A 55,006-nucleotide genomic window follows, 5' to 3' on the forward strand; every position below is an offset into this window, starting at 1 on the left:
ACCGCGCGGTCCTTCACCTCGGGATCGAACTTCTTCGGCATGAACAACATCCTCTCGAACTCGAAAGGAAGCGGCATCACACCCGGGACGCTTCAGTAGTACCTCAAGCCGATCCGCCCACGCCCGTCCCCGTACCGAGACTCGGTGTCCACCAGGCCCATATCTCGCAGGCGGGCGATGTGCCGCTCCACCGAACGCACCGTCTGGGCCGACCGCCGGGCCAACAACTCCTGGCTCGGGTGGCACGACCACGCCTCGTCCGCATGGTCACCCAGCAGCAAAAGCACGAACGCCTGGCCGGTGTTGAGCTGGCCCGTCTCCGCGGCTTTCTGCGCCCACTTCATCGCTTCGATGCTCATGCCTGCTCCTCCTCGGTCCCGAATGCCTCGGCGTGCGTCTCGCGGGCCTCGGCCAAGCGGCGACGCCCGGTGCGCTCTGAGCACCCGAACTTCTCTGCGACCTCCGCTGCCGAGGGCACCTGGCCCTCCTGCGCGCGGGACACGATCCATGCGGTGATGTCCGCACCCGATGCCTTCTCCACCGTCTTCGTCTCTGCGACGACCGGCTCTGATGACGCCACGGTCTCGACGACCTCGACCCCCTGGGCGACCTGCGATTCCTCGACCACGGCCTGCGGAACCTCACGGTCCTCGCGCTCGGTCTCGAGTTCGGCCTGACGCTCCATCCGCTCCAGCTCCTGCCGGTGCCGAGCCTCGGCCACCTCGGCCTCCCGCTCGGCCTCGCGCCGCTGGGCCTCGATCTGCCGGCGGCTCGCCGCGAGTTCGGCTTCCAGCTCCGCGCGCTGACGATCCAGCTCCGCCTGAGCCTTCAGCTGCTCTGCCTCCTCCGACACCTGCGATGCGCGCTCGGCCCGCCGCGAGTCCGGGTTCTCCACCGCGACCCGCGCCAGCTGATCCGTGGCCACGAACACCGCCACCGGAACCATCACTGCGATGAGCGCACCCACCACGGACTGCCATACGCTCGCGTTCTCAGCACTCCACGCATGCGCCCCGTTGGCGATCATCGACAGGCCCGTGAACGCTCCCAGCGCCCACCACGACGCCCGCGCGGACTCCCCTCGGGACTCGTGCACCAGTACGGAGCCCGCGTAGACGAGGATCGCCAGGTCGATGAAGACCGGCACGGCCCAGTGCATGAACGGCGGCAGCCCCAGCCACGCCGCGACCTCGTACAGCGCCGCGAACGAGATGGAGAACGCCACCAGCCCAGCCACAGAGGTCCCGGCCACCACGGCCCGGATGAACCGGCCATCGTTCGGGTTGACCCGGCGGGGAAGCGACCGAATCCCACTGCCCGTGGGCCGCGTACCGGTGCTATCCTTCGAGTGCTCGACCAGCGTGTTCTTTGGAATGTGCATCGTCTCGGATTGAGCGTTTTCGGAAGCCCCGACAGCCTGGCCGCTGTCCGGGGCTTCCGCCCTTTTCGGCCCAGACGTTCGGGCCTCCCACATCTGCTGCGCGCTCATCGCGTGCCCTCCTCGATCTTCTTCAGCACCTCGTCTAGGTCGTCCACCGCATCCCGCAGCGTCGACCGGATCTCCGCCTGGGACTGACCGTCCACATGGCCCACAGACCGGATCACGTGCGCCAGCGTCCGCACGCACCGCACCGAGTCCCACACGACCCCGTGCAAGTCCTCGTCCTCGACCAGCGCCTTACCCGTCGCCGGAGACACCAGCGACGCCACCGGCATAGCCGCCTTGATCAGCGCTGGCACCGCGGCCGCACCCGACCCGTTAAACGCAGTCAGCACCCGGCGTGCCCGGCCCTTCTGTTCCTCGTCGCGCCGGACCAAGTCCAGCGGCTCGATCCCGAACTCCTCGGCCGGCATGTCCAAGACCGCGTCAACGTCACTTTGACCGCCTCGGACCCCCGTGGAGGGCTCGAGGTTTGTAATGCGAGCGGGCCTCGTGGCCTCGTAGGTCTTCCCGTCGACCCCGACGACGGAGTCCGGTGCACGTCCAGGTGCGTCTTTTGACGCACCTGCGTGCTTAAGCTCCCGCCGCACCGTGGCCTCACTGATCTGTGTCGCGGACGCGATCGCCCGAGTACTCATCCCCACCTCACGGAGGGACAGCACGATGTCGTGTCGCTCTTCTAGCGGTGGCCGAAGATGCAAGTTGCCGAACTCCCGAGTCACGTACTCGTCCCAGCTCCGGTACCCCAGAACTTCCCAAGCCCGCCCCCGATACGCGGACCGGATCAGGTGGTACACGGACTCCAGGCCGGTCTTGATCTGGTCTGTGACTTCTCGCGCTGCCTCTGGGGTGTAGGCCAGCTGAAGTGAGTAGCCGTTCATGCCTCGGCCAGCTGTTCATCTGCGGCATCGATGCCGGCTACCAACGTCGCGAACGGCACGCCCAGGACGCGGGCGAGCTCCAGCAGCTCGCCTAGGCGGAATTCGACTTGCCCGGACATCCGCTTGGAAAGACCGTCCGGAGTGAGACCAGCCAGTGCCGCTGCGCGGGCCTGGGTTAGGTCTCGTCTACTGATTTCTGCTGCCAGGTTCGACCTGACGCAACGGGTGTGATTGCTCATGGCCCACACTGTATGCGCTGTACGCATATACGCCTAGCCCGTGTCTTGCGGTCATCGCAACTTTTTTTCTCTGACCTTGTGCGTCGTTCGCCTGCGCCATAGGGTCTTGCTCATGACGAACTCGAACGATGAGAGCGGTTCGGATTTCAATTCGATGGTCGCCGCAGAGGTCCGCGCTTGGCTCGCCCGCTCCGGAAAACGCCAGGCAGACCTAGCAGCAGCGCTCGGCGTCTCACAGAGCGGCATCTCACACCGGCTTCGCGCGCGGGTGGCCTTTACGTTGGAGGAGCTGGCCACCATCGCGGAGGTCTTCGACATCACGCTCGCGGAGCTGCTCGGCCCGGTCATCCTCCAGGCACGAAGAAGCCCCCACACCGACATGGTCGGTGCAGGGGCTTCAGGATCGCTCCCCCGGTTGGATTCGAACCAACAACCCTTCGATTAACAGTCGAATGCTCTGCCGTTGAGCTACGGGGGAACGTGACGCGAACCGCCGGAGCCGTTCGGACAACGGATGGAACTTTACCAGAGCTCATGCCTGCGCGCCACCCGGCCGCGGGGCGCCGTCGTCGTCCTGCCCACGCCCGGGGCACGGGGCCTTGCCAGGCACGGCTCCGGCGGGCCTACGGTGCGAGGACATTCCCAGAACCATCAGGAACGGACCCGAAGGAGAGACGTGACCATGACCATCACGACCCTCACGCGCAAGACCGCGCTGACCGGCACGGGCGTGCTGGCCGCGCTCGCACTCGCGGCCTGCGGCACCACGGCCGACAACGGCGACGACGGCTCCGCCTCGCCGGGGGTCGACGCCTCCTCGTCCGTGGCGAACACCCCCACCACGGACGGCGGGTCGGGCTCGGCGTCGTCGTCAGCCTCCTCCGCCCCGGCTTCATCGACGGCCCCCGCGGCCGGCAGCGGCTCGGCCACCGGCCAGGCCGACGATCCCGCCGACGCGGTGATCGACGCGGTCCTGGAGGAGGACGGCGACGGCATCATCGTCGCGGTGGATGCCGACGACGACGACACGACCTGGGAGGTCGACGTCGTGGTGGGTGAGGAGGTCAAGGAGCTGGACGTCACCGCCGACGGCGACATCACCGAGACCGACCGCGAATCGGATCCCGAGGACGTCCAGAAGGCGAAGGAGGCCGAGGTCACCGCCCAGCAGGCCCTCGACACCGCCCGGGAGGGCCGTGACGGGGTGACCCTGGACGAGATGGACCTGGACGACGACAACGGCGCCCTCCAGTGGGAGGTCGGGTTCGACCGCGAGGACGGTTCCGACGGCCCCGAGGTCGAGATCGACGCCACGTCCGGCGAGGTGCTCACGGTCGACGAGCGCTGACGCCGCGCGGCCGACGGACCGCCGTTTCCCGAACGACAACGCCCCTGGAGCCGCCGTTTCCCGAACGAAAACAGGTGGGGGTCAGTCGTCGGCGCGGAGGGCCCGGCGGCGCGCCTCCAGTTCCATGAGCTCGCTGTTGAGGCGGGTGAACTCGGCGGGGTCGCCCTCGGGGCCGAGCCGCTGCAGGCGCCCGAGCAGCTCCTCCTTGCGGTGCACGATCTGCAGGGCGAACAGGCGGTTCATGATGTCCCGGCAGTACCGGTCCACATCCTCGGGAGTGCGGGCGGGCAGGTCGCGGACGGCCAGCTCGGAGACGACGCCGGCCACCTCCTGGGGCACGGCGTCCCGCACGGCGTCCACCCAGCGCTGCGGCGTCGCCCCCGCCGACCCGGCCATCTTCACGCCCTGGTGGACGGCGGCGTACTGCGGGACCGTGAAGCGGGCCGCGTACAGCGCGGTCCACTGCTCTGCGGAGAGCAGGGTCGGATGCTGCAGCACCACCTCGAGGGACTCCCGCTCCCGACGGGCGACGGGGTCGCGCGGATCCACCGGCACCACGATCCGCGGCGCCGGGGCGGCGGCCTCCCCGTGGCGGCCCGTGGGCCCGATCGCCTGCCCGTCGTCCGCCGGGGCCGGCCGCGCCTCGGGCTCGGGCCCCCGCCGCGGCGCGCGCCCGGCCGCGGCCACGGCGCGGTGCACGGCGTTCGGGTCCAGACCGAGCCAGCCGGCCAGCTCCCGCTCGTAGCCCGGGCGCAGGACGGCGTCCTTGATGCCCGCCACGATCGGCGCGGCGTGGCGCAGGGCGCCGGCGCGGCCCTCGACGGTGTTCAGGTCGTAGTCCTTCAGCCCCGCCCGGATCGCGAATTCGAAGAGCGGCCGCCGCGAGGCGATGAGCGCGCGCACGGCCTCGTCGCCCTTCTGCATGCGCAGGTCGCACGGGTCCATGCCGCTGGGCTCCACGGCCACGAACGTCTTGGCGAGGAACCGGTGATCCTCGTCGAACGCCTTGAGGGCGGCCTTCTGCCCGGCCTCGTCGCCGTCGAAGGTGAAGATCACCTCGCCGCCCGTGCCGTCGTCGGAGATCAGGCGGCGGGCCACCTTGATGTGGTCCGCGCCGAACGCGGTGCCGCACGTGGCCACGGCCGTCCCGACGCCGGCCAGGTGGGCCGCCATCACGTCCGTGTAGCCCTCGACGAGCACCAGCTGGCGCTCCTTGGCGATCGTGCGCTTGGCCAGGTCGATGCCGTAGAGCACCTGGGACTTCTTGTAGAGCGGCGTCTCGGGGGTGTTCAGGTACTTGGGGCCGGGGTCGTCGTCGTAGAGCTTGCGGGCGCCGAAGCCGATGGTCGCGCCGGTCATGTCCCGGATGGGCCACAGCAGGCGGCCGCGGAACCGGTCGTACAGGCCGCGCTGCCCCTCGGACACCAGCCCGGAAGCGCGCAGCTCCTCGTCCCGGAACCCCTTCTGCCGCAGGTGGTCCAGCAGATGCGACCACCCCTGCGGGGCGTACCCGAGGCCGAACTGCGCCGCGTGCTCCTGCGTGAACCCGCGCTGGGTGAGGAAGTCGCGGGCGGCCTGGGCCTCGGGCGAGCCGAGGGCACGACGGAAGAACTCGTCCGCCACCTTGTTCGCCTCGAACAGGCGACGACGGCGCCCCGTCTCCGCCTTGTCCGGGCCGGTGCCGCCGTCCTCGTAGTGCAGCTCCACCCCTACTCGGGACGCCAGTCGCTCCACGGTCTCCATGAACGTGGTGTGCTCGAGTTCCATGAGGAAGCTGATGACGTCCCCGTGCGCACCGCAGCCGAAGCAGTGATAGGTGCCCACGCCGGGGCGCACGTGGAACGACGGCGTCCGCTCGTCGTGGAACGGGCACAGCCCCTTGAACGAGCCCACGCCCGCCGAGCGCAGGGTGACGAACTCCTCCACCACGGCCTTCAGGTCCGTGCGCTCGCGGACGAGGTCGATGTCCTTGCGCACGATCAGTCCAGCCATGCGGACCATTCTAGGGACGGGGCGGGGCGGTCAGCCCCGAGCGGAACCGGCCTCCGTGGACGCACGGGACTCCTGCGGGCCCTGTGCAGGAGTCGAGTGCCCGGACCCCGGGCGGGCGTCGGCCGGCTCCGCCGGGCGGCCGGTCACCGGGTCGATCACGGGCAGGGCGCCGGTGGCCGCCTCGACCAGCGGATGGAACAGCGCGGCCGACGCCAGACCGCCGTGACGGCGGCGCGCCGAGGACACGAACGAGAGGCTCATGTCGCCCACCATAGCCACCCGGGACCGTGATTCCGGTCACGGTAAGGCAACATTCTGGGCGGTCAGGTCACGGTTCGACCCGCACCCGCCCCCGCGGACTGCCCGTGCAGCGGCAGCAGCCGGGGCACCAGCCGGACGAGGCCCACCATCGCCCCGAGCTCCACGAGCGTCTGCGTCACCACCACGAGCGGGGCCGGGTCCAGGCTCGCCGGCAGGGCCAACGCCAGCGGCAGCACGACCAGGGAGTTCCGCGTCGCGCCCGAGAACACGAGCGCCCGTCCTGCGGGCACGTCGAGGCGCGCCCACCGCGCGGCCACCACGCCGAGGGCCACCATCACGACGGCGAACGCCACGAACAGGGGCACGACGGCAGCCAGCGCGGGCAGCCGCTCCCCCACCCCGCGGATCTGCGAGGCGACCACCGTGAACAGCGTGACGACCATGAGCGGGACCATCGCCGCCGTGAACCCGCGCACCACCCCGGCCGCCGTGCGGCGCACCCCACTGGAGCAGCGCCGCGAGCGCGAGCGGCACCAGGATCAGCATGACCAGGGCACGGACGAAGGGCCCGACGTCGACCGCGGCCACGGCCGCCTCGCCGGCGACGACGCGCAGCAGCACGGGCAGCACGACCAGCTGGACGAGCATGAGCAGCGGAGCCGCCGCCAGCAGCCGCTCGGCCGCGCCGCCCGCGAGCGCGGTGAACGCGATGACATAGTCCACGCACGGGGCCAGCAGCACGAGGAGCACGCCCACGAGCAGCGCGTCGTCGTGGGCCACGAACCGGCTCAGCCCGAACACCACCGCCGGCACCACCACGAAGTTCAGGACCAGCAGTGCCCCGAGGAACCTGCCGTCCCGCAGGCCCGCGCCCAGCGCGGCGAACGGCACCGCCAGGAACGTCGCCAGCAGGAGCAGCGCGAGGACCGGCCCGACGAGCACCGCCCACGCGTCGGCCCCGGGCACGGCCCACCCGACGACGGCGCCCGCGGCGATCCCCGCGAGGTACAGCGCCACCTGGTGGCGTTCAAGTGCGGCGACCAGGGCGCGGCGGGGCGGGGAGGACGGCATGCCGCCAGCGTACGGAGCGATCCGGGCGGGGGCTGACCCCTACGCTGGGGGCCATGCCCACCGCCCCCGCACCGCCCCAGGCCGCTGCCACCCCGCTGCACGTGGCCGTGCGCACGCTCGACGTCGCGGCGCTCGCCGCGGCCGGGCACACGGCGGCGACCGCCGTGGCCGCGGTCTATGCGCACGCCGTCGTGCGCGGGGCCGCGTCGTTCTGGCTGGACTCCGCCCTGCCGGACCCCGCCGAGGCGCGCTGGTCCGTGGCGGGCGACGGGCTGGATGTGCTCGGCGAGGAGCAGGATCGCGTGCCCTCCCCCGGCCCGCGGCTGGTCCGGCACGACGACCCCGCCGACCCGGACCGCGCGTGGGCCGACCTCGCGGCCGCGGCCGCGCCCCGACCGGTGGTCGGCGGCGAGGGCCTGCCCCTGCGCGGCGGCCTGGTCGGCTGGCTCGGCTACGAGCTCGGCCTGGCGGATCTGGGGGTGACACCGCCCTCACCCCGACCCGGGGACCCCGCAGCCCTGCCCGCGCAGTTCTGGGTGCGCCCGTCCCGCTACGCCGTGGCCGACCACGCGGTCGGGATGCTGCACTGCTGCGTCGTCTCCCTCGACCCGACCGCCGCCGAGGCCGGGGTCGAGCGCTGGGCAGTGGACGTGCGCCGCGCCCTCGCCGCGGCCCGCCGCGATCTCGAGACGGCGGCGGGCAACGCCGTCGTGCCCCCGCCGCAGGACGCCGGCCCGGAACCCCGGGCCGATGAGGAGGTGCCGGGCACGTGGCGCGAGAACCGGGCGGCGTACGCCGAGCAGATCGCCCGCTGCCGCGCCGCGCTGCACGCCGGCGACTCCTACGAGCTGTGCCTGACCACCCGCTTCGACGCCGACGCCGGGCTGCGCGTGGACCCGCTGGTCCTCTTCCACGAGCTCGCCGCGCACCAGCCGGCCCCGTATGCGGCGCTGCTGGAGCACGGCACGGGCTCCCGCAGGTGGGCCGTGGTCTCCGCCTCCCCCGAGCGCTTCCTCTCCGGTCGGGACGGGCGGTACAGCACCAAGCCGATCAAGGGCACGGCCGCCCGACTGGCCGACCCGGCCGAGGACGCCGGGGCCGCCCGCGCGCTCGCCGCCGACCCCAAGACGCGCGCCGAGAACCTCATGATCGTGGACCTGCTGCGCAACGACCTCTCCCGGGTGTGCGAGCCCGGCTCCGTGCAGGTGCCCTCCCTCATGGCGGTGGAGAGCTACGCGAGCGTCCACCAGCTCGTGTCCACGGTCACGGGCACGGCACGGGCCGGCGTCGACCCGGTGGACGTGGTGCGGTCGCTGTTCCCCGGCGGGTCAATGACGGGCGCGCCGAAGCGACGCAGCGTCGAGCTGCTGGCCGCCTGGGAGGAGTCCCCGCGCGGGGTCTACTCCGGGGCGCTGGGGATGCTGGGCGCGGACGGGACGACGTCGTTGTCCGTCGTGATCCGCACGGCCGTGCTCGCCGGGGGCCGCTGGTCCGTGGGGGCCGGCGGGGCGATCGTCGCGGACTCGGACCCGGCCGCCGAGCACGACGAGGTCCTCCTCAAGGCCCGCGGCCTGCGCCGGGCCCTCGCCCGCGCCGCCGGCACGGGTCTGCCGACGACGGCGCCCGACATCGCCTGACCCCACCCAGGGTTCGGGGGCGATATTCGGCGGTATTCCGACGGAATACCGCCGCACACCGCCCCCAAACGAAGGGGGGGGCGCCCGGATGGTGCGGGCCCGCCGACCGAATCCGGGGCACGACGCCGTCGCCGCCTGGCAGCGACGCACACCCGGCCTGGAGGTGGTCACCCAGAACGTGGACGACCTGCATGAGCGGGCCGGCGCCCGGGTCCTCGCGCACCTGCACGGCTCCCTGTTCGAGCACCGCTGCGCCGCATACGGGGCCCCTGCCGACGTCGACCCGGGCGCGCCCGCGGACGAGGCGACGGCCGGCACCGAGGCCGACCTCGAGGCGATGCTCCGCGAGGCGCCGCCGGCCTGCACCGTGTGCGGGGACGGGCTGATCCGCCCGGGGATCGTGTGGTTCGGGGAGATGCTGCCGGCCGAGCCCTGGGACCGCGCGTTCGCCGCGCTCGAGGACTGCGACCTGTGCATCGTCGTCGGCACCTCGGGCATCGTGCAGCCGGCGGCGTCCCTGCCGTTCGTGGCGCTGGGGGCCGGGGCCGCCGTCGTCGAGGTGAATCCGGTGGAGACCGAGCTGAGCGGCGCGGTCACGCACGTCCTGCGGGGTCCCGCCGGGGCGGTGCTGCCCGCGCTGCTGGACCCGCCGGTCAGAGCCAGACGCGCCGGAACTCCGCGCCCTGCACCAGGGTGTGATGCCACTCGACGGCGGTCGAATCGGTGAGCGAGGCGATCTGGTCGATCACCACGCGCCGCCGGGCGGCGTCGTCGGGGGCCTGCGCCCAGTCGAACGCGAACATCGGCTCGAGGTACCGGTCCGCCGTCGCGTCGAGCAGCGCCACGAGCTCCGCGAGCACCTCGCGCTGCCGCGCATAGAGCGGCTGGCGCTGCTCGGCGGTCATCACGTAGGCCGCCGCGATGCCCTTCATCACGGCGATCTCGGTCTCCGTCTCCTCGGGCACCACGACGTCGGCGCCGTGGCGGGTGAGCGGCTCGTTGCCGAACACCTGGCGCGTGGCGTCGAAGGCGGCGCTGCAGAACCGGCCGATCAGCTGGCTCGTCATGTCCTTCATCGCCGCGAGCGCCCGCCGGGAGCCGTCCATCTCGGAGACCCACACGTCGGTGGCCTCGAGGCGGGCCAGGGCCGCGTCGACCTCCGCCGGGTCCGTGTGCGGCAGGTACCACTGGCGGGTGGTCTCCACGACGCGCTCCCGGTGCTCCGGGATGGCCAGCCACTTGAGCTGGAACACGGCGTTGACCACGCCGTCCTCGACGTCGTGCACGGAGTAGGAGATGTCGTCCGCCAGGTCCATGACCTGGGCCTCCATGGACGTGCGCGTGCCGGGCACCCCGGCGCGGAACCACCGGAACACGGGCAGGTCGTCCTCATAGACGCCGAACTTGCGCGAACGCGTGCCGTCCGGGCGCAGCGGGGCGTCCTCACGGGTCCACGGGTACTTGCACGCGGCGTCGAGGGCAGCGCGCGTGAGGTTCAGGCCCGCGGAGGAGCCGTCCGCGGAGAGCTTCTTCTGCTCGAGGCGGGCCAGCAGCCGCAGGGTCTGGGCGTTGCCCTCGAAGCCGCCGACGTCCTCGCTGAGCGCGTCGAGCGCCTTCTCCCCGTTGTGCCCGAAGGGCGGGTGGCCGAGGTCATGGGACAGGCAGGCGGTGTCCACGAGGTCCGGGTCGCAGCCCAGCGACCGGCCGAGCTCACGGCCCACCTGCGCCACCTCGAGCGAGTGCGTCAGGCGGGTGCGGGCGAAGTCGTCCGCGTCCGGGGCGACCACCTGGGTCTTGGCCCCCAGCCGGCGCAGGCCCGCGGAGTGCAGCACGCGGGCACGGTCCCGCTCGAAGTCCGAACGGTAGGAGGACTTGGGCGGCTCGGGCAGCCACCGCTCCCGGTCCCACGGCGTGTAGCCGGGGGTCTGCACGGCGCGGCCGGCATACGGGGGCCGGCCCTCGGGGCCGAACAGCACCGGCTGATGGGCGGCGCCGGTCCAGTGCGACGACGGCGCGCCGGGCGTTCCGGCGGCGGGCACCGGCGTCGTGGGCTCAGCCACCGGAGACGTCCAGCTCGGCGGCCTGGATCATGGCCTGCTGCTCGGCATTGAGCTCGCGGGAGTCGAGCCAGCCGTCCGGCAGGTGCGGGCGCTTGGGGGCGCCGGCCCGGCCGCGCGGGCCCTCGGCGGCCTCACCCGGGTAGGGCTGGTCGCGGTCCACGCGGGCGAGGATCTCGCGCATCGTGGCCAGGTCCGGGACGGTGGACAGCGCGGTGCGGATCTCCGAGCCCACGGGGTAGCCCTTGAAGTACCACGCCACGTGCTTGCGGATGTCCCGCAGCGCCTTCGTCTCGTCGCCGCCGAAGGTGTCCACGAGCAGCTCGGCGTGGCGGTACAGCGTGTCCGCGACCATGCCCAGGGTCGGGCGGAACCGGTCCTGGCGGCCCTCGAACGCGGCCTGCAGATCCCCGAACAGCCACGGCCGACCCTGGCAGCCGCGGCCGATCACGACGCCGTCCACGCCGGTCTGCTCGACCATCGCGATGGCGTCCTCCGCGGACCAGATGTCGCCGTTGCCGAGCACGGGGATGTCCGGCAGGGCCTCGCGCAGCCGGGCGATGTCGTCCCACACGGCGGTGCCCGAGTAGAACTGGCGCGTGGTGCGGCCGTGGAGGGCCACGGCGGCGACGCCGAGGTCGCGGGCCGTGCGGCCGGCGTCGAGGAAGGTGAGGTGGTCCTCGTCGATGCCGCGACGCATCTTCACGGTCACCGGGATGTCCCTCTTCGAGGCCTCGGTGACGGCCGCCTTGACGATCGAGGTGAACAGCTCCGACTTCCACGGCAGGGCCGAGCCGCCGCCGCGGCGGGTCACCTTGGGCACGGGGCAGCCGAAGTTCATGTCGATGTGGTCGCAGCGGTCCTCCTCGACCAGCATCCGCACCGCGGCGCCGGTGGTGACCGGGTCCACCGAGTAGAGCTGGACGGAGCGGGGCACCTCGTCCGGGTCGTGCTGGATGATGCGCATCGACTCGGGCTTGCGCTCCACCAGCGCGCGGGCCGTGACCATCTCGTTGACGTAGAGGCCGCCACCGTACTCGCGGCACAGGCGGCGGAACGCGGTGTTCGTGATGCCGGCCATCGGGGCGAGGACGACCGGCGTCTCGACCGTGATCGGACCGAGCCGCAGCGGGGGCAGGGTCAGGCGGTCCGTCGTGGGCGCTGCGTGGCGGCCCTCGTGGAGCTGGTCGTCGTCGGCGATGCGGCGGCCCGCACCGGCGGACTTGGCGTAGTGCGCGGCGTGGGGGTCGACGACGTCGGGGGCGCCGTCGACCGCCGCCGCGGCGGGGAGGGTGTGGGAAGAAGTCATGTCGGGTCCATTCTTCCATTCCGCCCGGCACCCACGTCACCGTGCCCCACGACGAGGCCCGCTGGGAGGCGACCGCCGAGGCGCCCCGCCAGGACGGGCAGACCGTCCTCCCGGCGGGTCAGGCCTCCGACGACGGCGCCGCGTCCCCGCCGTCGAGCACCGCCAGCAGGTCATCGCCGGCGAACATCTGAGCGGTCTGGCGCGCCGAGGGAGTGCCCGCGTCCGGGTCCGCACCGGCGGCCAAAAGATGGCGCATGGAGTCGACGTCCCGCTTGAACGTGGCGCAGGTCAGGGCGCGCTGGCCGCGGTCGTTGGCGTGCTCGACCTCCGCGCCGGCCGCGATGAGCATGGCCACGGTGTCCGGGTGCTCGTGATAGGCGGCGAGGGTGAGGAAGGAGTCGCCCGCGTGGTTGCGCAGGCGCGTGCTCACCCCGGCATCCAGGTATGCCTTCAGCTGGGCCGTGTCCCCGTCACGCGCCATGTCGAAGAGCCGGTTCGCCAGCTCGATGTCCTTCTCGCTCCACTGCTCACTCATGCCCGCCAGTATGGCGGACGCCGACCCGGGAACAGCCCCGCCCGCCCCGCGGTTGCACCCGGCATGACCCGCAAACACCTCGGCTTCCTCAACTTCGGCCACTGGATCCACCGGCCCGGCACCGCGCCCGACGCGCGGCAGGCCCTCGACGACGTCGTCGCCATGGCCGTGGCTGCCGAGGACGCCGGACTCGACGGCGCCTGGCTCCGCGTCCACCACTTCCAGCGGATGTTCTCCTCGCCGTTCCCGATCCTCGCCGCGATGGCCGCCCGCACCGAGCGGATCAGCCTCGGCACCGGCGTGATCGACCTGCGGTATGAGAACCCCCTGTACATGGCCGAGGCCGCCGCCACCACGGACCTCATCTCCGGCGGCCGGCTCGAGCTCGGCGTCTCCCGCGGCTCACCCGAGGCCGCCCTCGACGGCCAGGCGCAGTTCGGCTACGCCCTCGCCGAGGGGCAGACCTGGGCCGACGTGACCCGCGAGCGCGGACGCCGCTTCCTCGCGGCAGTGCGCGGCGAGGGCATCGCGACGCCGGACCTCACCTCCGGCTGGGCGCACAGCTCGCAGCCGCTGCGGGTCGAGCCGCACTCCCCCGGGCTCGCGGACCGGATCTGGTGGGGGTCGGGGTCCACGCCGTCGGCGGTCGAGGCGGGGCGGGAGGGGTACCACATGCTCTCCTCCACGCTCCTGCTCCAGGACGACGGCCGCCCCTTCCACGTGCAGCAGGCCGACCAGATCGCCCGCTACCGGGAGGCCTTCGCCGCGGCCGGCCACGCCGGTCCGGGCCGCACGGCGGTCACGCGCTCCGCGTTCGTCATCCAGGACCGGGAGGACGAGCTGTACTTCGGCCGGGAGCGGGCCTCGCGCGACTCCTCCGGCATGCTCGAGGGCGGTGCCGCCCGCTCCGGCCCGACCTACGCCGGGTCCGCCGAGGAGGTCGCGGAGAAGCTCGCCGCCGACGACGCCGTCACCGCCGCCGACTGGGTCCTGTTCGCCAACCCCAACCAGCTCGGGGTCGAGTACAACGCGAAGATCTTCGCCGGCTGGGCGGAGGTCTGGCGCCTGCTCGGCTGGGATGCATGACCGAGGCCGCGCCGCACCTCCCGGCCGCCGACGACGGCGTCGCCCGAGCCCGTCGCGCGCGCTGGGCCGTCACCGCCGCCTTCGCGACGAACGGCGCCCTGCTCGGCGCGCTCATCCCGCACTACCCGGAGGCGAAGGCCGCGTTCGGCCTGGACCCGGCCGGGTTCGGCGTGCTCGTCATCGCGCTCGCCGTGGGCGGCACGCTCGCCGGGCCCCTTCCCGCGCCGATCCTGCGCCGGTTCGGCGCCCGCCGCGTCATGCTCGCCGGCAGCGTGGCCATCGCCCTGCTCACGACGGCGGCCGGTCTCGTCCTCGACGTCGCCGGGGCGGGCGCGGGGGCCGGGCACGGTGCGGGCACGGCCGCGGCCTGGCTGCTGTGGGTCTTCGCGGGCCTCGTCCTGGCGTCGGGTGTGCTCGACGCCGTCGTGGACACCGCCCAGAACGCGCAGGGCCTGCAGGTGCAGACCCGGTTGGCCCGGCCCGTGCTCACGACCATGCACGCCGGCTGGAGCCTCGGAGCGGCCGCCGGTGCCGGGCTCGGCGCGGCGGTCATCACCGTGGGCGGCCCCGCGGCCCTGCACCTGGGGCTCAACGGCGCCGTGTGCGTCGCGGTGCTGCTGGGGGTCCGGCGCCTGTTCCTGGCGGAGGCTCTCGTGGACTCGGCGTCCGCCCGCGGCGCCTCGGAGGACTCACCCGCGCCGTCGGAGACGTCCGCACCGCCCGCCCCGGCCCTGCCCCGCCGCGCCGCCGTGGCCGCGCTCGTCCCCGCCGTGGTGATCGCGATGGCCGGCTTCGGCGTGGAGGAGTTCGGCAACGCGTGGGCCACCCTGTTCCTGATCACCGAGCGCGGCCTGGACCCCGCCGCGGCGGTGCTCGGCGCGTCGACGTTGCTGGGCGCGCAGTTCGTCGGACGCCTCGCGGGCGACCGCACCCTCGCCGTCCTGGGCCGACGCGGGGCGCTGACGGCGGGGCTGGGCGCGGTCGTCGTGGGGCTGGGACTGGCCCTGGCGCCGCTGCCGGGGCCGGTGGCCGTGCCTGCCGCGTTCGCGGGGCTGGCGCTGGCGGGGCTGGGCTGCGCCGTGGTGGTGCCCGTCGCCTATGCGCTCGGCGACGAGGCGCCCGGGCTCAAGCCGCAGACCGGGCTGGCGGTGACGAGCTGGTGCATGCGGCTGGCCGGGGTCGGGCTCAGCCCGGCGGTCGGGGCGCTGGCCGGCGCCGTCGGTCTGACACCGGCGCTGACGGTGTTCCTGGGCCTGGCCGCCGTCGGGGCGGTGCTCGCCGCCCGGCTGCCCGCCGCCCCGTAGGAACCGCTCAGTCGTCGTCGACCTCGCCGGCGAGGGCCTGGGCCGCCAGGTGCTCCTCGGTCGCGGCCTCCCAGATCTCCTTGGCGGCGGAGCCGTTGAGCAGCACCAGCAGCACGCCCACGATGATGTCCGCCCAGCCCGACGCCGTCAGCACCGTGACCCCGGACAGGGCGATCAACACGGCGCCGGCCACGAGGTCGTTGCGCGCCGCGAGCCACGCCGCCCGGGTGAGGGAGCCGCCGTCGGTGCGGACGCGGACCAGCAGGGCCACGCACACGATGTTCACGAGGAGCGAGCCGACGGCCGCCCACAGCAGCACGCCCGCGGCCGGCGGCTCGGGGTCGCCGATCTTCGTGGCCGCCATGACGAGCGCCGCCACGGCCGGCAGCACGATGATCCCGGCCATGACCTTGCCGATGACCGCGCGCCGGGCCGCCGTCCACCCCAGCGCCACGAAGATCAGCAGGTTGACGGCGAAGTCCTCGAAGAAGTCGACGGAGTCCGCCACGAGGGCCACCGAGCCGATCCCCACCGCCAGGATGATCTCGACCACCAGATAGGCGCCGTTGAGCAGGGCCACCGCGAGGACGGTGCCCCGCAGGGCGCGGGCGCGCCGGCGGTCCGCTGCGGCCGCCCGGTTCACGCGCCCGGCGCGTCGTCCACGAACACGTACGTGTCCACCAGGGTGCGCGCCGCGTTGCCGCCGATGAGCCCGTCCACGATCCGTTCCAGCGGGGTCATCGCCTCGTCCACCTCGACCTGCACGGGGTACTGGGCCACGAGCAGGGCGAGCAGGTCGGCCACGGCCTGCAGCGCGTCCTCCTCCCCCAGCTCCGGGTCCCAGCCCACGAGCACGTCGGCCGGCGCGTCCTGGCGCTCCGGGGTGTAGGACACCGCGAACGCGCGGATGCGCCCGCCCTCGGCCTTCGGCGCGTCGCGGAGCACGACGGCGCCCGCGGCCCCGGTGGCCGGGCCCAGCAGCAGCTGCTGGGCGGCCCCGACACTCAGGGTCGACGGGTCCCACGCGTGCACGGCGTCATAGAACGCGGCGACCGCCTGCGTGAGCTCGACGGAGCCGGTCGAGGCCTCCTCGAGGACCACGCCGTCCGGGTACTCCTCCCCGCGTACGTCCGGCAGGCCGATGGCCCCCGGGGCGATCGCGACGCGGCGGGAGCGCTGCACGGGGGTGAAGCCCTCGGCCACGAGGAACGCCTCGGTGCCGGCGGCCAGCGCGGCGGTCTGGGAGCGCACGGCGTCCGTGTCCACGGGCGGACGGCCCGTCGCACCGTCGGCCTCGGTCTGCGGGTCGGCGCCGGCCACGCCGGGCACCAGGGCGTCCTTGGCGAACCGGGCCTTCAGGGCCGTCGTCGGGATGGCGCCGGCGGCGTGCGCCTCCGCGGCGAGGCCCCGCAGGGCTGCCACGAGCGCCCGGCCGATGCCGCGGCGCCGCTCGGCGGCCGCGGTCTCGACGTACAGCCACAGCCGCCGCGGGTGCACGGACGAGGCGTAGACGACGCCTGCCGCCACCGGCACGCCGGCGGCCTCGGCCACGAGCGCGCGGCGCCAGGGCCGTTCCGCGTCCTCGGCGAGCATCGCCCGGTCCTGGTGCTGCTGCGCGTTGGCCGGGTCGCCCCACACCTCGAGCAGGGCCAGGTCGTCCCCGGACCGCCAGGGACGCAGCACGATCTCCCCGCCGGCGACCGCGGCGGAGTCGAACAGCGCGCCGCCGTCGTCATGCCCCGCGGCCCCGGCCGCTCCCGTCACGTCCCCGCTCACTTGACCAGGCGCTCCAGCAGGTAGGACTTCACCTGGGACAGCGCCACGCGCTCCTGGGCCATGGTGTCCCGCTCGCGGATGGTCACGGCCTGGTCCTCGAGGGTGTCGAAGTCGACGGTGATGCAGAACGGGGTGCCGATCTCGTCCTGGCGGCGGTAGCGACGGCCGATCGCGCCGGAGTCGTCCGTCTCGATGTTCCAGAGGGTGCGCAGCTCGGCGGCGAGGGACTGGGTGGCCGGCTGCAGCTCGGGCTTCTTCGACAGCGGGAGCACGGCGGCCTTGACCGGGGCCAGGCGCGGGTCCAGCTTGAGCACGGTGCGCACGTCCACGCCGCCCTTGGCGTTCGGGGCCTCGTCCTCGGCGTAGGCGTCCACGAGGAACGCCATCATGGCGCGGGTCAGGCCGAAGGACGGCTCGATCACGTACGGGGTGTAGTGCTCGTTGTTGGCCTGGTCGAAGTACTGCATCTTCGTGCCGGAGTGCGTCGTGTGCTGGCCCAGGTCGTAGTCGGTGCGGTTCGCGATGCCCATCAGCTCGCCCCAGCCGTCGCCGCCGGTGAAGCCGAAGTCGTACTCGAGGTCGATGGTGCCGTCCGAATAGTGCGCACGGTCCTCCGCGGGCACGTCGAGGCGGCGCAGGTGCGCGGGGTCGATGCCGAGGTCGATGAACCAGTCCCAGCAGTCCTCGACCCAGCGGTCGAAGTGCTGCTTCGCCTCCGCCGGCGGCACGAAGTACTCGATCTCCATCTGCTCGAACTCGCGGGTGCGGAAGATGAAGTTGCCCGGGGTGATCTCGTTGCGGAACGCCTTGCCGATCTGGCCGATGCCGAACGGCGGCTTCTTCCGGGCCGCGCCCAGCACGTTGAGGAAGTTCACGAAGATGCCCTGCGCCGTCTCCGGGCGCATGTAGTGCAGGCCCTCCTCGTTGTCCACGGGGCCGAGGTAGGTCTTGACCAGGCCCGAGAACAGCTGCGGCTCGGTCCAGGCGCCCTGGGTGCCGCAGTCCGGGCACACGATCTCGGCCATGCCCTCGGCCGGCCGGCCCTTCTTGGCCTCGAACGCCTCGAGCAGGTGGTCCTGGCGGTGGCGCCTGTGGCACTGGGTGCACTCCACGAGCGGGTCGGTGAAGGTCTCGACGTGGCCGGAGGCCTCCCACACCGCGCGCGGCAGGATGATGGAGGAGTCCAGGCCCACCATGTCCTCACGGGAGCGCACGAAGGTCTTCCACCACTCGGCCTTGATGTTCTCCTTCAGCTCCACGCCCAGGGGCCCGTAGTCCCACGCGGAGCGCGAACCGCCGTAGATCTCACCGGCCTGGAACACGAAGCCTCGGCGCTTGGCGAGGTTGATGACGTTGTCCAGCGGGGACTTGGCAGCCATGGGGGCATCACTTCCGTACTCATCGGCGGGGCGGGAGGGGATCACGACGACGACGGCACCCGGCCGCCTTCGACGCGGCGGGCCCGTTCCGGCGCGGCGCGCCGGTCGATCCCGTCCAGCCTACCGGCCATGATGGACACCATGACCGAGACGAACGCACCCGACGCCCAGCCCCTGCCCATCCGTGACGAGTCCATCCGCCTGGGCCAGGCGCTCAAGCTCGCCTCCCTCGTGGAGGACGGGGCCATGGCCCGCGACGTCGTCACCGACGGGCTCGTCACCGTCAACGGCGCGGTGGAGACGCGCCGCGGCGCCCAGCTGCACGACGGGGACGTCGTCGAGTTCAACGGAGAGGCGTTCGTCGTCCAGGCCGAGCAGGCCTGAGCCGGCGCCCCGGCAGGCGGCTGCGGCGCCGTCGTCGGGCGGGTCCGGCGCGTCAGCCGCGGGGCGGCACCATGTGGGCGAGGTACTCCTTCACGTGGCCCAGCTCCTGCTCGTTGATCGCGTGGCCGAGCCCGGCGTAGACGATCTTCATGAGGTCCACGTGGGCGTTCAGCCAGGCATGGGTCTCCTCGACCCGGGGCTCGGAGATGATCGGGTCCTCCTGGCCGCGGCCCCAGAAGACCTTCGGTCGGACGCGGGCGACGTCGTCGTCGCGGGTGAACAGCTCACGCAGCCGCGGCTCGGTGAGCTCCGGGTCCACCACGAAGCCGGACAGCGCCACGGTGCACGCGTAGGCCTCCGGGTCCAGGCGCAGCAGCGACGTGGCCATCGCCATGCCCTGCGAGAAGCCGAGCAGGGAGACGGTGCGGAAGTCCCCGCGCACGGCCTGCACCCACGCGTGCAGGGCCTCGACGGCCTCGCGGACCGGCTCGGCGGTGGAGCCCAGCTCCCCTGTGACCGGGTCCTGGGAGAGCGGGAACCAGGCGTGGGAGCCCGGCTGCAGGGGCAGGGGCGCGCGCACGGCGGCCACCGTGACGTGCTCGGGCAGGTGCGGGACGAGGCCGAACAGGTCGTCCTCGTTCGCGCCGTAGCCGTGCAGGACGATCAGCAGGTCCTCGGTGCGCTCGCCCTCGGGGCGGGACCAGCGGACGACGGGCTCGACGGCGGGGGTGGGGTTCGCGTTCACGTCCGTCAGCCTAGCGAGCGGCGCGGTCACCCCACCCGGCGGTTGACCCCTCCCGCGCGACGCGGGCAGAATCCTACCCGTGGGTAACCCTTCCTCCTCCCAGCCTCCGCACGCCTCCGACGCGACCCCGGTCGACGACCCCGCCGCCCATCCGTGGCGCCGCTACGTCGCCATCGGGGACTCGTTCTCCGAGGGCATCGGCGACCCGGACCCGGAGCGCCCCGGCTACCATCGCGGCTGGGCCGACCGCCTGGCCGAGGAGCTCGCCCGCCTGACCCCGCCCGGTGAGGACCTGGCCTACGCCAACCTGGCGGTCCGCGGGAAGCTGCTGGACCAGATCGCCGAGCACCAGGTCGAGCCGGCGCTCGCCCTGCGGCCGGACCTCATCAGCGTCTGCGCGGGCGGCAACGACATCCTGCGCGGCGCGGACCCGGACGAGATCGCGGTCCGGCTGGACGCCGTCGTCGAGCGCCTGGCCTCCGACGGCGCCACCGTGCTCCTGTTCAACGCGACCGACGTGAAGGGCACGCCCGTCATCGGCCGCATCCGCGGCACCGTGGCGATCTACAACGAGAACGTGCGCACCATCGCCCTGCGGCACGACGCGCTGGTGCCGGACATGTGGTCGCTCAAGGACCTCGCCCGGCGGGAGATGTGGGCCGAGGACCGCCTGCACTTCTCCGCGCTCGGCCATCACACGATCGCCGCGATGGTGCTGGACACCCTCGGCGTGGAGCACGGCCTCGAGCACCTGCGCCTGGCCCCGCCGGCGCCGCGCACGTGGCGCGAGGCCCGCGCGTCGGACGCCGCGTGGGTGCGCACGCACCTGGCGCCGTGGGTGGTCCGCCGCCTCCGCGGCGTCTCCTCCGGTGACGGCGTCACGGCCAAGCGCCCCGTCCCCGAGCCGCTCTTCGGCGCACCGATGCCGCAGGGCTCGGACCACACCGAGCCGCTGGACATCGTCGAGCCCTGACCCCGGCCGGCGGGGGCCGGTGGCCGTTTCCCGAACGAAAGTGCCGCGACACGCCGCCGTTTCCCGAACGAAAGTTCAGAGGGCGAGGGTGCGCTTGAGCGTGTCGGCCACCTGACCGTACTCGGTGAGGAACCCGTCGTGCCCGATGGGCGAGGCGATCGTGTGCACCGGCGGCCGCGCGGGCAGCGCCGCCGCAAGCGCCTCGGACTCGGCCGGCAGGTAGAGCCGGTCCGAGTCCACGGCGGCCACGAACGCCCGGCCCCGGTAGTCCGCGAGCGCCGCCGCCACGCCGCCGCGCCCGCGCCCGACGTCGTGGCCCATGAGGGCCTCGGTGACCACGAGGTAGGAGTTCGCGTCGAACCGGTCGGCGAGCTTGGCCGCCTGGTGGTCCAGGTAGGACTCCACGGCGTAGCGCCCGCGCCCGCCCGGCACCCCGACGGCGGCGCCGAACGGATCCTCGACGCCCTGCGGTTCGCGGCCGAACCGCTGGCCGAGCTCGCCCGCCGTGCGGTAGGTGGTGTGGGCGATGCGCCGTGCGATGCCCAGGCCGGCCACGGGGCCGGGGCCGGGGTAGTAGTCGCCGCCCTGGAAGTCCGGATCGAGGCGGATGGCCGCGGTCTGCGCCTGCCCCCACGCGATCTGGTCGGCGGAGGAGGCCGCGGTGGCGGCCAGCACACCCATCCCGGCGACGCGCGCGGGGTGGGTCGCGGCCCACTCGAGGGCGCGGGCCCCGCCCATCGATCCGCCGATCACGGCGCGCCAGGCGCCGATCCCGAGGTGGTCGGCCAGGCGCCGCTCGGCCTCGACCGCGTCCCGCAGCGTGAGGAACGGGAATCGGGAGCCCCAGGGCCGCCCGTCGGGGGCCGGCGTCGAGGGCCCGGTGGAGCCGTGGCAGCCGCCGATCATGGCGGGGGCGACCACGAACCATCGGTCCGTGTCCACGGCGCGGCCCGGGCCGACGAGGGCGTCCCACCAGCCCGGCGTCGGGTCCTCCTCGTGCGCGGCCACGTGCGCGTCGCCGGTGAGGGCGTGCAGCACGAGCACGGCGTTGGAGCCGTCGGCGGCGAGGGCGCCCCAGGTCTCGTAGGCCAGCTCGACGTCGGGCAGCAGCCCGCCGGTCTCGGTGTACAGCTCGCCGACCCGCAGGCGGTGGCGGCCGCCGCGGGGCAGCGCGGTGCGCGACGGACGCGTGGCGACGGCGGTCATGCCCGCTCCCCCGCGTCGTCGTCGTCGCCGCGGCGGGCGGCGGCCGCGAAGCCGCGCTCGAGGTCGGCGAGGATGTCCTCGACGTCCTCCACGCCGAGTGAGAGCCGCACCAGGCCGGGAGTGACGCCGGCGGCGCGCTGCTCGTCGTCGGTGAGCTGGGAGTGGGTGGTGGAGGCCGGGTGCACCACGAGCGAGCGGACGTCGCCGATGTTGGCCACGTGGTGGTGCAGGGTGAGACCGTCCACGAACGCGGCCCCGGCCTCGCGGCCGCCCGCGATCTCGAAGGAGACGAACGCGCCCGCGCCCTTCGGCAGGTAGCGCTGGGCCCGCTCGTGCCACGGGCTGGACTCCAGGCCGGCGTAGACCACGTGCTCGACGTCGTCGCGGCCCTCCAGCCAGCGCGCCACCGCGGCCGCGTTGGCCACCTGCCGCTCCATGCGCAGGGACAGGGTCTCCAGGCCGAGGTTCACCAGGAACGCGTTGAACGGGGAGATGGCCGAGCCGTAGTCGCGCAGCAGCTGCACGCGCGCCTTGAGGATGAAGGCCAGGTTGGCGCCGAGCGGCGAGCCCACCCCGAGGTCCCGCGCGTAGACGAGGCCGTGGTACGACTCGTCCGGCTCGTTGAAGCCGGGGAAGCGCTCGGCGTGCTGCGCGTAGTCGAACGTGCCGGCGTCGACGATCACGCCCGCGATGGCCGCGGCGTGCCCACCGAGGTACTTCGTGGCGGAGTGGGTGACGACGTCGGCGCCGTGCTCGATCGGCCGCAGCAGGTACGGGGTGGCCAGCGTGTTGTCCACGATCAGCGGCACGCCGGCCTCGTGGGCGGCGTCGGCGACGGCGCGCACGTCCAGGACGTCCCCGCGCGGGTTGCCGAGGGTCTCGCCGAAGAACGCCTTGGTGTTCGGCTTCACGGCGGCGCGCCAGGACTCGAGGTCGTCCGGGTCGGTCACGAACGTCGTCTCGACGCCGACCTTGGCGAGGGTGTGCTTGAACAGGTTCTGCGTGCCGCCGTAGAGGCTGGCCGAGGCGACCACGTGGTCGCCGGCGCCGGCCAGGTTGAGGATCGCGAACGTCGTCGCCGCCTGACCGGAGGCCAGCAGCAGTGCGCCCACACCGCCCTCGAGCGCGGCGATCTTCTCCTCCACCGGGCCCTGCGTCGGGTTGCCGATGCGGGTGTAGAGCGGGTCGAGGTCCTTGAGCGCGAACCGGTCCGCGGCCACCTGGGCGGACGGGAAGTCGTACGAGGTGGTCTGGAAGATCGGCAGGGCGGTCGCACCGAAGGCGTGCTGGCCGACGGCGACGCCCGCGTGGACCTGCGCGGTGGAGAAGCCCCAGGCGTCGGGGGTCGGGGTGGTCTGGTCGGTCATGGCGGACCCTCCTGAAGGGTTCAGGGGCCGGACCCGGCCGCCCCGCCCGCCGGCCGACGTGCCGATCCGGGGACCGGCGTCGTCGAGGTGCCGGAGATGACCCGGCGCCGTCGAGAGGGGCCGTGGGATCGGCCCGCGCTTGCCGGCACCCGTTGTGGGGCCGGCCTGGTCGTCACCCGGGGCACCCCACCGCGGAAGGAGGGTTGCCGGTCAGCATGCCGGGGCCTGTTGCTGACTCTCGTGACCGTGTCTCCGAGTGTAGCCCGCCGCCCCGCCACGATTTCGTCACGCGTGTCACACGCGGATACGCTCTCCGCACGGGGGCGCCCGACCCGTCAAGGGCTCGACTCCCCCCGACTCGCACCAGGTCAACCCCCGGGGCAGCCCGGGAACGGAGAGGAACAGCGCAGTGCACACCTGTCGCATGGACCACGTGTCCTACGCCGCCGGCCCCGAGGGCCTGGACGCTACGGTCGCCCGCATCGCCGAGACGCTGGGCATCGAGCGGATCAAGGGCGGTGTCCACCCACGTTTCGGCACCCAGAACGCGCTCTTCCCCATGACGGAGGGGCAGTATCTGGAGGTCGTCGAGGCCCTGGACCACCCGGCCTCCCTCAGCGCGCCGTTCGGCCAGCTCGTGCGCGCCCGCACCGAGCAGGGCGGCGGCTGGATGAGCTGGGCCGTGGCCACCCCGGACATCGGCCGGTTCGAGCGCCGCCTCGGCCGCGAGGCCGTCCCCGGCAACCGTCGCTTCCCGGACGGCCGCGAGCTGTCCTGGCGCCAGATCGGCATCAAGGGCACCCTCGCGGACCCGCAGCTGCCGTACATCCTGCGCTGGGCCGACGGTCAGGAGGACATGCATCCCTCGCAGGCCGCCGAGCCGCAGGCCACCATCGAGCACCTGAACATCGCCGGCTCCCCCGAGCGCCTGGCCGAGTGGCTCGGCGGCGAGGACGAGGACGGCCAGGTCCAGGACGTGGACATCGAGTACGTCGCGCCCTCCGGCACCCCGGGCATCGTCTCGGTCACGTTCCGCACGCCGAAGGGCGAGATCACGCTCTGAGCGGGCCGCGGGTGGGGCCGCTCAGCCGAGCAGCCCCGCTCGCGCCAGCAACGGATAGCCGACGAATCCGACGGCGTCCAGCAGGAAGTGGGCGATGACCAGCGGCATCACCCGGCGCACCCGCAGGAACACGAGCACGAACACCACGCCCATCAGGGCGTTGCCGATCCCCGGGCCGACGCCCTGGTACAGGTGGTACGCCCCGCGCAGCAGTGCGAGGGCGAGCACGACGACGGCCGCGCGCGTCGGCAGGTACAGCCCCTCGGCGCTCACCCACGACGACGGCACGGCCGGCGCCGGATCACGCGCCAGGCCCGCCGCGCGCAGCCGCTGCAGATACCCGAGCCGGTCGACGAGCCAGGCGCCCACGATGACCTCCTCCAGCAGTCCGTGCCGCAGCGCGGAGAGCAGCAGGACCGGCACCTGGTACCAGCTCTCCCCGAGCGCGGAGCCGACGATCGCCGTCGTGATCCCCAGGGCCCGGCCGACGGCGTAGACGCCGAGCGTGCCCAGCCCGATCGCCGCGAACAGGCCCAGGCCCCAGGCCAGGTCGCGGCCGGGGCGGCGCAGGTCGAGGCCGAGCACCCGGAACGGGTCCCGGCCGCGCAGGTGCATCAGGTGCAGCACGAGGGCCACCGGCACGAGCGCGAACCCGATGCCGAGCAGCTGGTAGGTGAGGTCGAAGGCCCAGCGGTCGGCCAGGGCCGGGTTGAGGACGGTGGTCTGCTCGCCGAGCGGGGCCTGGGTGGCCTTGTCGATGAGCTGGACGATCGCGTAGACCGCCGACTTCCCCAGGGAGAGGCCGAGGACGATCGCGATCTCCCACCGCACCGTGCGCGCCGAGGGGGCGGGCAGCGCGGGGGCGGGTCGGACGGCCGTGGTGCGGGCCGTGCGCGGGGTGGCGGGCATGCCCTCCAGTATCCGCCCGCCCCCTCTCCCCCGGGCGCTTTCGAACGTGAGGTGGGGCCCATCTCCCGTTCGAAAGTCCCCATTCCCCCGATGTCACGTTCGAAAGTCCGGGAGGGCGGAGGGAGGGTTAGCGTGGTCGTGTGGTCTCCCCGCCTGCCCCCAGCGAGCTCGAGCTGGTCCACCGCGCCCTGCAGCACCTCCGCCCCGGCCTCGACCCCGCCCTCACCCGCCGGCTCCGCACAGCCGACTGGGCCGCGGCGTCCGTGGAGGAGGGCGGGCAGTTCCACCGCGTGCTCGTGCTCGAGGACGTCGGCGTGCTCCGGATGACGCGGGCCCACGAGGTGGGGGCCGCCCCGGGCGCGCGGTGGGCGCCCGAGCGGGACCCCGCGGCGCACCTGCCCCGGCGCCTGGCCCTCCTCGACGGGCTCGCCGCGGCCCTGGCCGAACTCCACGTGCCGTGGGCCGTCCCGGTCGCCCTCTCGGACCTCGTCCCCGCGGGCCCGGGCGCCGCGGTGCTGCAGCGCTTCCTCCCGGGCGGCCCGCATCCGCCGCACGAGGGCGATCCGGCCGTGCTGCGCGGCGTCCTCGACGACCTCGCCGCCGTGGACGTCACCGACCAGCGGATCGCGCCGCACCTCGGCCGCCCGTTCGCCTTCCGCGGCCCGTGGACACCGGAGCGCGCCCGGCACGTCGCGGCGCTGCCGGGGGCGGTCGCCGCGCGCCTGGGCGCGTGGGAGGGGCGCGACGTCGACGCGCGGCTGGGCGCCGAGGCGTGGCCGGACGCGGTGGCCGCCCTCACGGACGCGGTGACGGCGTGGACCGCCGCGCCGCCCGTGCCGCCGTCGCTCGTGCACGGCGACCTGGCCGGGCACAACATGCGCTGGCGTGCCGTGCCCGAGGACGAGGACCCGCGCGCCCCGCTGCGCTGGGCGCTGGCCGGGGTGCTGGATTGGGACCTCGCGTGCGCGTGGGACCCGGCCCTCAACGTCGCCTACCTGGCGCTGTGGCACGGCGAGGAGAAGGTGCCCGACCTGGCCCGGGACGCGGCTGAGGCGCGCCGGGCCCGCGTGTGGCTCGGGGCGATGGCCCTGGAGACGCTCGACGACGCGGGGGCCCGGGACGCGATCGTCGGCGGGCTGGCCGCGGGGTCCTGGCGGCGCCTGCTGCGCAAGACCCTGCCCCGCGTGGCGCGGGCCCTCACCGCCCTGGACGGCTGAGGGCCCGCGCGGTCGTCAGGACACGCCCAGGCGCTCCAGGACGATCTCGCGGACGCGGCCGGCGTCGGCCTGCCCGCGGGTGGCCTTCATGACCGGGCCGATCAGGGCGCCGACGGCGGCCATCTTGCCGCCCTTGATCTTCTCGGCCACGTCCGGGTTGGCGGCGATCGCGGCGTCGACGGCCTCGGTGAGCGCGCCGTCGTCGGACACCACGGCCAGGCCCTTCGCCGCGACGATCTCCTTCGGGGCGCCCTCGCCGTCGGCCACCAGGCCGAGCACCTGCTTGGCGATCTTGTCGTTGATCGTCTTCGCGGCGATCAGCTCCTCGACCTCCACCACGTGCGCCGGGGTGATCCCCAGCTCGGCGACGGCGACCTCGCGGACGTTCGCCAGACGGGCGATCTCGCCCATCCACCACTTGCGGGCGGCCGCCGCGGAGGCGCCGGCCTCCACGGTCGCGACGATCTCGTCCAGCACGCCGGCGTTGACGACGTCGCGGAACTCCTCGTCCGCGAAGCCCCACTCGGCCTTGAGCCGCTTGTTCCGCACGGCCGGCAGCTCGGGCATGGCCGCGCGCACGCGCTCGACCCACGCGGCGTCCACGTGCACGGGCACGAGGTCCGGCTCGGGGAAGTACCGGTAGTCGTCCGCGTCCGACTTCGGGCGGCCCGAGGTGGTGCTGCGGGTGTCCTCGTGCCAGTGGCGGGTCTCCTGCGTCACGGTGCCGCCCGCGGCGAGCAGTGCGGCCTGGCGCTGGATCTCGTGGGTGACCGCGTGCTGCACGGCGCGCGTGGAGTTCACGTTCTTCGTCTCGGTGCGGGTGCCGAACTCGGTGGCGCCCTTGGGCATCAGCGAGACGTTCGCGTCGCAGCGGACGTTGCCGCGCTCCATCCGCGCGTCGGAGATGTCGATGGCCTGCACGATGTCCCGGATCGCGGTGACGTAGGCGCGGGCCAGCTCGGGGGCCCGCGCGCCGGCGCCGACGATCGGCTTGGTGACGATCTCGATGAGCGGCACGCCCGCACGGTTGTAGTCGACGAGGGACGCGGAGGCGCCCTGGATCCGTCCGGAGCCGCCCACGTGGGTGAGCTTGCCGGCGTCGTCCTCGAGGTGCGCGCGCTCGATCTCCACGCGGAAGACCTCGCCGTCCTCCAGCTCGACGTCCAGGTGGCCGTCGAAGACGATCGGCTCGTCGTACTGGGAGGTCTGGAAGTTCTTCGGCGTGTCCGGGTAGAAGTAGTTCTTCCGCGCGAACCGGCAGGTCTCGGCGACCTGCGCGTCCAGGGCCACGCCCAGGCGGATGGCGTACTCCACGACCTCGCGGTTGAGCACCGGCAGGGTGCCGGGCAGGCCGAGGTCGAGCGGGGTCACGTTGGTGTTCGGCTCGTCGCCGAACGCGTTGGGCGCGGAGGAGAAGATCTTCGTGGCGGTGTTCAGCTCCACGTGCACCTCGAAGCCCAGCACCGGGTCGAAGCGCTCCATCGCCTCCGCGAAGTCCATGGTCTGCTCTGCGTGGCTCATGCCCGGCCTCCTGCCGTGGTCGCGGTGGTGGCGCGCTGCGCGCCCTTCTCCAGCTCGGGGGCCTCGGCCCACACCGGCCCGCCCCGGCGCTGGGCCACGAGGCGTTCGAGTGCGGCGCCGGCCTCGTACAGGCGGGCGTCCTCGCGCGCCGGCGCCATCAGCTGCAGGCCGTAGGGCAGCCCGTCGACGACGCCGCCGGGCACGGACATGCCCGGGATGCCGGCGAGGTTGGCCGGGATGGTGGCCAGGTCGTTGACGTACATGGTCATCGGGTCGTCCGTCTTGGCGCCCAGCTCGAACGCCGGGGTCGGCGCGGTGGGCGTGAGGATGACGTCCACCTGCTCGAAGGCGCGGGCGAAGTCCTCCTGCACGAGCGTGCGGACCTTCTGCGCGGAGCCGTAGTAGGCGTCGTAGTAGCCGGCGGACAGCGCGTAGGTGCCCAGGATGATGCGGCGCTTGACCTCGGTGCCGAAGCCGGCGGCGCGGGTGGCGCCCATGACCTGCTCGATCGTGCCGCCGCCGTCGGGCACCACGCGGTGGCCGTAGCGGACGCCGTCGAAGCGGGCCAGGTTGGAGGAGGCCTCCGAGGGCATGATCAGGTAGTACGCGCCGAGGGCGGCGTCGAAGCTGGGGCAGGAGACCTCCACGATCTCCGCGCCGGCCTCCCGCAGGGCCGCGACGTGCTCGTCGAAGCCGGCCCGGATGCCCGGGTGGAACGCGTCCGCCGGCAGGTCCGTCACGACGCCGACGCGCAGCCCCGCCAGGTCGCGGCCGCGGGCCGCGGCGGTCAGGTCCGCCGGCGCGTCGGCCAGGGACGTGGAGTCCTGCGGGTCGTGGCCGCCGATGACCTGCTGCAGCGCCGCGGCGTCGGCCACGGTGCGGGCGGCGGGGCCGATCTGGTCCAGCGAGGAGGCCATGGCGATCAGGCCGTAGCGGGAGACCGCGCCGTAGGTGGGCTTCACGCCGACCGTGCCGGTGAACGCGGCGGGCTCGCGCACGGAGCCGCCGGTGTCCGAGCCGAGGGCGAAGGGGGCCAGGAAGGCGGCGACGGCGGACGCCGACCCGCCGCCCGAGCCGCCGGGCACGCGGTCCCCGTCCCACGGGTTGCGGGTGATGCCGAACGCGGAGTGCTCGGTGGAGCCGCCCATCGCGAACTCGTCGAGGTTGGTCTTGCCGAGGATCGGCAGGCGGGCCTCGCGGAGGCGGGCCACCACCGTGGCGTCGTACGGGCTGAGCCAGCCCTCGAGCATGCGGGAGGCGGCCGTGGTCGGCTGCCCGCGCGTGACGATGTTGTCCTTCACGGCCACGGGCACGCCGGCCAGCGGGTGCAGGGCGTCGGCCTCGGGGCCGCCGGCGGCACGGATCGCGTCCACCTCGGCGGCGACGGCGAGGGCCTCGTCCGTGTTCACGTGGAGGTAGGCGCGCACGCCGCGGTCACCGGCGGCGTCGGCGCGCACGTCGCCGTCGTGGGCCGCGATGCGGTCCAGGTGGGCCTGGACGAGCTCCACGGAGGTGGTGGTGCCGGCGCGCAGGCGCTCGGCCATCTGCAGCGCGGTGAGCCGGACGAGCTCGTCGGCGCCGAGGGTCGCGTTCACGTCGAACGTCTCGGTCATGGGGGTGATCACTCTCCGTCCAGGATGGCGGGGACCTTGAACTGGCCGTCCTCGGAGTCCGGCGCCTGGTCGAGGGCCTCCTCCTGCGTGAGCATGCCGGCCGGCACGTCCTCGCGGAACACGTTCTCCAACGCGATGGGGTGGGACGTCGGCGTCACGTCGTCGCCCGCGGCAGCCTGGACCGCGGAGACGTGCTCCAGGATCTTCTCCAGGTCGCCGGACATCGTGTCCAGCTCCTCGTCGGTCATCCGGATGTGGGCCAGGCGAGCCAGATGCTCCACCTGATCCCGGGTGATCTCAGGCATGGATCTCCTCGTGTGACGGGTCGGGGCGGGGTGGACGACGCCGGCGCGGCGGCGGCCACATCGGGGTCGAGTCTAGTGCCGGGGCCTGCCCGGCCGCCGCCACCGCTTCGGGGCGGGAAATCCACCCCACCGCGGCGCTCCGGGCCCCCATGACAGGGATTTCCCGCCCCGAATGGGGTCCCGGCACCGATCTCCCGCCCGGGGTCAGTCCAGCGCGAGCCGGTAGACGAGGAACGGGCCGGTCTCGTCGGCCGGGTCGAGGTCCGGCACCACGTCCGCGAGGAGCCAGTCCCGCTCCGGGACGCGCACGAAGCCGGCGCGCTCGTACATCCGGTGGGCGCCGGTCATGGAGGGCATGGTGGTCAGCACGACGGCGTCCACGCCCTCCTCGGCGCGGGCCCGCGCCACGATCTCGGCCAGCAGGGCGCCGCCCACCCCGCGGCGGTGGAACCGCGGGTGGACGGCGAGCATGCGGAACTCGTACTCCCCGTCGCCGGAGGTCTCGGCCAGGGGCGAGCCGGGCGGGGTGAGCACCACGGACCCGGCCACCTCGCCGTCGACCTCGGCCACGAGCACCTCCGCGCGGCCGGCCCGGTCGGCCACGTCCGTGAGGGTCTTCACGTAGGCGTCGTCGGGGGCGATGTGGCCGCCGTCGACATAGGACGCCAGGGTGAGCTCGGCGACCGCCTCGTGGTCCTCGGGGCGCAGCGGGCGGACGAGGGCGCTCATGCGTCGCCTCCGGCGTGCTGGCGCAGCGTGTCCTTCAGGCGGGCGCGGGTCGCGTCCGTGGCCACGACGTAGTCGCGCCGGCGCAGCCAGGCGGTGGGCACGGCCTGGTGGGGGTGGCCGTCGCGCGCCTCGTGCAGCCCCTCGAGGAACGTCGCGGCCGCCGGCTCCTGCCAGATGTTCACCCAGTAGGCGCGCTCCCGCTCCTGCGCCGTCAGTTCCTTGACCAGCCGCCTCGCGAACGGGCAGCCCGGCCGCCAGAACACGACGACGCCGCCGCCCTCGACATGCGCCTGCGCGCCGGCGAACGGCCGCGAGCGGACCCGGACCGCCCACTGGTACGTGACCGCGTAGCCGGCCAGGACGAGCCCGGCCACGATCATGCCGACCTGCTGCAGACGCGTCCCCGCGATCATGAACGTCAGGCCGCCGGCCACGAACAGGACCGGGTAGAACCACGGGTCCCCGACGATCCGCCTCATGCCGTCTCCCCCGTCACGGCGGCCAGCGCGGCCGCGTCCACATCGCCGGCCACCATCCAGTCGGGATGTGCCGTGCCGTCCGCCGAGGCGGGCCGCGTCACCGCGACGCCGGCCTCTTCCGCCACCAGCGCGCCGGCGGCCCAGTCGTACTCCTGCGTGCCGAACTCGGCGTAGACGTCCAGGGTGCCGTCCGCGACCATGCACAGGTCCAGCGCCGCCGAGCCGATCCGCCGCACGTCCCCGAACGCGGGCAGCAGGGCAGCGAGCGCCCGCACCTGCAGGGCCCGGCGGGCGGGGTCGTAGCCGAAGCCGGTGGCGAGCAGCCGCCCCGAGCGCCCCGGCACGGGGCCAGTGAGCTGCACGGGGGCGGCGTCCCGGTCGGGCACGTCCACGCCCGCCGTCGTCGCGTCCGCGGTGCTGAAGGCGCCCCGGCCCGCGCTCGCGAACCAGGTGCGCCCCAGCGCGGGCGCCGCCACGACGCCGGCCAGCCAGCGTTCGGTGCCCTCGGCCACCCCCAGCAGGTCGGCGGTCTCGGCGTCGACCGGGCCGGTGACGGCCACCGAGGTGCAGAACTGCGGCAGGCCGCGCACGAAGTTGGTGGTGCCGTCCAGCGGGTCGATGGACCAGCGGTACCCGGACGGCTCGGCCGGAAGGGTGGCCCCGTACTCCTCGCCGGTGATCTCGTCCGAGGGGCGGTAGCCGGCGATGACCTCCCGGACGGCCTGCTCGGCGCGGCGGTCGTAGTCGGTCACCCAGTCGGAGCCGGAGGACTTCGTCTGCGCGCCGATCTCCTCGATGCCGAGCGGGACCGCCGGGTGGTGACCGGTCCAGCGCCGGGCCAGGACGTCCGCGCCGGCGCGCGCGGCGGCCTTGGCGACCACGAGCAGGCCCGGGACCGTGGCGCGCGCGCTCATGCCGAGGCCTCCCCGTCTGCGGCACCGTCGGTGGCGTCGTCCGTGTCCGCCGGGCGCACCGCGTCCGGGCCGCCGGCCAGCAGCGCCGTGAACCCGGCCTCGTCCAGCACGGGCACGCCGAGGGACTGCGCCTTGTCCAGTTTAGAGCCGGCGGCCTCGCCGGCCACCAGGAAGTCGGTCTTCTTGGACACGGACCCGGAGGCCTTGCCGCCGCGCACGAGGATCGCCTCCTTCGCGGAGTCACGGGAGAAGCCCTCGAGCGAGCCGGTGACCACCACGGTCAGGCCCTCGAGCGTGCGCGGGGTGGACTCGTCCTGCTCGTCCTCCATGACCACGCCCGCCGCGGCCCACCGGTCCACGATCTCCCGGTGCCAGTCCTCGGCGAACCACTCGATGAGCGCGTCCGCGATGATCGGGCCGACGCCGTCGATCTCGGCCAGCCGGTCCCGGTCGCCGGCCTCGGCCGCCGCGCGCAGCGCCGCCATCGAGCCGAACGCCGTGGCCAGCGAGCGGGCCGCCGTCGGGCCCACGTGCCGGATGGACAGCGCCACGAGGGTGCGCCACAGCGGCTGGGACTTGGCCTTCTCGAGCTCGTCGAACAGGCGCAGCGTGTTGGCCGTGGGCGCGGACGGCCTCTTCGCGGTGCCGGCGGTGAAGAAGTACGGCTTGAGCGTGAACACGCCCGAGGGCACCATGCGGCCGTCCACCTTCGTGCGGCCCTCGCGCCACACGCGCACCGCGCCGAGGGAGCGCTGCAGGTCGGTCAGCCCGTCCTCGCCGCGCGGGCCCGTGATCTCCTCCGGCGTGCCGGAGGCGAGGTCGAAGATCTGCGCCTCCGCCGTGATGGGGCCCGGGCCCTCGGGCCGCACGTGTCCCTCGTGCTCGGCCGGGTCCTCGCCGGGGCCCTGGACGAGCCAGCGGGCGGCCTCCTCGCCGAGCGCCTCCACGTCGAACGCGCCGCGGCTGGCCAGGTGCTCGACGCGGCCGGCCAGCTGGGCCGGGCAGGAGCGGGCGTTGGGGCAGCGCAGGTCCACGTCCCCCTCCTTGGCCGGGGCCAGCGGCGTGCCGCACGAGGGGCAGTGCGTGGGCATGACGAACTCGCGCAGCTCCCGGCCCGCCTCGATCGCCTTCTCGCGCAGCGGCAGCACGGGACCCACGACCTCGGGGATCACGTCCCCGGCCTTGCGCACCACCACGGTGTCCCCGATCAGCACGCCCTTGGACTTGACCACGTCCTGGTTGTGCAGGGTGGCCAGGGAGACGGTGGACCCGGCCACGGTGACCGGCTCCATCACCGCGAACGGGGTCACCCGTCCGGTGCGGCCCACCGACACCGCGATGTCCCGCAGCAACGTGTGCGCCTCCTCCGGCGGGTACTTGTACGCCACGGCCCAGCGGGGCACGCGGGAGGTGTGGCCGAGGTAGCGCTGGTCCGCGAACGCGTCCGCCTTCAGCACGATGCCGTCGATCTCGTGGATCAGCTCGTGCCGGCGCCGGCCGTACTCCTCGATCACCGCGACGACGGCGGCCAACGCCTCCTCGTCCGCACCCTCCACCCGGCGGGTGTAGGGGCTCACGGGCAGGCCCCAGCCCGCGAGCGCGTCGTACACCTCGTGCTGGGAGTCCAGCCCGAACGCCTCGACCGAGCCGATGCCGTGCACGAACATGGCCAGCGGGCGCTGCGCGGTGACCGCCGGGTCCTTCTGACGCAGGGCGCCGGCGGCGGCGTTGCGCGGGTTGGCGAACGGCGTCTGGCCCTCCTCCGCACGGCGCGCGTTGAGCTCGGCGAAGGCCGCGGAGGACATGAACACCTCGCCGCGCACCTCGAACTCGGCGGGCCAGCCCTCGCCGGAGAGCTCGTGCGGGATGTCCCCGATGGTGCGCACGTTGGCGGTGACGTCCTCGCCCGTGACGCCGTCGCCGCGGGTGGCGGCCTGCACGAGCCGCCCGTCCCGGTAGCGCAGGGCGACGGCGAGCCCGTCGATCTTCACCTCCACGAGCCAGCGGGGCGCCACGCCCGGCCGCACCTGCGTCAGGGCCTGCGCCGCGCGGCGGAACCAGACCTCGAGCTCCTCGACGGAGAACACGTCCTCGAGCGAGTACATGCGGGCCCCGTGCCGGACGGGGGCGAACGCCTCCGAGACCTCCCCGCCGACCTCCTGGGTGGGCGAGTCGTTGGACACGAGCTCGGGGTGCAGGGCCTCGAGGTCCTCGAGACGGCGGTACAGCGCGTCGTACTCGGCGTCCGAGATCTCCGGGGCGTCCCGCTGATAGTAGGCGGTCCGGGCTGCGCGGACCCGCTCCACGAGGTCCTCGTACTCCTCCCGCAGGTCCGCGGCGGGGATGTCCTGCGGATCGGGCTGGGCGGCGGATTCCTTGGGGGTGCTCACCCGGCCCAGCGTAGTCGGCGTCCCGGACGGCGCACCCGGGTCAGGGGATGCGCACGAGCACCGCCGTGACGTTGTCCCGGCCGCCGCGCCACAGGGCGGCGCCGATGAGCTTCTCGAGGGCGTCCTCGAGGGTGTCGGCGTCGTCGATCAGCGCGCGGATCTCCTCGTCCAGCAGCTCGCCGGTCAGGCCGTCGCTGCACAGCAGGACGAGGTCCCCGGAGGCGAGGGGGATCTCGGCCACGTCCACCGTGAGCGCCTCGCGCGAGCCGAGCGCGCGGGTGATGACGTTGCGGCGCGGGTGGACGCGGGCCTCGGCGGAGGTGAGCTCCCCCGCGTCGACGAGCATCTGGACCGCAGAGTGGTCCACCGTGAGCTGCTGGAGCACCGGCGAGCCGACGGGCCGCAGGTAGACCCGGGAGTCGCCGACGTTCGCCACGGCCCAGCGGCCGCGCTCCGTGTCCAGGCAGGCCAGCACGGTCAGGGTGGTGCCGGAGCGCCCCAGCCCGGCCTCGACGACGGCGGCGTCCGCCTCGTGGATCAGGTGGCCGAGCTCCTGGGGCGTGTGGGCCGTGCCCGGGGCGAGCACCTCGGGGGCGCGGCGGCGCAGGGCCTCGATCGCGGCGGCCGAGGCCACCTCGCCGGCCTCGTGCCCGCCCATGCCGTCGGCCACGGCGGCGAGCACCAGCGGCTCCCCGACGAGGGTCCACGCGTCCTCGTTCAGGTCGCGGACGGCGCCCACGTGGGTGGCGCCGGCGGCCTGGGGTCGCGGCGCGGACGGGGTCTCGGGGCGGGGGTCCACGGGGTCCTCGATCAGTCGGCGAGCAGGGTCTGGGCCGACCCGTCCATGAGCAGGGAGGGGCGGACCTCTCCGAACCCGCGGACGATCCTGGGCGGCTGCGGGACGAGCACGAAGCGCTCGTCCCGGGACAGGGCCGCAGCGGTCATGGCGTCCACGAGCACGGTACCCGGATCGGCCAGGGACGTCAGCCGCGCGGCGAGGTTCACGGTGGGCCCGTAGATGTCCCCCATGCGCGAGAGCACCCGTCCCCACGTCAGGGCGACGCGCGCCGAGGGCAGCTCCTCGTCCGCGGCGATGGTCTCGGCCAGGGAGAGCGCGATCGCGGCACCGGCCTCGGGGGTCTCGGCGTTGAACATGACCTCGTCGCCGATGGTCTTCACGAGCCAGCCGCCACCGGCGGAGATGGTCTCCGCGGCGAGGGACTCGAAGCGCAGCACCATGCGGGCCAGCGTCCGGTCGTCCATGGTCCGGGAGAGCGTGGTGTAGGAGACCATGTCCGCGAAGCCGACGGCGCGGGCCAGCGGCAGCGGCGCGTCCGACTCGGAGCCGTCGCGGCCCCGGGCGCTGGCCGCCAGCCCGGCCTCCACGCGCACGGTCAGGCGCTGCACGGCGCGGTTGAGCTGGCGCCGGTAGACGATCCGCATGGCCTTCTCGAGCGGTCCGACCATGTCCGGGAGCATGTCGACGACGGCCCGTCGTGCCTCCGGGTCCGTCAGGTCCCCGGAGGCGATCTTGTCCTCCACGAGCGCCTCGATCTGCCACACCACCATGCGGTCCGTCATCTGCCCGATCGAGCGGGCCAGCGAGATGGCGGTGTCCTCGTTCAGCGTCCCCGAGCGCACGAGCGTGAGCACGGACTCGAACGCCTCGATGTCCGCCTCGGTGAAGGCCTTGTGTCCCTCCGGCGACGTCGGATAGCCCAGCGCACGCCAGATCTTCCGGGCGGAGACCGTCGAGACGCCGAGGCGCTGCGCCACCTCCCGTGAGGTGTAGGCACGCGGGCCCACCACCAGGCCGGCGTCGAGCGTGCGCATCGCGCTCGTCCAGCCGGCGGGCTCGGCGGACCGCTCCTCGGCGTCGCGGGCGGTCGTGTCCTCGGCCGGCGGGACGATCGGCAGCGGGGCGGTGTCCGGTGTCTCCGGACGGCTCATCGGAGGTCTCCTGTCGGGACGGGGGCGGGCCAGGTCCTGGTGCGGGCCTGGCGGGTGAGGTGGGCCAGGGCCTCCTCGAAGCGCGCGGCCTCGGGGACGTCACGCAGCCGCCAGTGGACCTGGCGGGCGGGCTCCTGGAAGAGGATGTGCAGGTCTCCGGCGCCCGAGCCGCGGCGGCGCCGCTGCACGTCGGCGATGGACACGAGCGGCATGGCGGCCCCGGAGCCGCCGACGCCGGCGCGCTGGAGGATGCGGCGGTCGGTGACCACGGTGCGCCGGAAGACCCAGCGCCACAGTGGACGGACGGTGCCGGGGAGCAGGACGAGCGCCGCGACCACCCACGCGGCCGCCTCGAGCGCGGCGCGGTTCGCGGCGACGACCCCGGGCAGGTCGGGGCGTGCGAGCACGCCGACGGCCAGGCCGAGCAGGAACGCGACGGCCACGAGGACCGCGGCGGGGCGCAGCAGCGCGCGCGGGTGGGTGCGGGTGCGCACCATCACCTGCTCACCGGGCTCGAGTCGCACGGCGGTCACCTCCTGACCGGGACGGGTGTGTCATGCGCCGCGATGGACGTCTCCGCGCAGGTGGGCCACGTCCCCCGCACTGACCTCGGTCTCGATTGTGCCACGGTCCGGTGTGACGTGCCTCACGTGCAGGGTGCCGCCGGGGCCGAGGCCCACGGCCGTGCCCTCCAGCACCCCGCCACCGGGCAGCTCGGCGCGCACCGCGCGGCCCAGCGTGGAGAGCCGGTCCGCCACGGCCGCCACGGCGGGGTGACGCCCGTCCACGGCCGCCGTCTGTCCCGCCACGCCCGCCGCGAAGCGGTCCACGGCCGCCACGACGGCGTCGCGCAGCTCGACCGCGAGGCCCCGGGGCGCGGGCACGGCTTCCGCGCCGATCCACTCCGCCAGGTCCGTGGCGGTGTCCACCGGGGCGGCCCCGCGGTGGTCCAGGTTCACGCCCATCCCGACGACGACGCCGGGCCCCTTGCCGTCCGAGGACAGCGCCACCGTGGCCAGCACGCCGCACAGCTTGCGCCCGTCCGTGGCGAGCACGTCGTTCGGCCACTTCACGTGCGTCGGGACGCCCCGGGCCGCGAGGCGCTCGGCGACCGTGGCGGAGGCGACGAGCGAGAGCCAGCTCAGGTGGGCCGGGGAGACCGGCACCCCGCCGGACTCGGGACGCAGGTACACGGACAGGGCGAGCGCCGCCCCCGGGGCGGCGCTCCACACGCGGGAGTGCCGACCCCGGCCGGCCCGCTGGTCCGCGGTGGCCACGGCCGTCCCGTGCCGGTGCCCCTCGCGGTCCAGCCGTGCGAGGAGCTCATCCTGCGTGGAGCCGGCGGAGTCCAGCCAGGTCAGGTCCGGTGTGGGGGCGTCGTCGGGGTGCATGCCCCTAGATATACACGGCGTCCCCGGGGGCGGGCTGGGCGGTCCGATCCGCCGCCGGGACGCGCGGACGGGCGGTCCGGGCCGACGTCCCCGCCGTTTGTGGGCTTCCTCCAACGGAGGGCGTCCGCGGCGGCCCGTACACTGGCCGACTGAGCCTCCGCATCTGGCGGACCACCACAAGGAGGACGTGTGACCGATCCCGATCTGACCACCACGGCCGGCCGGCTGGCCGACCTGCATCGGCGGCTCGAGGCGACGGCCGCGCCCGGCGGCCCGGACGCCGTCGAGCGCCAGCACGCTCGCGGCAAGCACACCGCGCGCGAGCGGATCGACCTCCTCCTGGACGAGGGCTCCTTCGTGGAGCTGGACGCGCTGGCCGTGCACCGCACCACCGCGTTCGGCATGGACGCCAAGCACCCGGCCGGCGACGGCCTGGTGTCCGGCTTCGGCACCGTGGACGGGCGCCAGGTGGCCGTCTACTCCCAGGACTTCACCGTGTTCGGCGGATCGCTGTCCGAGCGCAACGGCCAGAAGATCGTGAAGGTCCAGGAGTTCGCCGCCCGCAACGGCTGCCCCGTGATCGGCATCCTCGACGGCGGCGGCGCGCGCATCCAGGAGGGCGTGGCCTCCCTCGCCCAGTTCGCGGACATCTTCCGGAACAACGTCCTGGCCTCGGGCATGGTCCCGCAGATCTCGCTGATCATGGGCCCCTCCGCCGGCGGCGCGGCCTATTCGCCGGCCCTGACGGACGTCGTGGTGATGGTGGACCAGACCTCGCACATGTTCATCACCGGCCCGGACGTGATCAAGACCGTCACGGGCGAGGACGTGGACATGGAGACCCTCGGCGGCGCCCGCTCGCACAACGCCACCTCCGGCACCGCCCACTACATGGCCTCCTCGGAGGAGGACGCGATCGCCTACGTGCAGGAGCTGCTCGAGCTGCTGCCCTCCAACAACCTCGCGGAGGCCCCGACCTTCGAGGCCGCGGACCCGGAGCCCACGGACGAGGACCTCGCCCTGGACGAGATCATCCCGGACTCCGCCAACCAGCCCTACGACATGCTCGAGGTCATCGCCTCGATCGTGGACGAGGGCCACCTGCTGCAGCTGCAGGAGCTGTACGCGCCCAACGTGATCACCGGACTGGCCCGCCTGGACGGCATGAGCGTGGGCGTCGTCGCGAACCAGCCGATGCAGTTCGCCGGCACCCTGGACATCGCCGCCTCGGAGAAGGCCGCGCGGTTCGTGCGCTTCTGCGACGCGTTCAACATCCCGATCATCACCCTCGTGGACGTGCCCGGGTTCCTGCCCGGCACGGACCAGGAGTTCAACGGCATCATCCGCCGCGGCGCCAAGCTGATCTACGCCTACGCCGAGGCCACCGTGCCGAAGCTGACCGTGATCACGCGCAAGGCCTTCGGCGGCGCGTACATCGTGATGGGCTCCAAGAAGCTCGGCGCGGACCTGAACCTGGCCTGGCCGAGCGCGCAGATCGGTGTGATGGGCGCCCAGGGCGCCGTGAACATCCTGTACCGGCGCGACCTGAAGGCGACGGCGGAGGCGGGCGGCGACGTCGACGCGCGCCGGGCCGAGATCGTGGCCGACTACGAGGCCGAGCTGCTCAACCCGTACCAGGCCGCCGAGCTGGGCTACGTGGACGCCGTGGTGCCCCCGCACGCCACCCGCGGCCAGCTCATCCGCGCCCTGCGCGCCACCCTGCACAAGCGCGAGGCCCGCCCCGCCAAGAAGCACGGGAACATGCCGCTGTGAGCGCCGCGCTGGGTCCGGGCGCCCCGGACGAGAACGACGCGTCCACGCAGGCCACGCCGGCGTCGGCCGACCCGCTGCAGCTCAGCGGCCCGGAGCTGGAGCCGGAGGAGATGGCCGCGCTGGCCGCCGTCCTCGAGGCGGCCGCCGCGGCCCGTGCCGAAGCCGCCCGGCTCGCCGCCGAGGCCGCCGACCCCCGCCCCCTGGACCGCACGCTCCGCCGTCGCGGCGACCTGGGCCTGTGGGCGCGGCCCGGCCGCGACCAGTGGCGTCAGGGCGCGGGCCCGCAGTGACCCGACGGGCGGGCGGCAGCGCCTAGAGTGCCGGTATGACCCAGCACACCTCCGAGGCCGCCGTCGACGGCGGCCGCACCCCGTCCGCCATCGACGTGCTCGCCGAGCGCTACGTGACCGACCTCCTCGCCCTGCATCCGGACACCGCCACCGAGCTCGGCTTCCCGGGCCGGGAGACCGAGTACACGGACTTCTCCCCCGCCGGCGCCCGCGCCGACGACGAGCTCAACGCCCGCCTGCTCGAGGAGCTGGCCGCGCTCGAGCCGCAGGACGAGACGGACCGCGTCACGAAGGCAGCCATGCAGGAGCGCATCGGCCTGGAGCGCGAGATCCACGCGACCGGCCGCACCGAGCTGAACAACATCGCCTCCCCCGCCCAGGGCATCCGCGCGGTCTTCGACCTCATGCCCACGGACACCGCGGAGCAGTGGGGCCACATCGCCGGCCGCCTCGAGAACCTGCCGGCCGCCCTGCGCGGCTACACCGAGTCCCTGCTCGCCTCCCGCGACGCCGGCCACGTGGCCGCGGTGCGCCAGGTGGACATCGTGGTGGAGCAGGCCCGCGCCCACGGCACCGCGGGCGGGTTCTTCCCGGGCCTGGTCGAGCGGGCCGAGGGGGCCGACGTCGTGGACGACGCCCTGGCCGCCCGCATCCGCTCCGGCGCGGACGCCGCCGCGCAGGCCTACCGCGACTTCGCGGACACGCTCGAGGCCGAGCTGCGCCCGCACGCCCCGGAGGCGGACGGCGTCGGGATCGAGTACTACCGGCTGGCCTCCCGCGTCTTCCTCGGCGCGGAGATCGACCTCGAGGAGACCTACCGGTGGGGCCAGGAGGAGCTGGCCCGCATCATCGCCGCGCAGCAGGCGGACGCCGAGCGCATCCGGCCGGGCGCCACGATCGAGGAGGCACGCGCGATCCTGGACGCGGACCCGGAGCGCACCCTGAAGGGCACCGAAGCCCTGCGCACGTGGATGCAGCGGCTCTCCGACGACGCGGTCGAGGCCATGAAGGAGCACTTCGAGATCCCGGCCCCGATGGACCGGCTCGAGTGCATGATCGCCCCCACCCAGGAGGGCGGCATCTACTACACCGGCCCCTCGGACGACTTCTCCCGGCCCGGCCGCATGTGGTGGTCCGTGCCCCCGGGCGAGGACGAGTTCACCACGTGGGCGGAGACCACCACGGTCTACCACGAGGGCGTGCCGGGCCATCACCTGCAGATCGCCACCGCCATGATGAACCGGGAGAACCTCAACCTGTGGCGCCGCAGCTTCTGCTGGACGTCCGGCCACGGCGAGGGCTGGGCGCTGTACGCGGAGAAGCTCATGGAGGAGCTCGGTTTCCTCGACGACCCGGGCGACCACCTCGGCATGCTGGACATGCAGCGCATGCGGGCGGCCCGCGTGGTGTTCGACATCGGCTACCACTGCGGCTTCGACGCCCCCGAGTCCGAGGGCGGCGGCGCGTGGACCCCGGAGAAGGGCTACGCGTTCCTGGCCAAGCACCTGAGGATCTCCGAGGGCCAGCGCCGCTTCGAGTTCACGCGCTACCTCGGCTGGCCGGGGCAGGCGCCGGCGTACAAGGTGGGTCAGCGCATCTGGGAGCAGATCCGCGCCGAGCATGAGCAGGCCGAGGGCGCCGACTTCGACCTCAAGGCCTTCCACACGCGGGCCCTGCGCCTGGGCGGCATGGGCCTGGACACCCTGCGGGAGGCGCTCGCGTGATCCCGCACGACGACGGCGCGGCCGACCCCGGCACGGGCCTGCGGCTGGTGCTCGGCTCGGCCTCCCCCGGCCGGGCGGAGGTCCTGACCCGGGCACGGGTGCCGTTCCGCGTCGTCGTCTCGGGGGTGGACGAGGCGGCCGTGGGCGCGGCGGCGGGCGACCCGTCGCCGGCGGAGCTGGCGGGCCTGCTGGCGGAGGCCAAGGGCCGCGACGTGGCCGCCCGTGTGGCGGCCGCCGGCGTCGAGGTGCCCACGCTCGTGCTCGGCTGCGACTCCGTGTTCGAGTTCGAGGGCCGCGCCCACGGCAAGCCCTACGAGCCCGAGGTCGCCGTCGAGCGCTGGCGCGCCCAGGCCGGCCGGGAGGGCGTGCTGCACTCGGGCCACTGGCTGGGCCTGGTGCTGCCGGAGCCCGGGGTCGGGTCCGGGATGGCCGCGGAGGCGGGCGTGGTGTCCGCCGTCGTGCGCTTCGGCGCCGTCACCGAGGCCGAGATCCAGGCCTACGTGGCCACGGGTGAGCCGCTGCACTGTGCGGGCGCGTTCACGGTGGACGGCGCGGGCGCGGCCCTCGTGGACGGCGTGGACGGGGACCCCAACGCGGTGATCGGGCTGTCCGTGGCGTGGCTGCGGCGGGCCACGGCAGCCCTGGGTCAGGACTTCACCCGGTTGTGGGAACCCTCCAACGCGCAACGCTGATCCGGCGCGACAGGGCCACGTGCCTCGGAGGGTTCCGCCACAACGAGTAGGGTGCTGGTCAGAGTCGGCGCCGTCCCGCGCCCTTCACCCCACCGGGTGAGGGGCACGACCCCGGACGTGGCGCCCGCACCCCCAGCCGTGATCGTCCGAGGAGTCCATCGCCCATGAGCATCGCCGACGCACCGCAGGCCTCGGTCGTCCCGCCCGTCGACCCCGCGGCGGAGCGCCGGTTCTCCCGGGTGCTGATCGCCAACCGCGGTGAGATCGCCGTGCGCATCATCCGGGCCTGCCAGGACGAGGGGCTGACCTCCGTGGCCGTCTACGCCGAGCCGGACCGGGACGCCCTGCACGTGAAGCTCGCGGACGAGGCCGTGGCCCTCGGCGGGGAGAGCGCCGCCGACTCCTATCTGGTGATCGGCAAGATCCTCGACGCCGCCCAGCGCGCGGGCGCGGACGCCGTGCACCCCGGCTACGGCTTCCTCTCCGAGAACGCGGACTTCGCGCGCGCCGTGGCCGACGCCGGCCTCGTGTGGATCGGCCCGCCCGCCGAGGCGATCGACCGCCTGGGCGACAAGGTCTCGGCCCGCCAGCTGGCCACCAAGGTCGGCGCCCCGCTGGCACCGGGCACCACCTCCCCCGTGACCGGCACGGAGGAGGTCGTCGCGTTCGCGGACGAGTTCGGCCTGCCGGTGGCCATCAAGGCGGCCTACGGCGGCGGCGGCCGCGGCATCAAGGTGGCCCGCACGCGCGAGGAGATCCCCGAGTTCTACGAGTCCGCGGTCCGTGAGGCCGTGGCCGCGTTCGGCCGGGGCGAGTGCTTCGTGGAGCGCTTCCTGGACAAGCCGCGCCACGTGGAGACGCAGTGCCTGGCGGACGTGCACGGCGACGTCGTCGTGATCTCCACCCGCGACTGCTCGCTGCAGCGCCGCAACCAGAAGCTCGTGGAGGAGGCCCCGGCGCCGTTCCTCACGGACGAGCAGAACGCCCGCCTCGTGGAGTCGTCCAAGGCGATCCTGCAGGAGGCCGGTTACGTCGGCGCGGGCACGTGCGAGTTCCTCGTGGGCCAGGACGGGACCATCTCCTTCCTCGAGGTGAACACGCGCCTGCAGGTGGAGCACCCGGTCTCCGAGGAGATCACCGGCATCGACCTCGTGCGCGAGCAGTTCCGCCTGGCCCGTGGCGAGGCCCTCGGCTACACGGACCCGCAGCCGCGCGGCCACTCGATCGAGTTCCGCCTCAACGGCGAGGACCCGGGCCGCAACTTCCTGCCCGCCCCCGGCCGGCTCACCACGTTCCGCATGCCCAGCGGCCCGGGCGTCCGCGTGGACTCCGGCGTGGTGGAGGGTGAGACCGTCTCCGGGGCCTTCGACTCCATGGTCGCCAAGCTGATCGTCACCGGCGCGGACCGCCGCCAGGCCCTGCAGCGCGCCGCCCGCGCCCTGCGCGAGGCCGAGATCGCCGGCATGCCCTCGGTGCTGCCGTTCCACCGCGCCGTGGTGCGCGACCCCGCCTTCGCCCCCGAGATCGCCGGCTCGGAGGAGCCGTTCTCGGTGCACACCCGGTGGATCGAGACGGAGTTCGCGAACCGCATCGAGCCGAGCGCCCTCACCCCGGCGGAGCCGGCCCCCCGCGAGGCGCGCCACACCGTGACCGTGGAGGTCAACGGCAAGCGCGTGGACGTCACCCTGCCCACGTGGGGCGAGGCCCTGCACACGATCTCCGGCGCCGCCCAGCGGGCCGGTGCGGGACGACGTCGTCCCCGCGGCAAGCGCGGCGCACCGGTGGCCGCGGCCGTCAGCACGGACGCGCTGACCGCCCCCATGCAGGGCACCGTGGTGAAGGTCGCCGCCGAGAACGGCCAGACCGTGGCCGAGGGCGACCTGATCGTGGTCGTGGAGGCCATGAAGATGGAGCAGCCGCTCGCGGCCCACCGCGCGGGCGTGGTCAGCGGGCTCGAGGTCGAGCCGGGCCAGACGGTCACGGCCGGCACGGTGATCGCCACCATCGCCGACGCGGAGTGAGCCGCCGGCGACGACGGCGGGGAGCGCCGTCGTCGCCGGCTGGTTCCACATGGTGGACGACGGGGACGTGACTCTCGCAGATCGGCGCGATGAGGCTTAGCCTGACACGCATCCTCGTCTCACATCGTGGTCGCTCGCGACCCCCTGTGCCCGTCATACCAGGGAGACACCATGTCCCACTCCACCCCGCCCGTGAACCCGGGCGCCCCCACCGCCCCCACCGATCTCACGTTGGACGCGGTCGCCGCTGCGGAGGAGGTGCCCCGCTCGCGGGTCATCATCGCCTCGCTCGTGGGCACCTCGATCGAGTTCTACGACTTCTACATCTACGCCACGGCCGCCGTCTCGGTGTTCCCGCTGATCTTCTTCGCGGGCGGTGACGACAACACGGCCCTGCTGGCCTCCATGGCCACCTTCGGCGCGGCGTTCGTCGCCCGGCCGCTGGGCGCCGTTGTCTTCGGCCACCTGGGCGATCGCGTGGGCCGCAAGACCACGCTCATCGGCTCGCTGCTGACCATGGGCATCGCGACGTTCCTCATCGGCCTGCTGCCCACGTACTTCCAGATCGGCCTGTGGGCGCCGGCCATGCTGACGCTGCTGCGCTTCTTCCAGGGCCTGGGGCTCGGCGGCGAGTGGTCCGGCGCCGCCCTGCTGGCCACCGAGTACGCCAAGGACGGCAAGCGCGCGCAGGCGGCCATGTGGCCGCAGCTCGGCGCGCCGATCGGCTTCCTGCTGGCCAACGGCCTGTTCCTCACGCTCGTGCTCGGCTTCGACCACGACTCCACGAGCCCGGTGCTCGACGGCCCGTTCCTCACGTGGGTGTGGCGCCTGCCGTTCCTGCTCTCGATCGTGATGGTGGCCGTGGGCCTCTACGTCCGCGTCAAGCTCGAGGAGACCCCGGTCTTCCAGCGCGCCCTCGACCGCGACCAGCGCGTGAAGGCGCCGCTGGGCGAGGTGTTCCGCCGCAACTGGTGGGAGCTGATCCTGGGCACCTTCGTGATGTACGCCACCTACGTGCTCTTCTACCTGATGACCACGTGGATCCTCTCCTACGCGATCGGCAAGCCGGCCAACGGCTTCCTGGGCGTCCCCTACGCCGAGTTCCTCGTGCTGCAGCTGGTCGGCATCCTGTTCTTCGCGGCGTTCGTGCCGGTCTCCGGCCTGCTGGCGGACCGCTTCGGCCGCCGCCCCACCCTGATCGTGATCTCGGTGCTCATGGTGCTGTTCGGCCTCTCGTTCGGCCTGTGGCTCTCGCCGGAGAACATGGGCGTGGGCGCGGAGCTGAACGTGCCGCTGATGCTGGCGTTCCTGGCCACGGGCATGACGCTCATGGGCCTGACCTTCGGGCCGATGTCCGCGGTGCTGCCCGAGCTGTTCCCCACGAACACGCGCTACACCGGCTCCGGCATCGCCTACAACGTGTCCTCGATCCTCGGCGCCGCGCTGACCCCGTTCATCGCCGCCTGGCTGGTGCAGAAGTTCGACGTCTCCTACGTCGGCTACTACCTGGCCGCCGCGTCGGCGATCACCGTCATCGCACTGGCGCTCTCCCCGGAGACCCGACACACGGACCTCGACACCGTCACCTCGGCCCGCGAGCGCCGCGCCGCGCGCTGACCCCGGCCCCCGCTGGCCCGGGCCCCCCGCCCGCACTTTCGAACGTGAGATCGGGGGAATGGACGCTTTCGGTCGTGAGATAGGCCCTATCTCACGACCGAAAGTCGTCTCTGGGTCAGATCCGCACGTGCAGGCGGCGTGCCGCCTCCGCGATCGACCCGGACATGGACGGGTACACGGTGAAGGTGTCCGCGAGGTCGTCCACGTGCAGCTTGTGCGTGACCGCGAGCGCGAGCGCGTAGATCAGCTCGGAGGCGCGCGGCGAGACCACCACGCCGCCGATCACGGTGCCGGAGCCCTGACGCGCGAAGATCTTCACGAACCCCTCCTCCGCGCCGGACATCTTGGCGCGGGGGTTGGTGTGGAAGTCCAGTCGCAGCACGTCCGCCTGGTACTGGCCGGAGTCCACCTGCGCCTGCGAGACGCCCACGGTGGCGATCTCCGGCGAGGTGAAGATGTTCGAGGCCAGCAGGTGCGGGCGCAGCGGCTTGAGGGCGTCGCCGAGCAGGTGGGCCACGGCGATGCGCCCCTGCATGGCCGCCACCGAGGCGAGGGCGAGCTTGCCCGTGCAGTCGCCCGCCGCGTAGATGCTCGGCACGGACGTGCGGGAGACGCCGTCCACGAGCACGTGGCCGGAGCCGGCCAGCTTCACGCCCACGTCGTCGAGGCCGAGGCCCGCCGTGTTCGGCACGCCGCCGACGGCCACCAGCGCGTGGGAGCCCTCGATCGACGGGGTGTCCTCGGCACCCTCGCCGGAGAGGTGCACGCGCACGCCGGTCTCGGTCCGCTCGACGGACTCGGCCCGGGAGCGGGAGACCACCCTGAGGCCGTTGCCCTCGAAGACCTTCTCGAGCAGCTCGGCGGCGTCGGCGTCCTCGCCGGGGAGCACGCGGTCGCGCGAGGAGACGAGGGTGACCTTGGCGCCGAGGCGGTTGTAGGCCGAGGCGAACTCGGCACCGGTGACGCCGGAGCCCACGACGATCAGGTGCTCGGGCAGCTCCTTGAGGTTGTAGACCTGCTTCCAGTTGAAGATCCGCTCGCCGTCCGGGACGGCGGTGGGCAGCTCCCGGGGGCTCGCGCCGACGGCCACGAGGATCGCGTCCGAGGTGATGATCTCGGGCTCGGCGCCGGCGTCGGCGTCGTCGAGGGCGCGGACGGACACCTCGTGGGGGCCGACGACGCGGCCCACACCGTCGATCACCCGGACACCGACCCGCTCGAGGCCCGCGCGGATGTCCGAGGACTGCTCGTGGGCCAGGTTCAGGATGCGGTGGCCGACCCGGCCCATGTCCGCGTGGGCCTCGGCCCCGCCGAGGTCCACCCCCAGGTCCACGGAGGCGCCCACGCGGCGCATCGAGTCGGCGGCGGCGATCAGCGTCTTGGAGGGGACCACGTCCGTGAGGACGGCCGCGCCGCCCACCCCCTGGCGCTCGACCAGGGTCACGCGGGCGCCCAGCTTCGCGGCCACCATGGCGGCCTCGTAGCCGCCGGGGCCGCCGCCGATGATGGTCAGGGACGGGATGAAGGTGCTGTTTTCCTCGGTCACGGGCTCCATTGTGTCCGCCGCGGACGGGAAAGTCCTAGCCCGCGGTCACGGGACACCGCCTAGACTCCACGACGTGACCGACCAGACCAGCAGCCCCTCCCCCGACTCCCCCCTGACCGGCGACCATCCGGGCTTCGCCGAGGCCCGCGCGGCCGCCGACACCATCGCCCGGGCGACAGGCGTGGCGGAGCACCGCGTCGCCGTCGTCCTCGGCTCCGGCTGGGGCGAGGCCGCCGGCCTGATCGGCGACGAGGTCGCCGCCGTGCCGCTGGCCGAGGTGCCCGGCTTCCACGCCCCGAAGGTGCCCGGCCACAACGCGGTGATCCGCTCGGTCCGGCTGCCGGACGGCACGCACGCCCTCGTCTTCGGCTCGCGCACGCACTTCTACGAGTCCCGCGACGCCCAGGCCGTGGCGCACACCGTCCGCACCGCCGCCGCCGCCGGGGCGCGCACCGTGGTGCTGACCAATGGCTGCGGCGGCCTGGACCCGGAGATCGCCCCGGGCACCCCCGTCCTGATCGCGGACCACATCAACCTCACCGGCGCCACCCCGCTCGCCGGCGCCACGTTCGTGGACCTCACCGACCTCTACTCCCCGCGGCTGCGCGCGATCGCCCGTGAGGTGGACCCGTCCCTGCGCGAGGGCGTGTACGTCCAGTTCGCCGGCCCGCAGTACGAGACCCCCGCCGAGGTGCGGATGGCGCGCGCCCTCGGCGGCGATCTCGTCGGCATGTCCACGGCGCTGGACGCGATCGCGGCCCGTCACGCCGGGCTGGAGGTGTTCGGCATCTCGCTGGTGACCAACCTCGGCGCCGGCATCTCGGAGACGCCGCTGTCCCACGCCGAGGTCGTGGAGGCCGGCCAGGCCGCCGGCCCACGCATCGCGCGCCTGCTCGCGGACATCGTGGGGCGGCTCTGATGCCCGCGCATCCCCCGCACGACGACGTCGCCGCGCTGCCGGAGGACGTCCTCGCCCGGGCTGAGCGGTGGGCGGCGGAGGACCCCGATCCCGCGCACCGGGACACTCTGCGCGCCGAGCTCGACGCGGCCGCCGGCGTCGGCCCGGAGGCCGCGGCCGCCCGGGCGGCGCTCGCCGCCCGCTTCGCCGGGCCGCTCGCCTTCGGCACCGCCGGCCTGCGCGCCGAGGAGGGCCCGGGCGAGTCCCGCATGAACCGGCTCGTGGTGCGCCGCACCGCGGCGGGTCTGGCCGCCCACCTGTGGGACGGCGTCGGGCGGGACGCGTCCCCGCCGCTGGCCGTCGTCGGGTACGACGCGCGGCGCGGTTCAGCCGCCTTCGCCGCGGACACGGCCGCCGTCCTGACGGCCGCGGGCGTGCAGACCGTCCTGCTGCCGGATCCGCTGCCGACGCCGGTGCTCGCCTTCGCGGTGCGTCATCTCAGCGCGGACGCCGGCGTGATGGTCACGGCCAGCCACAACCCGCCCGCGGACAACGGCTACAAGGTCTACCTCGGCGGGCGGCTCACGGACGAGGCGGGTCGGGGGGCGCAGATCGTCTCCCCCGCGGACGCGGAGATCGCCGCCCGCATCGACCACGCGGCGTGGGCCGCGGACATCCCGCTCGCCGACGACGGCTGGACCGTGGCCGGGCCGGACCTGCTGGAGGCCTACCGCGCAGCGGCCCTCGGCGTGCTCGACGACGACCGGCACGGTCACCGCGACCTGCGCGTGGTCTACACGCCCCTGCACGGGGTGGGCGGCGCCGTGGTCCCGGGCCTGCTCGAGGACGCCGGCTTCGGCCCCGTCCACGTGGTGGCCGAGCAGGCCGCCCCGGACCCGGCCTTCCCCACGGTCGCGTTCCCCAACCCGGAGGAGCCGGGGGCGATGGACCTCGCCCTCGCCCTGGCCGCCGAGGTGGACGCGGACCTGGTGATCGCCAACGACCCCGACGCCGACCGCCTGGCCCTGGCCGCGCCCGTCACCGACGCGGACGGCGTCCGCACGTGGCGGATGCTCTCGGGCGACGCCGTCGGGACGCTGCTGGGCGCGCACGCGATGCCGGCCCTGCACGCGGCCGGCCGCAGCGCCGCGAACTCCGTGGTGTCCTCCCCGCAGCTGGCCGCCCTGGCGGAGGCGAACGGGGTGACGCACCACGTCACGCTGACCGGCTTCAAGTGGATCTCCCGCGCCCCGAACCTGGGCTTCGGCTACGAGGAGGCCCTCGGCTACTGCGTGGACCCGGACATGGTGCGGGACAAGGACGGCATCACGGCCGCCCTCATGGCCGCGGAGCTGGCCGCCGCCCTCACGGCGCAGGGACGCGGGCTGACGGACGCCCTGGCCGACGTCGACGCGGTCACCGGCGCCATGCCCAGCGCCCAGGTCTCGGTCCGGGTGGCGGACCTGTCCCTGATCGCCCGCACCATGGCGGCCCTGCGTCAGCAGGCGCCGGCCACGCTCGCGGGCGAGCCGGTCACCGTGCACCGGGACCTGGCCGCCGGCGGGGACGGGCTGCCGCCCACGGACGCGCTGCTGTTCGCCACCGACTCCGGCACCCGCGTGCTCGTGCGTCCCTCCGGCACCGAGCCGAAGCTCAAGTGCTACCTCGGCACCCGGGACGCCGATCCGGCCGCGGCCGCCGAGCGGCTCGAGGCGCTGCGGGCCGAGGTGGCGGCCCTCGTGGGCGGCTGAGCCTCGGTAGGCTGGCGGACATGACCGTCTCCCTCACCACCGCCGAGCTGGCGAAGTACATCGACGCGACCGCCCTGAAGGCCGACACCTCGGAGGCGGACGTGCGCCGCCTCGTGGCCGAGTCCCGCGAGGCCGGGGTCAAGAGCGTCTGCATCAACCCCGTGTGGGTGCCGCTGGTGGCCGCCGAGCTCGCGGGCTCGGACGTGCTGACCTGCACCGTGATCGGCTTCCCCCTCGGCGCCAACGCCTCGGAGGTCAAGGCCTTCGAGGCCCGGCAGGCGATCGACGCCGGCGCGGACGAGGTGGACATGGTCCTCGACATCGCCGCCGCCCGCGCCGGGGACCGCGCCCGGCTCGTCTCGGACGTCCGCGCCGTGGCCGAGGCCGCGCATGCGGGCGGCCCCGCGGGTGACGGCGGGGCGCTGCTCAAGGTGATCGTGGAGACCGCCCTGCTGGACGACGACGCGATCGTCCTGGCCTGCGAGGCCGCGGTCGAGGCCGGGACGGACTTCGTGAAGACCTCCACGGGCTTCTCCACCGCGGGCGCCACCGTCGAGCACGTCGCGCTGATGCGCCGCACCGTGGGCGAGGACATCGGAGTGAAGGCCTCCGGCGGGGTGCGCACCCGCGCGGACGCCCTGGCGATGATCGAGGCCGGCGCCACCCGGATCGGGGCCAGCTCCGCGCTTGCTATCCTGGGATCCGACTGACTCGCATCACTTCCGCCGGGCGTCCGCCCCGGCCGGGACCGCACCGAAGGAGCATCACGTGATCCGCAACGGCAAGGCCATCGACCACTCCAACGTGGGCGGCGTCTGGGGTTCCCTGATCGCCTTCATCGTCGCCTTCGGCGCGTTCCTCGGCTGCCTCTACGCCATGGGCTTCTGGTCGCTCGAGACGGTCTGGATCCCCGGCCTGATCGCGCTGGCCCTGGCCACCGTGGCCTTCATGATCCCCAAGGCGTTCCTGGGCCGCAGCGACACCGTGGACACCACCGCCATCCACACCCGTCCCGCCGTCGAGCACGCCGCCGCCGGCGCCCACGCCGTCGAGACCGGCGCCGCGCACCGCTGAGCCGTCCCGGAGCCGAGGATCGCTGACACCGGTCGTCCGGCCGCCGCGCGCCGAAGGGCGTCCACCCGCAACACGGGGGTGGACGCCCTTCGGCTTGTCTCCATCGCGGCGGTGGTGCTGGGTCACGCATACCTGACGGACCTCACCTTCAGCCGGTACCTGGAGATCTGGCGGATGCCGCTGTTCTTCTTCCTCACCGGCTACTTCTGGACGCGCGGCCGCCCCTGGGCCAAGGACGTGCGGGGCCGCTTCCGGAGCCTGATGGTGCCGTACCTGGTGTGGGCGGCACTCATGTCCGTGGCCGCGTTCGCGTGGTTCGGCGACGACCCCGACCTCCTGCGGCGCCTGATGCTCACCGGCTGGTACGGGGGCGCGGACCAGGAGCCCCCGTGGTGGGCGTTCTGGTTCATCTCCGTCCTGTTCTTCACCACGGTGCTGCGCCGATTCCTCGAGCGCTTCCCGTCCGCCGTCGCCTGGGCGGTGGGCCTGGCCGGGCTGGCGTGGGCCCACCTCGTGCCGGACTCCGCGATCGCCCGCACGCCGCTGGGCGTCGGGTTGGCCCTGCCCTGCCTGCTGTTCGTCCTCAGCGGGGAGATGTTCCGCCGCCGCGTCCAACCGCACGTGCGGCGCCACCGGACGCTCATCGGCGTCGGCCTGGTGCTGCTCGGGATGGTCGCGGTCCGGCTGGGCCTGGAGCCGCCCAACATCAAGTTCGGCGGCTTCGGCACGCCGGTGCTCACCCCCGTCGTGGGCGTCCTGATGTCCGCGGGGATGGTGCTCGTGTTCGGTTCCACGGTGGAGGGGCTGCTGCGCTCCTTCGCCCGACGCACCGGGACGGGTCAGGCCCTGCGCCGCGTCATCACCGCCCTGGTCCGGACGGGCACGGTGGTGGTGCTGCTGCACGGCTGGGTGCTGATGTGGGTCATGCGCCACGGCGTGGAGGACAACGCCGCCAAGTTCGGCCTCGCGCTCGCCCTCAGCTGGCTGGCAGGCCTGGCCCTGCTCGCCACCCCCCTGTCCAAGCCGTTCACGGGGGCGCGCCGCCGCTGGCACCCGGTGCACCGCCTGCGACGCGTGGAGCCCCCGCACCCCGTCACGTCCGCGCTGCCGCGCGTCACGACCGCCTCGGAGAGGACACAGCCATGAGCAGGGATCATCGCCCCCCGATCCGCAATCCGTTCCTGCCGCCGACGCCGGAGGAGCCCGAGGTGCCGGACCGCGACGGCGGCCACCCGGCGGGTGACGGCGGTGACGTCGGCGCCCCGGCGGCCTCCACGGCGCGGGAGGATCGCCTCGCCGAGTTCCGGCTCGGCTCGGCGTTCCGCCCCCACCCGGCCGACCCCGCCGCGCCGCGGCAGCGTGCGACGCCGGCCGAGCGCACGGTGGCTCCCGCGGCCGCTGAGCCGGCCGCGCCTGCCTCACCGGCCACCAGTGCCCCCGGCGTCCTGCCGAGCGCCCGCGTCCTCGTCGTGTGCACGGGCAACATCTGCCGCTCCGCCTACGTGGAGTACGCGCTGCAGGCGCAGCTCAACGCCCTGCTCGGCGACCGGGGCCGTGCGGAGGTCACGAGCGCGGGCACGGAACCGAACCAGGCGCTGACCGTCCCCGGACCGCTGCTCGACCTCGCGCCGAGCCGCCGAGTCCGCGCCGCGCTGACACAGCATCGACCGCAGCAGCTGACCGGGCGTTCGCTGGCGGGCCAGGACCTCGTCCTGACCGCGACGGACGACCACCTGGACGAGGTGCTGCGCGAGGACCCCGCGGCGGTGCGCCGGACCTTCACGATCCTCGGCATCGGCACCCTTCTGCGCGACCACGGCGAGGAGCTCGCCGCGGCGGTCCCTCCGGGCGCGGGCGTCACCGCGCTCGTGACCGCGCTGGCCGAGCTGCGCTCCCGCCTGATCGCCCACGGGGAGCGGCCGGACGCGGATCTGCCGGACCCGTTCCGCGGCCCCGCCGAGGGCTACGCCGCGATGGCGCAGACCGCGCAGCCGATCGTCGAGCTGCTGGCGTGGGAGATCGCCCGGGCTCTCGACGGGGACCTCGTGGAGGATGAGGAGCCGACGGGCGCCTGACCGGTCGGCCTCAGAGATCGGGGACGGCGTGCCCGCCGGAGGACGGGGCGCGCTGCCCCCGGCGCGCCGCGGCCAGGACCCGACGACGGCGCCGCTCGAGCACCTCGCTCTCGAGCGGGGCGTCCCGCTCGTCGAGCCAGAGGGTCACTCCGGCGGCGACGACGAGCATGCTCGGGATCGTGACGAACACCTCGCCCAGCTGCGTCGCGGAGACGAACACGACGACGGCCGCCGCCTCCACCGCCACGCGCGAGGGGGTGCGCAGCCGGGCGCTGAACAGGCGCAGCCCGAAGAATGCATACGCGCCGAGGACGGCGAGGAGGAGCACGACGCCGCCCTCGGTGTAGAGGCCCGCGTAGGAGTTGTGGTAGTGCCACGTGGCACCGCCGAAGTCCACATACGCCGTGGTGAGGCCCCGGCCGTACCACGGCGTCTCCGCGACGCGCACGGCCGTCTCGGCCTGGATGTTCGAGCGCAGCCAGTCCGTGCCGGTGCGGTCCGCGAAGAAGGCGATGCGGGCCAGGTTCTCCTCGGCGAACGCGACCGCCCAGGCGAGGACCGCCAGCAGGACCAGGCGCAGACCCGCCCCCATCCGCGGCGTCAGCCAGAGCCACACGACGGCGCAGGCGAAGCCCGCCATGGAGGTGCGGGAGCCCGTGAGGACGACGCACACCGCGGCGGCGACGAGCAGGATCAGCTTCCACCGCCGCGCCCGCACCAGGGCGAGCGCCAGGACCGGCATGGCCGCGTAGTAGAGGCCCGCCACGTTCTTGTCCGCGAGGACGCCGGTCAGGAAACTGCCGTAGGGCGCGGGGACGAGGCCGGCGTAGAAGAGGGGCACGTTCAGGGCCAGAGCGGCGCCGAGCCCGACGGCCAGCGAGCGCAGGCTGAGCCGGCCGCCGGCGATGCAGCCGACGAGCCCGACGAGGGCCGCCATCCGCACCCACCGGCGCAGCCACTCCAGGTCCGGGATGCCCTGGGACACGGAGACGATCGCGAGGAACAGCAGCACGGCGGCGGCGAGCACGGCGGTCAGCCCGAGGGCGGAGACATCGCGGCGGGACCGTCGGCACAGCGCCAGGGCCAGCAGCAGCAGCATGCCCGCCTCGTTCAGCGGGAGCCCCACGGGGCCGAGAGGGACGCCGAACGCCTCCATGGCCAGCAGGGCCCCGAGCAGCAGTTCGGGGATGCGCAGGGGCTCGCGCGGGACGGCGGCGTCCTGGTCGGCCGACCACACGGACGTGCCGCGGGCGGCGGCGCGGGCGTGCCTCTCCCGTTCCGCCTGCAGGGCCACGTAGCGGGGGTCGGCGTGCCGCTGTCCGTGCGCGTCCTGCCCCACCCTCATGACCGCTCCTCCGTCGCCCTGCCGGGGCGCGTCTCCGCCCCACGCCCAGCGTAGACGAGTGCAAAGGAATGGGCTGTCCCGCTTGTTAGAGTGACCTGAGTCGCTGCCCTCCGACCCTGGGACCCCATGAACATCATCGATTTCCTCCGTGTGCTGCGTGCGAACCGCCTGGTGATCCTGGGGTGCGCCGCCCTCGGCCTGGCGCTGGGGCTCCTCTACTCGCTGCTGCAGCCCACGCTGTACACCGCCACCTCGACCGCGTTCGTCACGGTGGAGGGGGAGGCGAGCATCTCCGGCACTGAGACCGCCCAGACCCGCGCCCAGTCCTACATCCCGCTGATCAACAGCCGCACGGTCCGCGAGCGGATCGCCGCCGAGGGCCTGGACACCGCCGGCGCGACCATGAGCGCCGCCCTGGTGCCGAACTCGAACCTCATCACGGTGTCCGCCGTGGCCCCCGACGCCCAGCAGGCCGCCGCACTGGCCAACGGGGCCCTCGTGGCGACCGCCGACGTGGCGAACGAGCTCGATCCGACGTCCAATGTCACGGTCACGGCCATGGAGGACGCCCTCGCGCCGGCCGCGCCCTCGAGCCCGGACCGCGTGCGCCACCTGCTGTACGGCCTGGGCGCAGGCCTCGTCCTCGGTCTGATCGCCGCGTTCCTGCGGCGGCTGCTGGACGTCAACGTGCGGACGACGACGGACGCCCAGGTGGCGGGCGGGGCGGG

Annotated in this window: 52 protein-coding genes, 1 tRNA gene, 1 pseudogene and 1 riboswitch (1 of these 55 cut by a window edge); of the genes and pseudogenes, 23 read left to right on the forward strand and 31 right to left on the reverse strand. The window is 74.0% G+C overall.

Annotation, left to right across the window (positions count from 1 at the left end):
* Positions 1–92: 92 nt before the first annotated feature.
* The 4 genes from ACI2K6_RS15365 to ACI2K6_RS15380 are packed head-to-tail and all read right to left on the reverse strand — an operon-like array spanning position 93 to position 2,561.
* Positions 93–359 carry a helix-turn-helix domain-containing protein gene (locus ACI2K6_RS15365; protein ID WP_396747801.1) on the reverse strand — a complete coding sequence of 89 codons (267 nt, stop codon included), beginning with the start codon at positions 357–359 and terminating at the stop codon, positions 93–95.
* The gene (locus tag ACI2K6_RS15370) at positions 356–1,489 is read right to left on the reverse strand and encodes a DUF2637 domain-containing protein (RefSeq protein ID WP_396747798.1); all 1,134 of its coding nucleotides are present in this window, start codon (positions 1,487–1,489) and stop codon (positions 356–358) included. The genes ACI2K6_RS15365 and ACI2K6_RS15370 overlap by 4 nt, the downstream gene beginning before the upstream one ends.
* A complete protein-coding gene (locus tag ACI2K6_RS15375; RefSeq protein WP_396747795.1) occupies positions 1,486–2,322 on the reverse strand; it encodes a helix-turn-helix domain-containing protein in 837 nt (278 codons plus the stop codon). The genes ACI2K6_RS15370 and ACI2K6_RS15375 overlap by 4 nt, the downstream gene beginning before the upstream one ends.
* A complete protein-coding gene (locus tag ACI2K6_RS15380; RefSeq protein ID WP_078025801.1) occupies positions 2,319–2,561 on the reverse strand; it encodes a helix-turn-helix domain-containing protein in 243 nt (80 codons plus the stop codon). The genes ACI2K6_RS15375 and ACI2K6_RS15380 overlap by 4 nt, the downstream gene beginning before the upstream one ends.
* Positions 2,562–2,715: 154 nt before the next feature.
* Here ACI2K6_RS15380 and ACI2K6_RS15385 point away from each other — a divergent pair, with 154 nt between their 5' ends.
* On the forward strand, positions 2,716–3,006 hold the full coding sequence (locus ACI2K6_RS15385) for a helix-turn-helix transcriptional regulator (RefSeq protein WP_353301170.1): 291 nt from the start codon (positions 2,716–2,718) through the stop codon (positions 3,004–3,006).
* Here ACI2K6_RS15385 and ACI2K6_RS15390 read toward each other — a convergent pair.
* A tRNA-Asn gene (locus ACI2K6_RS15390) sits at positions 2,968–3,039 on the reverse strand. The two genes, ACI2K6_RS15385 and ACI2K6_RS15390, sit on opposite strands and share 39 nt — an antisense overlap.
* Before the next feature lie 204 nt (positions 3,040–3,243).
* On the opposite strand from ACI2K6_RS15390, the gene ACI2K6_RS15395 reads away from it, so the two are divergent.
* A complete protein-coding gene (locus ACI2K6_RS15395) occupies positions 3,244–3,909 on the forward strand; it encodes a PepSY domain-containing protein (RefSeq protein ID WP_396747792.1) in 666 nt (221 codons plus the stop codon).
* An 81-nt stretch (positions 3,910–3,990) separates the two neighbouring features.
* Here ACI2K6_RS15395 and dnaG read toward each other — a convergent pair whose 3' ends face one another.
* From dnaG to ACI2K6_RS15410, 3 genes and pseudogenes are all read right to left on the reverse strand, one after another.
* The gene (gene dnaG, locus ACI2K6_RS15400) at positions 3,991–5,901 is read right to left on the reverse strand and encodes a DNA primase (RefSeq protein ID WP_216886558.1); all 1,911 of its coding nucleotides are present in this window, start codon (positions 5,899–5,901) and stop codon (positions 3,991–3,993) included.
* A gap of 30 nt (positions 5,902–5,931) precedes the next feature.
* Positions 5,932–6,162, reverse strand: coding sequence for a hypothetical protein (locus ACI2K6_RS15405; protein WP_396747788.1), 231 nt, complete (start codon positions 6,160–6,162; stop codon positions 5,932–5,934).
* 62 nt (positions 6,163–6,224) lie between these two features.
* Positions 6,225–7,233: pseudogene (locus ACI2K6_RS15410) on the reverse strand (bile acid:sodium symporter).
* 53 nt (positions 7,234–7,286) lie between these two features.
* On the opposite strand from ACI2K6_RS15410, the gene ACI2K6_RS15415 reads away from it, so the two are divergent.
* Positions 7,287–8,870 carry an anthranilate synthase component I family protein gene (locus ACI2K6_RS15415; RefSeq protein ID WP_396747786.1) on the forward strand — a complete coding sequence of 528 codons (1,584 nt, stop codon included), beginning with the start codon at positions 7,287–7,289 and terminating at the stop codon, positions 8,868–8,870.
* 88 nt (positions 8,871–8,958) lie between these two features.
* Positions 8,959–9,597 (forward strand): SIR2 family NAD-dependent protein deacylase, encoded by a 639-nt coding sequence (locus tag ACI2K6_RS15420; protein ID WP_396747783.1) that lies wholly within the window; start codon positions 8,959–8,961, stop codon positions 9,595–9,597.
* Here ACI2K6_RS15420 and ACI2K6_RS15425 read toward each other — a convergent pair.
* The 3 genes from ACI2K6_RS15425 to ACI2K6_RS15435 form a co-directional block, all read right to left on the reverse strand.
* On the reverse strand, positions 9,524–10,930 hold the full coding sequence (locus ACI2K6_RS15425; protein ID WP_396747780.1) for a deoxyguanosinetriphosphate triphosphohydrolase: 1,407 nt from the start codon (positions 10,928–10,930) through the stop codon (positions 9,524–9,526). The genes ACI2K6_RS15420 and ACI2K6_RS15425 overlap by 74 nt on opposite strands.
* Positions 10,923–12,236 carry a tRNA dihydrouridine synthase DusB gene (gene dusB, locus ACI2K6_RS15430; RefSeq protein ID WP_396747777.1) on the reverse strand — a complete coding sequence of 438 codons (1,314 nt, stop codon included), beginning with the start codon at positions 12,234–12,236 and terminating at the stop codon, positions 10,923–10,925. The genes ACI2K6_RS15425 and dusB overlap by 8 nt, the downstream gene beginning before the upstream one ends.
* Before the next feature lie 118 nt (positions 12,237–12,354).
* The gene (locus ACI2K6_RS15435) at positions 12,355–12,771 is read right to left on the reverse strand and encodes an ankyrin repeat domain-containing protein (protein WP_396747774.1); all 417 of its coding nucleotides are present in this window, start codon (positions 12,769–12,771) and stop codon (positions 12,355–12,357) included.
* Positions 12,772–12,834: 63 nt separating this feature from the next.
* On the opposite strand from ACI2K6_RS15435, the gene ACI2K6_RS15440 reads away from it, so the two are divergent.
* A complete protein-coding gene (locus tag ACI2K6_RS15440) occupies positions 12,835–13,857 on the forward strand; it encodes an LLM class flavin-dependent oxidoreductase (protein ID WP_396747771.1) in 1,023 nt (340 codons plus the stop codon).
* Positions 13,854–15,161 (forward strand): MFS transporter, encoded by a 1,308-nt coding sequence (locus ACI2K6_RS15445; protein ID WP_396747768.1) that lies wholly within the window; start codon positions 13,854–13,856, stop codon positions 15,159–15,161. The genes ACI2K6_RS15440 and ACI2K6_RS15445 overlap by 4 nt, the downstream gene beginning before the upstream one ends.
* Positions 15,162–15,168: 7 nt before the next feature.
* Here the strand turns inward: ACI2K6_RS15445 and ACI2K6_RS15450 are convergent, their stop codons facing one another.
* The 3 genes from ACI2K6_RS15450 to ACI2K6_RS15460 are packed head-to-tail and all read right to left on the reverse strand — an operon-like array spanning position 15,169 to position 18,316.
* Positions 15,169–15,804, reverse strand: coding sequence for a cation transporter (locus tag ACI2K6_RS15450; RefSeq protein WP_396747765.1), 636 nt, complete (start codon positions 15,802–15,804; stop codon positions 15,169–15,171).
* On the reverse strand, positions 15,801–16,937 hold the full coding sequence (locus ACI2K6_RS15455; protein WP_396747762.1) for a GNAT family N-acetyltransferase: 1,137 nt from the start codon (positions 16,935–16,937) through the stop codon (positions 15,801–15,803). Before ACI2K6_RS15455 ends, ACI2K6_RS15450 begins: the two co-directional genes overlap by 4 nt.
* Positions 16,934–18,316 (reverse strand): glycine--tRNA ligase, encoded by a 1,383-nt coding sequence (locus ACI2K6_RS15460; RefSeq protein ID WP_041103531.1) that lies wholly within the window; start codon positions 18,314–18,316, stop codon positions 16,934–16,936. The genes ACI2K6_RS15455 and ACI2K6_RS15460 overlap by 4 nt, the downstream gene beginning before the upstream one ends.
* Before the next feature lie 141 nt (positions 18,317–18,457).
* On the opposite strand from ACI2K6_RS15460, the gene ACI2K6_RS15465 reads away from it, so the two are divergent.
* On the forward strand, positions 18,458–18,700 hold the full coding sequence (locus tag ACI2K6_RS15465; protein WP_144820179.1) for an RNA-binding S4 domain-containing protein: 243 nt from the start codon (positions 18,458–18,460) through the stop codon (positions 18,698–18,700).
* 52 nt (positions 18,701–18,752) lie between these two features.
* On the opposite strand, the gene ACI2K6_RS15470 is transcribed toward ACI2K6_RS15465, so the two are convergent.
* A complete protein-coding gene (locus ACI2K6_RS15470; RefSeq protein WP_036340883.1) occupies positions 18,753–19,445 on the reverse strand; it encodes an alpha/beta hydrolase in 693 nt (230 codons plus the stop codon).
* Between the two features lie 79 nt (positions 19,446–19,524).
* Here ACI2K6_RS15470 and ACI2K6_RS15475 point away from each other — a divergent pair, with 79 nt between their 5' ends.
* Positions 19,525–20,418 (forward strand): SGNH/GDSL hydrolase family protein, encoded by an 894-nt coding sequence (locus ACI2K6_RS15475; protein WP_396747758.1) that lies wholly within the window; start codon positions 19,525–19,527, stop codon positions 20,416–20,418.
* Between the two features lie 75 nt (positions 20,419–20,493).
* Here ACI2K6_RS15475 and ACI2K6_RS15480 read toward each other — a convergent pair whose 3' ends face one another.
* Complete coding sequence (locus ACI2K6_RS15480; RefSeq protein WP_396747755.1) at positions 20,494–21,624, reverse strand: homoserine O-acetyltransferase; 1,131 nt, start codon at positions 21,622–21,624, stop codon at positions 20,494–20,496.
* A complete protein-coding gene (locus ACI2K6_RS15485) occupies positions 21,621–22,991 on the reverse strand; it encodes a bifunctional o-acetylhomoserine/o-acetylserine sulfhydrylase (protein WP_396747752.1) in 1,371 nt (456 codons plus the stop codon). Before ACI2K6_RS15485 ends, ACI2K6_RS15480 begins: the two co-directional genes overlap by 4 nt.
* A 130-nt stretch (positions 22,992–23,121) precedes the next feature.
* A riboswitch (SAM riboswitch) is annotated at positions 23,122–23,237 on the reverse strand.
* 178 nt (positions 23,238–23,415) lie between these two features.
* Between ACI2K6_RS15485 and ACI2K6_RS15490 the strand changes: the two genes are divergently transcribed.
* Positions 23,416–24,054, forward strand: coding sequence for a VOC family protein (locus ACI2K6_RS15490; protein ID WP_396747749.1), 639 nt, complete (start codon positions 23,416–23,418; stop codon positions 24,052–24,054).
* 21 nt (positions 24,055–24,075) lie between these two features.
* Here ACI2K6_RS15490 and ACI2K6_RS15495 read toward each other — a convergent pair whose 3' ends face one another.
* Complete coding sequence (locus ACI2K6_RS15495; RefSeq protein ID WP_396747746.1) at positions 24,076–24,963, reverse strand: type II CAAX prenyl endopeptidase Rce1 family protein; 888 nt, start codon at positions 24,961–24,963, stop codon at positions 24,076–24,078.
* Between the two features lie 140 nt (positions 24,964–25,103).
* Between ACI2K6_RS15495 and ACI2K6_RS15500 the strand changes: the two genes are divergently transcribed.
* Positions 25,104–26,180 carry a phosphotransferase gene (locus ACI2K6_RS15500; RefSeq protein WP_396747743.1) on the forward strand — a complete coding sequence of 359 codons (1,077 nt, stop codon included), beginning with the start codon at positions 25,104–25,106 and terminating at the stop codon, positions 26,178–26,180.
* 15 nt (positions 26,181–26,195) lie between these two features.
* Here the strand turns inward: ACI2K6_RS15500 and gatB are convergent, their stop codons facing one another.
* The 11 genes from gatB to ACI2K6_RS15555 all read right to left on the reverse strand — a co-directional run bounded on the left by gatB (position 26,196) and on the right by ACI2K6_RS15555 (position 37,472).
* Positions 26,196–27,701, reverse strand: a complete 1,506-nt coding sequence (gene gatB / locus ACI2K6_RS15505) for an Asp-tRNA(Asn)/Glu-tRNA(Gln) amidotransferase subunit GatB (protein ID WP_396747740.1) — start codon at positions 27,699–27,701, stop codon at positions 26,196–26,198.
* Positions 27,698–29,314: an Asp-tRNA(Asn)/Glu-tRNA(Gln) amidotransferase subunit GatA gene (gene gatA / locus ACI2K6_RS15510; RefSeq protein ID WP_396747737.1), complete on the reverse strand. Its 1,617-nt coding sequence runs from the start codon at positions 29,312–29,314 to the stop codon at positions 27,698–27,700. The genes gatB and gatA overlap by 4 nt, the downstream gene beginning before the upstream one ends.
* Before the next feature lie 8 nt (positions 29,315–29,322).
* Positions 29,323–29,619, reverse strand: coding sequence for an Asp-tRNA(Asn)/Glu-tRNA(Gln) amidotransferase subunit GatC (gatC, locus tag ACI2K6_RS15515; RefSeq protein ID WP_002854348.1), 297 nt, complete (start codon positions 29,617–29,619; stop codon positions 29,323–29,325).
* Positions 29,620–29,823: 204 nt separating this feature from the next.
* Positions 29,824–30,348: a GNAT family N-acetyltransferase gene (locus ACI2K6_RS15520; protein WP_396747734.1), complete on the reverse strand. Its 525-nt coding sequence runs from the start codon at positions 30,346–30,348 to the stop codon at positions 29,824–29,826.
* A complete protein-coding gene (locus tag ACI2K6_RS15525) occupies positions 30,345–30,827 on the reverse strand; it encodes a hypothetical protein (protein ID WP_396747731.1) in 483 nt (160 codons plus the stop codon). The genes ACI2K6_RS15520 and ACI2K6_RS15525 overlap by 4 nt, the downstream gene beginning before the upstream one ends.
* Positions 30,824–31,741 (reverse strand): inositol monophosphatase family protein, encoded by a 918-nt coding sequence (locus tag ACI2K6_RS15530; RefSeq protein WP_396747728.1) that lies wholly within the window; start codon positions 31,739–31,741, stop codon positions 30,824–30,826. The genes ACI2K6_RS15525 and ACI2K6_RS15530 overlap by 4 nt, the downstream gene beginning before the upstream one ends.
* Positions 31,738–34,131, reverse strand: coding sequence for an NAD-dependent DNA ligase LigA (gene ligA, locus ACI2K6_RS15535; RefSeq protein ID WP_396747725.1), 2,394 nt, complete (start codon positions 34,129–34,131; stop codon positions 31,738–31,740). The genes ACI2K6_RS15530 and ligA overlap by 4 nt, the downstream gene beginning before the upstream one ends.
* A 40-nt stretch (positions 34,132–34,171) precedes the next feature.
* Positions 34,172–34,930 (reverse strand): PP2C family protein-serine/threonine phosphatase, encoded by a 759-nt coding sequence (locus ACI2K6_RS15540; protein ID WP_396747722.1) that lies wholly within the window; start codon positions 34,928–34,930, stop codon positions 34,172–34,174.
* 11 nt (positions 34,931–34,941) lie between these two features.
* Positions 34,942–36,081, reverse strand: coding sequence for an adenylate/guanylate cyclase domain-containing protein (locus ACI2K6_RS15545; RefSeq protein ID WP_396747719.1), 1,140 nt, complete (start codon positions 36,079–36,081; stop codon positions 34,942–34,944).
* Positions 36,078–36,605, reverse strand: a complete 528-nt coding sequence (locus tag ACI2K6_RS15550; RefSeq protein WP_396747716.1) for a PH domain-containing protein — start codon at positions 36,603–36,605, stop codon at positions 36,078–36,080. Before ACI2K6_RS15550 ends, ACI2K6_RS15545 begins: the two co-directional genes overlap by 4 nt.
* Positions 36,606–36,635: 30 nt before the next feature.
* Complete coding sequence (locus ACI2K6_RS15555) at positions 36,636–37,472, reverse strand: biotin--[acetyl-CoA-carboxylase] ligase (protein ID WP_396747713.1); 837 nt, start codon at positions 37,470–37,472, stop codon at positions 36,636–36,638.
* 189 nt (positions 37,473–37,661) lie between these two features.
* On the opposite strand from ACI2K6_RS15555, the gene ACI2K6_RS15560 reads away from it, so the two are divergent.
* The 6 genes from ACI2K6_RS15560 to ACI2K6_RS15585 all read left to right on the forward strand — a co-directional run bounded on the left by ACI2K6_RS15560 (position 37,662) and on the right by ACI2K6_RS15585 (position 45,589).
* Positions 37,662–39,245, forward strand: coding sequence for an acyl-CoA carboxylase subunit beta (locus tag ACI2K6_RS15560; RefSeq protein ID WP_396747710.1), 1,584 nt, complete (start codon positions 37,662–37,664; stop codon positions 39,243–39,245).
* Positions 39,242–39,535, forward strand: coding sequence for a hypothetical protein (locus tag ACI2K6_RS15565; RefSeq protein ID WP_396747707.1), 294 nt, complete (start codon positions 39,242–39,244; stop codon positions 39,533–39,535). The genes ACI2K6_RS15560 and ACI2K6_RS15565 overlap by 4 nt, the downstream gene beginning before the upstream one ends.
* 35 nt (positions 39,536–39,570) lie before the next feature.
* The gene (locus ACI2K6_RS15570) at positions 39,571–41,259 is read left to right on the forward strand and encodes a DUF885 domain-containing protein (RefSeq protein ID WP_396747704.1); all 1,689 of its coding nucleotides are present in this window, start codon (positions 39,571–39,573) and stop codon (positions 41,257–41,259) included.
* A complete protein-coding gene (locus tag ACI2K6_RS15575; protein WP_396747701.1) occupies positions 41,256–41,951 on the forward strand; it encodes a Maf family protein in 696 nt (231 codons plus the stop codon). Before ACI2K6_RS15570 ends, ACI2K6_RS15575 begins: the two co-directional genes overlap by 4 nt.
* A gap of 164 nt (positions 41,952–42,115) precedes the next feature.
* Positions 42,116–43,972 (forward strand): acetyl/propionyl/methylcrotonyl-CoA carboxylase subunit alpha, encoded by a 1,857-nt coding sequence (locus tag ACI2K6_RS15580; protein ID WP_396747698.1) that lies wholly within the window; start codon positions 42,116–42,118, stop codon positions 43,970–43,972.
* Between the two features lie 171 nt (positions 43,973–44,143).
* Positions 44,144–45,589 (forward strand): MFS transporter, encoded by a 1,446-nt coding sequence (locus ACI2K6_RS15585; RefSeq protein WP_396747695.1) that lies wholly within the window; start codon positions 44,144–44,146, stop codon positions 45,587–45,589.
* A gap of 115 nt (positions 45,590–45,704) precedes the next feature.
* On the opposite strand, the gene ACI2K6_RS15590 is transcribed toward ACI2K6_RS15585, so the two are convergent.
* Positions 45,705–47,135 carry an NAD(P)H-quinone dehydrogenase gene (locus ACI2K6_RS15590; RefSeq protein WP_396747692.1) on the reverse strand — a complete coding sequence of 477 codons (1,431 nt, stop codon included), beginning with the start codon at positions 47,133–47,135 and terminating at the stop codon, positions 45,705–45,707.
* A gap of 73 nt (positions 47,136–47,208) precedes the next feature.
* Here ACI2K6_RS15590 and ACI2K6_RS15595 point away from each other — a divergent pair, with 73 nt between their 5' ends.
* The 6 genes from ACI2K6_RS15595 (at position 47,209) to ACI2K6_RS15620 (ending at position 52,933) form a co-directional block, all read left to right on the forward strand.
* Positions 47,209–48,054 carry a purine-nucleoside phosphorylase gene (locus tag ACI2K6_RS15595; protein WP_396747689.1) on the forward strand — a complete coding sequence of 282 codons (846 nt, stop codon included), beginning with the start codon at positions 47,209–47,211 and terminating at the stop codon, positions 48,052–48,054.
* Positions 48,054–49,784 (forward strand): phospho-sugar mutase, encoded by a 1,731-nt coding sequence (locus ACI2K6_RS15600; protein WP_396747686.1) that lies wholly within the window; start codon positions 48,054–48,056, stop codon positions 49,782–49,784. Before ACI2K6_RS15595 ends, ACI2K6_RS15600 begins: the two co-directional genes overlap by 1 nt.
* A 20-nt stretch (positions 49,785–49,804) precedes the next feature.
* Complete coding sequence (gene deoC, locus ACI2K6_RS15605) at positions 49,805–50,494, forward strand: deoxyribose-phosphate aldolase (RefSeq protein WP_396747683.1); 690 nt, start codon at positions 49,805–49,807, stop codon at positions 50,492–50,494.
* Between the two features lie 58 nt (positions 50,495–50,552).
* Complete coding sequence (locus ACI2K6_RS15610) at positions 50,553–50,858, forward strand: hypothetical protein (protein WP_396747680.1); 306 nt, start codon at positions 50,553–50,555, stop codon at positions 50,856–50,858.
* Positions 50,859–50,936: 78 nt separating this feature from the next.
* Entirely contained in the window at positions 50,937–52,004 is a 1,068-nt protein-coding gene (locus tag ACI2K6_RS15615; RefSeq protein ID WP_396747677.1) for an acyltransferase family protein, read from the forward strand.
* Positions 52,001–52,933: a low molecular weight phosphatase family protein gene (locus tag ACI2K6_RS15620; protein WP_396747674.1), complete on the forward strand. Its 933-nt coding sequence runs from the start codon at positions 52,001–52,003 to the stop codon at positions 52,931–52,933. The genes ACI2K6_RS15615 and ACI2K6_RS15620 overlap by 4 nt, the downstream gene beginning before the upstream one ends.
* 10 nt (positions 52,934–52,943) lie before the next feature.
* Here ACI2K6_RS15620 and ACI2K6_RS15625 read toward each other — a convergent pair whose 3' ends face one another.
* The gene (locus ACI2K6_RS15625) at positions 52,944–54,278 is read right to left on the reverse strand and encodes an O-antigen ligase family protein (RefSeq protein ID WP_396747671.1); all 1,335 of its coding nucleotides are present in this window, start codon (positions 54,276–54,278) and stop codon (positions 52,944–52,946) included.
* Positions 54,279–54,404: 126 nt separating this feature from the next.
* Between ACI2K6_RS15625 and ACI2K6_RS15630 the strand changes: the two genes are divergently transcribed.
* On the forward strand, positions 54,405–55,006 hold the start of the coding sequence (locus ACI2K6_RS15630) for a polysaccharide biosynthesis tyrosine autokinase (RefSeq protein WP_396747668.1). Its footprint extends 790 nt past the window's final position; only the first 602 of its 1,392 coding nucleotides appear in the window; its start codon is at positions 54,405–54,407; the stop codon falls past the right edge of the window.

The organism is Microbacterium sp. NPDC006705, from assembly GCF_044903545.1.
Taxonomy (GTDB): Bacteria; Actinomycetota; Actinomycetes; order Actinomycetales; family Microbacteriaceae; genus Microbacterium; species Microbacterium plantarum.

What these genes read in the sequence shown, in the direction of transcription:
- ACI2K6_RS15365 (WP_396747801.1), bottom strand. Translation starts at nt 359, where the DNA reads ATGAGCATCGAAGCGATGAAGTGGGCGCAGAAAGCCGCGGAGACGGGC.
- gatC (WP_002854348.1), bottom strand. Translation starts at nt 29,619, where the DNA reads ATGCCTGAGATCACCCGGGATCAGGTGGAGCATCTGGCTCGCCTGGCC.
- ACI2K6_RS15490 (WP_396747749.1), top strand. Translation starts at nt 23,416, where the DNA reads ATGGACCACGTGTCCTACGCCGCCGGCCCCGAGGGCCTGGACGCTACG.
- ACI2K6_RS15465 (WP_144820179.1), top strand. Translation starts at nt 18,458, where the DNA reads ATGACCGAGACGAACGCACCCGACGCCCAGCCCCTGCCCATCCGTGAC.
- ACI2K6_RS15620 (WP_396747674.1), top strand. Translation starts at nt 52,001, where the DNA reads ATGAGCAGGGATCATCGCCCCCCGATCCGCAATCCGTTCCTGCCGCCG.
- gatB (WP_396747740.1), bottom strand. Translation starts at nt 27,701, where the DNA reads ATGAGCCACGCAGAGCAGACCATGGACTTCGCGGAGGCGATGGAGCGC.
- ACI2K6_RS15385 (WP_353301170.1), top strand. Translation starts at nt 2,716, where the DNA reads ATGGTCGCCGCAGAGGTCCGCGCTTGGCTCGCCCGCTCCGGAAAACGC.
- ACI2K6_RS15495 (WP_396747746.1), bottom strand. Translation starts at nt 24,963, where the DNA reads ATGCCCGCCACCCCGCGCACGGCCCGCACCACGGCCGTCCGACCCGCC.
- ACI2K6_RS15625 (WP_396747671.1), bottom strand. Translation starts at nt 54,278, where the DNA reads ATGAGGGTGGGGCAGGACGCGCACGGACAGCGGCACGCCGACCCCCGC.
- ACI2K6_RS15440 (WP_396747771.1), top strand. Translation starts at nt 12,835, where the DNA reads ATGACCCGCAAACACCTCGGCTTCCTCAACTTCGGCCACTGGATCCAC.
- ACI2K6_RS15370 (WP_396747798.1), bottom strand. Translation starts at nt 1,489, where the DNA reads ATGAGCGCGCAGCAGATGTGGGAGGCCCGAACGTCTGGGCCGAAAAGG.
- ACI2K6_RS15380 (WP_078025801.1), bottom strand. Translation starts at nt 2,561, where the DNA reads ATGAGCAATCACACCCGTTGCGTCAGGTCGAACCTGGCAGCAGAAATC.
- ACI2K6_RS15525 (WP_396747731.1), bottom strand. Translation starts at nt 30,827, where the DNA reads ATGAGGCGGATCGTCGGGGACCCGTGGTTCTACCCGGTCCTGTTCGTG.
- dusB (WP_396747777.1), bottom strand. Translation starts at nt 12,236, where the DNA reads ATGACTTCTTCCCACACCCTCCCCGCCGCGGCGGCGGTCGACGGCGCC.
- dnaG (WP_216886558.1), bottom strand. Translation starts at nt 5,901, where the DNA reads ATGGCTGGACTGATCGTGCGCAAGGACATCGACCTCGTCCGCGAGCGC.
- ACI2K6_RS15480 (WP_396747755.1), bottom strand. Translation starts at nt 21,624, where the DNA reads ATGACCGCCGTCGCCACGCGTCCGTCGCGCACCGCGCTGCCCCGCGGC.
- ACI2K6_RS15545 (WP_396747719.1), bottom strand. Translation starts at nt 36,081, where the DNA reads ATGAGCCGTCCGGAGACACCGGACACCGCCCCGCTGCCGATCGTCCCG.
- ACI2K6_RS15555 (WP_396747713.1), bottom strand. Translation starts at nt 37,472, where the DNA reads ATGCACCCCGACGACGCCCCCACACCGGACCTGACCTGGCTGGACTCC.
- ACI2K6_RS15600 (WP_396747686.1), top strand. Translation starts at nt 48,054, where the DNA reads ATGCCCGCGCATCCCCCGCACGACGACGTCGCCGCGCTGCCGGAGGAC.
- ACI2K6_RS15520 (WP_396747734.1), bottom strand. Translation starts at nt 30,348, where the DNA reads ATGAGCGCCCTCGTCCGCCCGCTGCGCCCCGAGGACCACGAGGCGGTC.
- ACI2K6_RS15530 (WP_396747728.1), bottom strand. Translation starts at nt 31,741, where the DNA reads ATGAGCGCGCGCGCCACGGTCCCGGGCCTGCTCGTGGTCGCCAAGGCC.
- ACI2K6_RS15435 (WP_396747774.1), bottom strand. Translation starts at nt 12,771, where the DNA reads ATGAGTGAGCAGTGGAGCGAGAAGGACATCGAGCTGGCGAACCGGCTC.
- ACI2K6_RS15485 (WP_396747752.1), bottom strand. Translation starts at nt 22,991, where the DNA reads ATGACCGACCAGACCACCCCGACCCCCGACGCCTGGGGCTTCTCCACC.
- ACI2K6_RS15585 (WP_396747695.1), top strand. Translation starts at nt 44,144, where the DNA reads ATGTCCCACTCCACCCCGCCCGTGAACCCGGGCGCCCCCACCGCCCCC.
- ACI2K6_RS15445 (WP_396747768.1), top strand. Translation starts at nt 13,854, where the DNA reads ATGACCGAGGCCGCGCCGCACCTCCCGGCCGCCGACGACGGCGTCGCC.
- ACI2K6_RS15415 (WP_396747786.1), top strand. Translation starts at nt 7,287, where the DNA reads ATGCCCACCGCCCCCGCACCGCCCCAGGCCGCTGCCACCCCGCTGCAC.
- ACI2K6_RS15395 (WP_396747792.1), top strand. Translation starts at nt 3,244, where the DNA reads ATGACCATCACGACCCTCACGCGCAAGACCGCGCTGACCGGCACGGGC.
- ACI2K6_RS15460 (WP_041103531.1), bottom strand. Translation starts at nt 18,316, where the DNA reads ATGGCTGCCAAGTCCCCGCTGGACAACGTCATCAACCTCGCCAAGCGC.
- ACI2K6_RS15580 (WP_396747698.1), top strand. Translation starts at nt 42,116, where the DNA reads ATGAGCATCGCCGACGCACCGCAGGCCTCGGTCGTCCCGCCCGTCGAC.
- ACI2K6_RS15420 (WP_396747783.1), top strand. Translation starts at nt 8,959, where the DNA reads ATGGTGCGGGCCCGCCGACCGAATCCGGGGCACGACGCCGTCGCCGCC.
- deoC (WP_396747683.1), top strand. Translation starts at nt 49,805, where the DNA reads ATGACCGTCTCCCTCACCACCGCCGAGCTGGCGAAGTACATCGACGCG.
- ACI2K6_RS15570 (WP_396747704.1), top strand. Translation starts at nt 39,571, where the DNA reads ATGACCCAGCACACCTCCGAGGCCGCCGTCGACGGCGGCCGCACCCCG.
- gatA (WP_396747737.1), bottom strand. Translation starts at nt 29,314, where the DNA reads ATGACCGAGACGTTCGACGTGAACGCGACCCTCGGCGCCGACGAGCTC.
- ACI2K6_RS15405 (WP_396747788.1), bottom strand. Translation starts at nt 6,162, where the DNA reads ATGAGCCTCTCGTTCGTGTCCTCGGCGCGCCGCCGTCACGGCGGTCTG.
- ACI2K6_RS15375 (WP_396747795.1), bottom strand. Translation starts at nt 2,322, where the DNA reads ATGAACGGCTACTCACTTCAGCTGGCCTACACCCCAGAGGCAGCGCGA.